We start from the raw sequence: 54,438 nt of genomic DNA, 5'->3' as shown, positions 1-54,438 counted from the left end.
GGCAAGAACACCGAGTCGCCTGGTGGTATGCAGCGACACGCCACATCGAGGGCGTTGCAGGCATAGCCGCCATCGAGCCCTCAACGCCGCGCCGCGCCCCTCACGCCTGCAGAGGCACCCGCCACGGCACCCCCACCCCCCTTCGCCGTATCCACAGTCACCCACCGTCACCCCCCGCACACCCCCATCACAACTCAGCCACAAACATCCCCACTTACCCCATCACCCGTTAACCGGAATGAAATGCTCAGGCCCCTCAGTCCGGATCCGTCAGCCTTGGGGGGCACATGACTCGGATACGTACGCAGGGGCGCATCGCCGTGGCCGCAGTTGGTGTCGTGATGGCGGTGGTGGGGGTCGCCGGGTGTGGGGGTGAGAGTGCTCAGGACGCCGAGCCCGCCGCCGAGCAGGTCGCGAGCGCGTCCGCGGCCGCCGAGCCTGCGCCCTCCGCCAAGGCTCTGCTCGAGCTCGTCGACGACCAGGAGAGCGCCGGCGATGAGGAGATCGTCGTCCAAGTGCTCCAGAACGACACCGTCACCCTCGGCAGCGGGACCAGCGGAAATGTGCAGATGGTCCTCGACGACGAGACCTTCGCCGTCACCGTGGACTCGCCTCCCGCCCATGGCACCGCCACCGTCGACGGCAACACCATCGTGTACAAGGCAGTTGCCGGGTACGACGGCGAGGACACCTTCACGTACAAGGTGGATGTGACCGGGAGCGAGGCCGTGTCCGGGACCGCCGTGGTGCGGATCACCGTGGACGCGCCCGCGCCGCCGGCGAAGCCCGCCGCGCCCAAGAAGCCCGCCGTGCCGGCGACGTTGTATGCCAACTGCGCCGCCGCCGAGGCCGCCGGTGCCGCGCCCGTCGAGGTCGGCGACCCGGGCTACGGACGCCATCTGGACCGGGACGGTGACGGCGTGGGGTGTGAGCCGTACTCCGGCGGGGGCGGTTCGTCCGGCGGGAGTTCCGGGGGCGGCTCCACGGGCGGTGGAGGCGGCAGTGTCTCGTACGCCAACTGCTCCGAGGTGCGGGCCGCGGGTGCCGCGCCCATCCGTACCGGTGACCCCGGCTACGGGCGCCACCTCGACCGGGACGGCGACGGCGTCGCCTGCGAGTGAGGACGATTGCCGCGCCGCATTCCCGGTGGCCGTCAGCGGCGGGGGATGTCGGCCTCCGGCCACCGGGAATGGGCAGGGCTGCGGCGGCCGGGAGGGACGACCCGGCCGCCGCAGGTTCATGGGGTGGAACGAATTCCCAAAGCATTCCCCCGCATTCGGGAATTCATCAGGTCCGGATTCTGTAACGGAATGATGAGTTTCTCGTATCAGACCGCCTTCTTGACGAGCTTTCCGTCCGCCGCGACCACGAACCACTCGCCGTCCAGGCCCTGCCCGTTGACGTCTCCGGCGGTCGCGTCGCCGACGTAGTAGTACAACGGCCAGTCCCCGTACACCGCCTGCTCGGCCCCCTCGCCGAGCTTCGCCTCCTTGAGGAGGTCCGGCTGCACGCCGGTGCCCGGGGTGACGTCCTTGGCGGAGGTGAGGGCCGGCCAGACCGCGATGCAGTCGGCGTCGCACCCGCTGCTTCCGGGCTTGTCCTTGGTGAATCCATACAGCGTACGGCCCGATTCGTCGACGAGGATCTTGCCGACCGGCGAGTCCGCGATCTTGATGACGGCGCCCGCCGCGGGCTTCGCGGCGCCCCCGGCCGCCGCGCCCGGCTCCGGATCCGACGCCCCGTCCGAACCGCCGCACGCGCTGAGCGTGAGCAGCGCGAGCGCGGCAGCGGAGACGGCGGCGGGCATGGTGAAGCGGTTCCTGCTCATGGTTGTTCCCCCGGTTGTTGGGTGTGCCGTGGTCTGCCCGGTTGTACGGCGGCAACTGATCGGTGGTTCAACTGAATTGCAGAAATTTCGCGTTGAACAACCCGCGCCGGAGACGCGTACCTCCATGCGACCGACCCGACCAGTCGGCCTCAACGGGAGGAACAAGAACAATGAACAAGCGATTCATTTCTGTGGCGGCAAGTGCAATGGTGCTCGGTGTTGCGGGTGTTACTCCCGCAATCGCTCACGGGGGCGGCCACGGCAACGGACACGGCACGCAGCAGGGCGGAAGCAGCAGCGCGGCGAGCACGTTCACCAAGCCGTCCACGGGACGCGCCCTCACCTTCGCCGTCGAGCTGTCGGGCGCCGACGAGGTGCCCGTCGCGGGCGGGCCCGCGGTCAACGACCCGGACGGCAAGGCCGTCGCGCTGGTGAAGGTGAAGGGCGACCGGGTCACCTTCGCCCTCCGGTGGAAGGGCTTCGTGCCGAGCCTCGGGCACATCCACCAGGGTGCGGCCGGGAAGAACGGCGAGGTCAAGGTGCCGCTGTTCGGTACGGCGATGCCCGACTCCGTACACTCCGCGGCCGGGCAGGTGGCCCTGACGGACGCCAAGTTGGCGCGCGACATCCGTAACCACCCCGCGGGCTTCTACGTGAACCTGCACAGCGCCGAGTTCCCGGGCGGTGCCGTACGGGGGCAGCTCAAGCCGCTGCACAAGAACATCAACCCGCTCGACATCATCAAGGGCGGCAAGCTGCGGGCGCTGTCCAACGGGGCCCAGGAAGTGCCGAAGAACGACGCCTCCAAGGTCGGCGACCCGGACGGGCACGCGGTGACGTTCATCCACCCCAAGGGCACGGACGTCGACTACTCGCTGGCCTGGATCAACCTCAAGAGCCCGACCAAGGGGCACATCCACAAGGGCGCGTTCGGCAAGAACGGCGACGTCGTCTTCGACTTCTTCAACCGGCCCGTGCCGGACGGGATCTTCGCCGTCTCCGGCAGGATCACGGGCCAGAACCCGGACGTCGTCCAGCGCGTCCGCGCCAACCCGCGCAACTACTACTCCAACATCCACACCGCCGAGTTCGCCGACGGCGCGGTCCGCGGGCAGCTCTTCCACTGACAGGGAGCCAGTGCGAAAACCGGGGCGCGACGGCCCGGTGAGGGAGGCGCGGTGGGCGTACGGCGGTCCGGTCGCGGAGCCGTCCGGCGGGCGTTGAACACATCCGCCCCGCCGTCCGTACTCCCTCACACCTCCCCTGAGTGTCTGGGCGGGTGACGGGTCAGGAAGGGGCCCGTCACCCGCCCAGCGCGTGTGCCACGGTGTAGATCAGCAGCCCGGCGAGCGCACCGACGACCGTGCCGTTGATCCGGATGAACTGAAGGTCCCTTCCGATGTGCGCCTCGATCTTGCGCGAGGTGTGCTCGGCGTCCCAGCTCGCGACGGTGTCCGAGATCAGTGAGGTGATCTCGGCGCGGTACGTCGTCACCACGTACACCGCCGCGTCCTCGATCCACCCCTCCAGCTTCGACTGGAGCCGGCCGTCGGAGGCGAGGCGCGCCCCCAGGGACAGCAGCGAGGAGCGGGCCCGCAGCCGCAGCTCGCTGCGGTCGTCCTCGGCCGCCGACATGATCATGGCGCGTACGGAGGACCACGCCGACGCGATCACGTCCTGGACCTCGGAGCGGGCCAGCAGGTCCGACTTCATCCGCTCCACGCGGGCGCGGGTGTCCGTGTCCGACTGGAGGTCCGCGGCGAAGTCCGTCAGGAAGCGGTCGATCGCGCCGCGGGCCGGGTGGCCGGGCATGTCCCGCATCTCGGTCACGAACCGCAGCAGCTCCCGGTACACCCGCTCGCCGACCTTCCGGTCCACGAACCGCGGGGTCCAGCCGGGGGCGCCGCCCTCGACGGCGTCCATCACGGAGTCCGAGTGCAGGACCAGCCAGTCGTGCGCACGGGCGCAGACGAGGTCGACGGCGCGGTGGTGGGCGCCGTCCGCCACCACCTTCTGGAGGGTCTTGCCGACGCCGGGCGCGATCTCGGCGTTGTCCGCGCGCCGGGTGATCGCCTCGCCGACGACGGCCTGGACGTCGGAGTCCCGCAGGACGGTGAGCGCGCCGCGCAGCGCGGTGGAGAGCTCGGCGGTGACGCGGTCGGCGTGGGCGGGCTCGGCGAGCCAGGAGCCGAGGCGGCCACCGATACCGAGGGCGCGCAGACGGGCACGTACGACGTCCCCGGAGAGGAAGTTCTCGCCGACGAAGGAGCCGAGCGAGGCGCCGAGCTGGTCCTTCTTGTTGGGGATGATCGCGGTGTGCGGGATGGGGATGCCGAGCGGGTGGCGGAACAGGGCGGTGACGGCGAACCAGTCGGCGAGGGCACCGACCATGCCGGCCTCCGCCGCGGCGGCGACATAGCCGGTCCAGGGGCCGGCGCCGGCCTTGCCCGCCCAGGTGGCGAGAGCGAAGACGATCGCGACGAAGACCAGCAGCCCGAGCGCGGTGAGCTTCATGCGCCGTACGCCGCGCTGCTTCTCCTCGTCGGCCTCGGTGTACGCGAATCCGGGGAGCGTGGTCCGGGTACGGGCGCCCCGGGCGCCGCGGCCCGGCGCAGCCCCCGCCCCGGAGGTCGCTCGGGAGGCCCGCCCGGAGGTCGTCGCGTCGTCGCTCGAAGAACCCACCACGGAGCCGTCCGAGCCCGGAGCGGCGCGCGAAGAGCCCGACGCCGAGCCCGCGGAGGCCGCCGCACCGTCCGAACCCGCCGGCCCGTCCGCCGAGCCCGCCGCTCCTTCCGCCTGATCCGCGGAGCGCGGGGCCCTCTCCGCCGAGCCCCCCGAACTCGTCGCGGCGCCCGGGGAAGCCTTTGCGCCCCCGATCGCGCCGCCCGCACCAGCCGTACGCTCCTTTTGCCCCGCGCCGCCCCCATCCCCCGGCCCGGCGGCCCGCCCAGGCCGCCGCGCGCGGGCGTCCTCGCCGCCCGCAGCCGCAGTGGCCTGCGTCTTCTCCGGATCGTCCGGTCCATCTCGCTCTGTGTGGTTCATCCGCTCCACCCGTCCGCGCGCACCCCGTACGCATAGTCCCTACCCCAGGTACTCCTGGGGCGCATCACGAGTTCCCACGCCATATCGGATGATGTGTTCATGAACATGCGTCGCGGATACGCGACTCTCGCCGGCGTCACCGCCGTCATCGTCCTCATCTGCAGCGCGATATACCTCGGAGTCGAGGCAGCCCAGGGCCGCACGGCCGTCCGGACGGCCGTGGGCTCACCCGCCGTCTGGGTCGGGACCTGGGCCGCCGCGCCCGTGCAGGCCGACCTCCAGGACACCGCCCGCGGCGACCGGTCCGTACGCAACGTCGTCCACACCAGTATCGGCGGATCCGCCGCCCGGCTCACGCTCTCCAACCTCGCCGGACGCGAGCCGCTGCACATCGCCCGGGTCTCCCTCGCGCTGCGCGCGGGCACGACCGCCGCGGCCGTCCCCGGCACCCTGCGGCGGGTGACGTTCCGCAAGGCGGAGGCCGTCACGATCGCCCCGGGCGGGCAGTTCGTCAGCGACCCGGTCACGCTGGGAATCCCGTACGACGGCGATCTGCTGGTCAGCATCCACACACCGGCCGACGGGCCGGTCACCCTCCACCCGCGGGCACGGCAGACCTCGTACCTCGCCGACGGCGACCGTACGGACGACGTCTCCGGCGACACCTACACCGAGCAGACCTTCGCCTGGCGGCATCTGACCGCCGTCGACGTGCTGACGCAGGACGTCCGGGGCGCCGTGGTCACCATCGGGGACTCGATCACCGACGGGGTGACCTCCACCATCGACACCAACCGCCGCTGGCCCGACCGGCTCTTCGAGCGGCTGAACGCCCACGGCACCGAGCAGTTCGCCGTGATCAACCAGGGCATCAGCGGCAACCGGCTCCTGCTCGAAGGGCGCGGCCCCAGCGCACTCGCCCGCTTCGACCGCGATGTGCTCGCGCGCCCCGGCGTCCGGACCGTGATCGTCGCGATCGGCATCAACGACCTGCTGCGGGCCTCCTACGAGCCGGACGCGGCCTCGGTCACGGCAGGACTCACCCAGCTGGCCCGCCGGGCACAGGCGCGCGATCTGCGGGTCCTGGGGGCGACCCTGCTGCCCTGCGCGGGACACGACCGCTGCACCCGCGCCGTGCAGGAGGCACGGCAGGACATCAACGCCGCCGTCCGCGGCGGGCGGATCTTCGACGGGGTGGTGGACTTCGACCGGGCGCTGCGGGATCCGTACGCACCGGGACGGCTGCTGCCGCGGTACGACTCGGGGGACCATCTGCACCCGAGCGACGCGGGCTTCGCACGCATGGCGACGGCGGTGGACCCGGCGCGGCTGTGAGACGCCGGGCCGCACGGGCTGATCCGCGCAGCATCGGTCGGGGGCCGCTCGACGGGTACATGTCCCGTCGAGGGGGCGCGTCACGACCGTGGACGCGCCCGGCTCCCGGCCCGGAGACCCGCCGGCACCGTCAGGACGTCAGCCGCGACTCAGCTCCACCGGACGACGGGGCTCGGCGGCGACTCAGCGCGCCGGACCCGGCCCCCGATCGAACCCAACTCCCGGAGGAATCAGCCCAGTTCCTTGCGGCCGCCCCCGTCGCCCTTCTTCAGCCGGCCGCTCTCGCCGCCCTGCTCCAGGCGCTCCCGCTCCGCCGCGCGTTCCGCCTTGAGGCGCTGCTTCTCGGCCTTGCGGAGCTTGCGCTCGACGCCCACCCCGCCCATCAGCGCGAAGCCGGTGATCCGTACGCGCGGTGCCGTCGGGTCCGGCTCCGACTCGCCGTCGCCCTCCTCGCCGAAACCGCCCATGAAGCCGATGCCGTTGACCTCGACGTTCAGGTCGGGCGGTACGACGATGTGGACCCCGCCCATGATGGCGAAGCAGCGGATCACGGTCTCCCGGTCCTCGAACCGCGCCTCACGCAGGTCGAGTTCGCCGCCACCCATCATCGTGAAGCTGGTGAACAGCCGCGGGACCGTCCAGGTGCCCTTGCGGCTGAAGCCGCCCCAGAACGCGAACGCTCCCTTGGAGGTCGCGGGCCCACCGATGCGGTCGGCCCACCGTCCGGAGCCCGCCGCCACCGGAGCCACGGTGGGGGCGCCCGTCAGCGGGAGGTCGCTGACCAGGGGCACCAGCTCACCGTGCGTACGGGCCTTGTAGGTGGCGTCGAGGCGTTCCTCGAACTCCTCCATGTCCAGCCGCCCCTCCGCCACCGCGTCTCGGAGCCGTTCGGCAATCCGTTCGCGCTCGGCGTCGGAGGCGCGCATCTCAGGGAGTTCGCTCATGCGGGCAGAATATCCAGCGCGGCGCCCGGCTCCCAGCGCTGGGGCTACAAGCCCGGGCGCTCGGCATACATTTTGGCGATCACGGCCTCGATGTCCGGCTCGCGGACCGACAGATCGACCACGGGGTACTTGTCGGCGAGCGCGGCCACCAGCGGCGCGGCCGACTGGGACGCGGGGAACGCCAGCCACTGGCGGGGTCCCTCGACCTTGACGGTACGAGCCGATTCCAGCTCCACCGGCGGCAGTTCGCGCTCCAGGTCGACCACCAGCGTCCGCTCGCTCTCGCCGATCTCGTGCAGCCCGGCGAGCGCTCCGTCGTACATCAGCCGGCCGTGGTCGATGACCATCACGCGCTTGCACAGCTGCTCGATGTCCGTCAGATCGTGGGTGGTCAGCAGGACGGTGGTGCCGCGCTCGGCGTTCAGGTCGAGCAGGAACTCACGGACCTTCGCCTTGGAGATCACGTCGAGCCCGATGGTCGGCTCGTCGAGGTAGAGCACCTCGGGATCGTGCAGCAGAGCGGCGGCGATGTCGCCGCGCATGCGCTGGCCGAGGGAGAGCTGGCGTACGGGGACGTCCAGGAGGTCGGCCAGGTCCAGGAGTTCGACGCAGCGGTCGAGATTGTCGCGAAAGCGCCGGTCGGGTACGCGGTACATCCGGTGCACGAGCCGGTACGAGTCCTTCAGCGGGAGGTCCCACCACAGGGTGGTGCGCTGGCCGAAGACGACGCCGATCCGCTGGGCGAGCCGGGTGCGCTCGCGGGAGGGGTCGATGCCGGCGACCCGCAGCCGTCCGGCGCTGGGGGTGAGGATGCCGGTGAGCATCTTGATGGTGGTGGACTTGCCGGCGCCGTTCGGCCCGATGTAGCCGACCATCTCGCCGCGCGGCACCCGGAAGCTGATCCCGTCGACGGCCCGCACCTGGTGCTTCACCCGGCGCAGCCGGCCTGCCTTGCGGCGGACGTCGAAGACCTTCTCGATGCCGTCGAGTTCGATGAAGGCGGCGGTCTCGGCGATCGCCGTGGTCCCGGCAGTCGCCGAGGTCGCCGTGGTCTCCGCCGTGTTCGTGCTCTCCGCGGTCTCTGCGTGCTCCACAGTTCAGCTCCCTGTGCTCCGGTACGAACGGAGCCCGACCCGCCACGCGAACCCCGCCAGCCGGCAGCACACGGCGGCGACCACCGGTGGCAGGAAGGCGAGCCAGTGGGGCAGGTCGAGCGGATAGGGCCGCCCCAGCACATACAGCGCGGGCAGCCAGTTGACGAAGGCGAGGGGCACCACGAAGGTCACCCCGCGCACCAGGTCCTTGGCGAAGAGCGTCGGCGGATACTGCAGCAGGGTGTTGCCGCCGTACGTGAACGAGTTCTGCACCTCGGACGCGTCCTGCGCCCAGAACTGGAAGGCGCCTCCCGCCACGAAGACCGAGGAGAAGATGGCCGCGCCGCTGAGCAGCATCATCGGCACCATCAGGATCCGCAGAGGCGTCCAGTCGACATCCACGGTCAGCAGTCCGTAGCCGAGGACCAGCAGGCCCTGGGTGATCCGGCCGAGGCGGCGCAGTGCGAACCGGTCGGCCGCGACCTGGGCGAGCACCGGCGCGGGGCGTACCAGGAGGACATCGAGCGTGCCGTCGCGCACCCGGCGGCCGAGGCGGTCCATGGAGCCCATCACGAGGTCGGCGATTCCGAAGGCGGTGCCGGTCGCCCCGTACAGGAGGGCGATCTCGCCCAGGGAGTAGCCGCCCAGCGCGTCGACGTGCGAGAACATCAGCAGGATCGTGACGAAGTCGAAGGCGGTGGCCGCGAGGTTCCCGAAGGCGGTCAGCAGGAAGGACGTGCGGTAGGTCATCGTGGAGCGGATCCACATCGCGGCGATCATGCGGTAGGTCCGCAGTCCGGCGGTGAGCGTCTCAACCACCCTGGACCACCACCCTGCGGGTCGCGACGGACTGGAGGACGCGCCCGGCACCGAGCAGCGCCACGGCCCAGCCGCACTGGAAGGCGTAGGCGCCCAGCAGTCCCCAGCCGGTGTGCTTGCCGAGGAAGACATCGGCGGGAACCTGGAGGAGCGAGGACCAGGGCAGGGCCCGGGCGATGTCGCCGAGCGTGCCGGGGAAGAGGTTGAGCGGCAGCAGCATCCCGGAGAAGAACAGGCCCGCGAGCCAGCAGATCTGGATGACGCCGGCGCCGTCCATCAGCCAGAACGCGGAGAGGGCGACCAGGAAGCGCAGGGCGAAGCTCACGACCACGCCGAGCGTCACCGAGACGAGGAAGGCGATCCAGGTCAGCGGGGAGACCGGCAGCGCCAGGTCGAAGGCGAGCGCGCCGAGGATCATGGGGACGATGCCGCGGCCCATCAGATGGAAGGCGGCCCGGCCCAGGTCGCCCGCGAGCCACCACAGTTGGAGGTCGGCGGGCCGGTAGAGGTCGATCGCGATGTCGCCGGTGCGGATGCGTTCGATCATCTCGTCCTCGAAGCCGCCGCCCATCATGGCGCAGGTCATCAGCAGCGCCTGGCCGAGCCACACGAAGGTCAGGGCCTGGGAGACGTCGTATCCGCCGAGGTGGGGGCGCTGGTCCCAGAGGGCGATATAGGTGTACGCCATGATGAAGCCGAAGACGGTGTTGGTGAACACTCCTGCCACCGTCGCCACCCGGTACGTCGCATAGCGCCGGAACCCACCGACGGCAACGACCGCATACAGCCGCACGTCTCCCCCTTCGCCCGGTGACGCCGGACGGGAGCGGCGACACCAAAGCGCCCGACCCTAGCGGTGTCGCGAGACCCGCCGCGAGCCCTTTTCCGGCGGGAGGTCCGAAAGCTGCCCCCCGGACCGCGAGCCCTTTTCGGGCGCGGGGTCCGAAAGCTGTCCCCCGGAGAGATGCCGCGTTCCGTCGGATCCGAGGGATATGCGCGTGAAAAGGGCAGTATGGCCGTATGAGTGTGGAGCCGCAGCACGGCTGGAACCCCAGGGACGCGACCGCGGTCGGACCGGCGCCCCTCCCGGAGAAGAGGAACCGCAGGCGTACGGGCTTCCGCCGGCTCCTCCCCACCTGGCGGATGCTGCTCGGCGGAATCCTCCTCGTCGCCCTGCTGCTGATCGGCGGCTTCATCGCCGGCTACCTGCTCGTCGACATCCCGCCCGCCAACGCCGCGGCCACCTCCCAGTCCAATGTCTACCTCTACGAGGACGGCAGCCAGATCGCCCGCGACGGCGAGGTCAACCGCGAGAACGTGAAACTCTCGCAGGTCCCGCTGACGGTCCAGCGGGCCGTACTGGCCGCCGAGGACCGGGACTTCTACTCCGAGCGCGCCGTCGACCCGAAGGCCATGGTCCGCGCCGCCTGGAACACCGTCACCGGCAAGGGCCGGCAGTCCGGCTCCACGATCACCCAGCAGTACGTCAAGAACTACTACCTGGGCCAGGAGCAGACGGTCTCGCGGAAGTGGAAGGAGTTCTTCATCGCGATCAAGCTCGGCCGCGAGCAGAGCAAGAGCGAGATCCTCGAGGGCTACCTCAACACCAGCTACTTCGGGCGCAACGCGTACGGCATCCAGGCCGCCGCCCAGGCCTACTACGGCACGGACATCGAGGAGATCGACACCGCCCGCGGCGCGTACCTCGCCTCGCTGCTCAACGCCCCGAGCGCCTACGACATCGCCACCCACCCCGAGAACCGGGCCGCCGCGCTCGGCCGCTGGAACTACACGCTGGGCGGCATGGTCAAGAAGAGGTGGCTGAGCCCGGCCGACCGCGCCGCGCTCACCTTCCCCCTCCCCGAGCGGGCCAAGCCCGCGACCGGCCTGTCCGGGCAGCGCGGCTACATCGTCCAGGCCGTCGAGGACTACCTCACCGGCAACGACATCATCGACGAGAAGACGCTCGCCCTCGGCGGCTACCGGATCACCACCACCCTGGAGCGCGCCAAACAGACCGCCCTCACCGAGGCGGTCGACGACCAGGTGACGTCCAAGCTGAGCGACACCCGCAAGGCCGACCGCAACGTCCGCGTCGGCGGCGCCTCGATCGACCCCGCCTCCGGCAAGGTCGTCGCCCTGTACGGCGGAGTCGACTACACCCGCCAGTACGTCAACAACGCGACCCGCCGCGACTACCAAGTCGGCTCCACCTTCAAGCCGTTCGTCTTCACCTCCGCCGTCGAGAACGGCTCGGTCACCCAGGACGACCGCCCCATCACGCCCAACACCGTCTACGACGGCACCGACCGGCGGACGGTCGAGGGCTGGAGCGGCAGGCCGTACGCCCCCGAGAACGAGGACGGCCACTCCTACGGCCCCATCACCGTCCGCACCGCCACCGACAAGTCGGTCAACGCGGTCTACGCGCAGATGGCCATGGACGTCGGCCCGGCCAGGGTCAAGCAGACCGCGATCGACCTCGGCATCCCGGCGAGCACCCCGGACCTCACCGCATCGCCGTCCATCGCCCTCGGCCCCGCGACGGCCAGCGTGCTCGACATGACGAGGGCGTACGCCACGCTCGCCAACCACGGCCGGCACGGCGCCTACACCCTGGTCCAGCGGGTCAGCAAGGACGGCCAGGAGGTGCGGATGCCGAAGAAGAGCGCCGGACAGGTCGTCAGCCGGGAGGCCGCCGACACGACCACCTCGATCCTGCAGAGCGTGGTCGAAGGCGGCACCGGGACGGCGGCCCAGTCCGCCGGGCGCCCGGCGGCGGGCAAGACCGGGACCGCCGAGGAGGACAAGGCCGCCTGGTTCGCGGGCTACACCCCGCAACTGGCGACCGTGGTCGCGGTGATGGGCCAGGATCCCGTGACCGGAGCGCAGAAACCGCTGTACGGGGCGCTGGGGCTGCCGCGGATCAACGGCGGCGGGGCGCCGGCGAAGATCTGGGGCCAGTACACCGGCACCGCCCTGGAGGGCTCCGAGATCGTGGAGTTCGACCTGGAGCTGGAGGAGGGCGCGCAGGAGGAGCTGCCGCCGTCCGATGCGGAGTCCCCCACCGAGTCGTCACCGGCGTCGCAGTCCCCCGGGCAGACACCGTCGCCCGGCGGAAGCCCGAGCACGACGCCGGGACCGGGGATCGGCGAACCGACGGGCGCTGGTCAGACCGCGGGTGAGACAGGGGGGCAGACCGCGGGGCCGCCCACCGGGGGCGACACCCGCGGCGGCACCGGCGGCGACGAAGGCACCGCGGGACGGCCCGGCGGACAGACGAGCGGGGGCGGGACCGGCGGCGGCACCGAAGGAGCGACGACCGGAGGAGCCGGAGACAGCCGGCCCACCGGCGCCGGCGGCGACCCGGGCGGCGCCGGCGGAGGCGCGGGCAGCACCCCCAGCCGACCCGTACGGCCGCAGTGACCCGATGTCGTCTTCGGTCCGCTCCGGTCCACCTCGGTGGGTCGCGACCGCTTGGTCTCAGTGACCCGAGGTCGCCTTCAGTCCGACCACCGCGACCAGCAGCAGACAGACGAAGAAGATCCGCGCGGCGGTCACCGGTTCATGGAGCACGATCATGCCGACCACGGCGGCACCCGCCGCACCGATGCCGACCCACACCCCGTACGCCGTGCCGATGGGCAGCGTCCGGGCGGCGTGCGAGAGCAGCAGCATGCTGGCGACGATCCCGAGACCGGTGAACACGCTCGGCCACAGCCGGGTGAACCCGTCGGTGAACTTCATCCCGATCGACCAGCCGACTTCGAGCAGACCGGCGACAACCAGCAGAACCCAGGCCATGACGGCACCTCCGAGACGCGGAACTTCAACGGGGTGCGTCGTCTTTGCCAGCCCGGTACGGCGCGTCTCGTCGGGGTGTCTCCACGGTAGCAAAGGGCAGACAGAAGGGCCGGTGACCTCGGTCACCGGCCCTCTCGTCACTACAGGCCCACGCGGCTCGGCAGAGCTACAGGTAGAGCCCGGTGGAGTCCTCGGAACCCTGGAAGCGGTCGGCCGCCACCGCGTGCAGATCCCGCTCACGCATCAGCACGTACGCCACACCCCGTACCTCGACCTCGGCACGGTCCTCGGGGTCGTACAGCACCCGGTCGCCCGGTTCCACGGTCCGTACGTTCTGCCCGACCGTCACCACCTCGGCCCACGCGAGGCGCCGGCCGACCGCCGCGGTCGCCGGGATGACGATGCCACCGCTGGAACGCCGCTCGCCCTCCGGGATGTCGGTCCGCACCAGTACGCGGTCGTGCAGCATCCGGATGGGCAGCTTGTCGTGCTGCTGGCTGGGCTCATGGCTGTTGGCGCTCACACCTCGAACCTACCTGTCCGGGGCCGATCCGTACGCCCGAGGGTCACCCGCGGCGCCTGCGCGCGGACAGGGTGAGGAGTCCCACCAGGCCCACGACCACCACGGCCACCGGAACGAGCCGCTCCAGGCGGGGTGCGCCGTCCTCGCGGACGAACTGCGCCCGCACATCGAACACCGTACGGTTAACCGCCACGAAGGCGCGTCCCGCAGTCCGGTCCACCGTGGAGGCAACCTTCGCCTTCGCGTCGCCGATGACCGTCTTCGGGTGCACTCGCACACCGATCTCGTCCAGCGTCTCGGCAAGCTGGTCGCGCCGGCGGACGATGTCCGCCTCGATCTGCGCAGGGGTCCTCGCGTCCGACACCGCGCTGCCTCCGTCGTCGTGTCCGGTAGTCCTTCCTCGACAGTCTGTCAGCTCGGCGGCCCCCGCACCCCACGGCACCCCCATTACGCTCGACGGCGTACATCCGCACGCCTTCCGAGGAGAACCATGAGCGAGCGACTCCAGCCCGGCGACCCCGCACCCGACTTCACCCTGCCCGACGCCGACGGCAACGAGGTCTCGCTGGCGGCGCACAAGGGCCGGAAAGTGATCGTCTACTTCTACCCGGCGGCGCTCACCCCCGGCTGCACCAAGCAGGCCTGCGACTTCACCGACAACCTGGAGCTGCTGACGGGCGCGGGATACGACGTCATCGGCGTGTCGCCGGACAAGCCGGAGAAGCTCGCCAAGTTCCGCGACAAGGAGAGCCTGAAGGTCACGCTGGTGGGCGATCCGTCGAAGGAGACCCTGGAGGCCTACGGCGCCTTCGGCGAGAAGAAGCTGTACGGCAAGACCGTCACCGGGGTCATCCGCTCGACGATCGTCGTCGACGAGGAGGGCAAGGTCGAGCGGGCGCTGTACAACGTCAAGGCCACCGGCCATGTCGCAAAGATCATCAAGGATCTCGGCATCTGAGCCACCCGCTCCCGTCGGCGGCTGTGTGACCGAGGTCCCCGTCACAGGGGACCTCGGTTTCGCAGGGCCCCGGTTTGCAGGCGCCACGATCGAGAAGGTGTTCTTCTGGATTTCAGCACCCAGGAGAGGAACCCGTTCATGGCGGCCACCGGCCCGGAGACACCGGTCGATCCCCAGGCGGTCAGACGCCACCGGATACTTTTCCGCACCATCGCCAAGCGGAAGAACCCCAAGCTCAGGCGTACGGACATCACCGTCACCGACGAGGCGGCGGTCAAGCGGGCCACGAAGGCGGCGTCGCTCGGTAACGCCATGGAGTGGTTCGACTTCGGGATCTACAGCTATCTGGCAGTGACCCTGGGGCATGTCTTCTTCCCCTCCGAGAACGACACCGCGCAGCTGCTGTCCTCCTTCGCGACCTTCGCCGTCGCCTTCCTCGTCAGGCCTCTGGGCGGCATGTTCTTCGGCCCCATGGGCGACCGGATCGGGCGCAAGAAGGTCCTCGCACTGACGATGATCCTCATGGCGATCGGCACGCTCGCGATCGGCCTGATCCCCTCGTACGCCTCGATCGGCTTCTGGGCCCCGGTCCTGCTGATCTTCTTCCGGCTGGTGCAGGGCTTCTCCACCGGCGGTGAGTACGGCGGAGCGTCCACGTTCATCGCGGAGTACGCGCCCGACAAGCGCCGGGGGTACTTCGGCAGCTTCCTGGAGTTCGGCACGCTCGCGGGCTACGTGGGCGCGGCCGGCCTGGTGACCCTGCTGACGGCCTGGCTCGGCTCGGACACCATGGAGGCCTGGGGCTGGCGCCTGCCGTTCCTGGTGGCGGGCCCGCTCGGCCTGGTCGGTCTGTATCTGCGGCTGAGGCTGGACGAGACACCGGCGTTCAAGAAGCTGGAGGACGAGAGCGCGCACGCGTCGGAGGCCGCCGACACGATCGAGACCTCGACGAAGGGCGACCTCGCCAAGATCTTCAGGGACTACTGGCCGACGCTGATCCTGTGCATCGCCCTGGTCGGCGCGTACAACGTCACGGACTACATGCTGCTGTCGTACATGCCGACCTATCTGTCGGACGAACTCGGCTACAGCGAGACGCACGGGCTGCTGATCCTGCTGGGCGTCATGGTCCTGCTGATGCTGATGATCAACATGGTGGGCAAGCTGAGCGACCGCTTCGGCCGGAAGCCGCTGCTGATGGCGGGCATGCTCGGCTTCCTGATCCTCTCGCTCCCCGCGTTCCTGCTGATCGGCCAGGGCAGCATCCCGGCGATCGTCGCGGGCATGCTGATGCTGGGCCTGTCGCTGCTCTGCCTGCTCGGCACGATGTCGGCGGCGCTCCCCGCGCTGTTCCCCACACCGGTCCGCTACGGCTCCCTGTCGGTCGGCTACAACCTGTCGGCGTCCCTCTTCGGCGGGACGACCCCGCTGGTGATCACGGCACTGATCAGCGTCACGGGCAGCAATCTGATGCCGGCGTACTACTCGATGGCGGCGGCGCTGGTGGGGGTGATCGCGGTGGCGTGCATGAAGGAGACGGCTCAGAAGCCCCTGGACGGCTCGCCTCCGGCGGTGGGCACGAAGGAGGAGGCGGCGGAACTGGTCCACGCGCAGGCGGCGGAGCCGAAGTTCTGACCTGCTGACGGGGACGACGTGGCTGGGGAAGGGCCCGCACCGGGACGACGGGGTGCGGGCCCTTCTGGCTGCGCGTCTCGCTTCCGCGATCGGGTGTGACTCTCCGACGGACGGTTCGTTGGTCAGTGCGAGGGACGAACGGACAGCCGGATCGGGGAGGGGCGATGGCAGTGAGGTACACACGGGAACGACTCGCGGAGGCGGTCGCCGCGACACACGGTTGGGCATCTCTGATCCGGTACCTGGGGCTCAAGGAAAGCGGCGGTCAGCGGCGGGTCCTTCAGGAGAAGGTCGCGGAACTGGGCCTGGACACCAGCCACTTCGGCCGGCGCAGCGTCTGGCGTAAGTACCCGGACGAAGCCATAGCCGCGGCAGTGGCATCGTCGGGCACACTGCGTGAAGTGGTGTGCAAGCTCGGCATCACCCCCGCCCCCGGCGCGATGACGCACATCGGACGGCGCATCGAATCCGCCGGGATCGACATCCGCCACTTCAAGGGCGTGGGCCGCCGGCCGGTGGACCTGCCCTGCACGTTCGATGAACTGGCCGCCGCCGTCCGCAGCAGCGGGAGCATGCGCGACCTGGTCCAGGAACTCGGCGTACCGGACGACCGCCGGACCCGCGCGGCCCTGGGGCGCGTGCTCAAGGAACAGGGCATCGACACCGGTCACTTCCGCCATGCGCGCATCGCCGTCCCGGACGAGGCGCTGCGGGCGGCTGTGCCGAAGGCGACCGGCTACGCCGAGGTGATGCGCCTTCTGGGCCTGACCGTGAACGCCACGAACCACCGGCGGCTACGGCGTACGGTCGCCCGGCTCGGGCTCGACACGTCCCACTTCGCACGGCGCCCTTGGGCCTCGGCGCGTCCGGCGGCGCCTCGCCGTGTCGCACCGGACGTGCTGCGCGTCGCTGCGGCCGGTTCCGCGCGGGTGACCAGGGACCGGCTGCACCGGGCGCTTCAGGAGATCGGCGTCCCCTACCGGTGTGTGTCGTGCGGCAACCGGGGCGAGTGGCTCGGGCGGCCGGTCACCCTGCAGATCGATCACATCAGCGGGGACTGGCTCGACAACCGCGCCGCAAATCTCCGCTACCTCTGCCCGAACTGCCACGCCCTGACCGACACATGGTGCCGCGGCCGCGGGAGGAATCGCCGATCTCCTGAAGCACCCGGTCCGCGCCTGAATCTCGGTGTCCTGTGAACCACGGGCCGGTTACCATGGCAGGCGGCTCGCGGCGGTGGCGCAGGTGGTTGACGCAGCAGACTTAGGATCTGTGGCCCGTGAAACGGCTTGAGGGTTCGAATCCCTTCCGCCGCACCCTGAACGGCCTGTGAATCGCGCTGATTCACAGGCCGTTTCTGTGTCCGACCTGTCCGGTCCGTCCGGTGGCCGGGCGGTCAGCCCAGCAGCTCCCGCACCACCGGCACCAGTGCCCTGAACGCCTTGCCCCGGTGGCTGATCGCGTTCTTCTCGGCCGGGGTCAGTTCCGCGCACGTACGCGTCTCGCCCTCCGGCTGGAGGATCGGGTCGTAACCGAAGCCGCCCGTGCCCTGCGGGGTGTCACGCAGCGTGCCGCGCAGTTGGCCCTCGACCACCCGTTCCGTGCCGTCGGGCAGCGCGAGCGCGGCCGCGCAGGCGAAGTGGGCGCCCCGGTGCGCGGGCGCGATGTCGGAGAGCTGGGCCAGCAGCAGGCGGAGGTTGGCGGCGTCGTCGCCGTGGGTGCCCGCCCAGCGGGCGGAGAAGATGCCGGGGGCGCCGCCGAGGACGTCGACGCAGAGTCCCGAGTCGTCGGCGACGGCCGGCAGGCCGGTGGCCCGCGCCAGCGCGTGGGCCTTGAGCAGGGCGTTCTCGGCGAAGGTGACGCCGGTTTCCCTGACGTCCGGGATGTCGGGGTACGCATCCGCGCCGACGAGGTCGTGTGGCAGACCCGCGTCGGCGAGGATGGCCCTGAGTTCGGTGATCTTCCCGGCGTTGCGGGTGGCGAGGATGAGACGGGTCATGCCCCCGATTATCCGGGCGTGCAGACCTTGCCGATCTCGGCGGCCGCGTTCGTGACCGGCGTGATGTCCGGAGTGGCGTCGCCGCCCTCGATCGCCTTGCGGACGTTGCCGACCCCGGTGCCGAGGTCGTCGACGGCCTTGCTCAGGTCGGCGTTGTCCGTCTTGTCGCCGAGGCTGTCGAGTTCCCTGTCGATGTCGTCGAGTGCCTCACGCGCCTGCGTGGGGTCGTCGGCGGCGGTGGAGACGGCCTTCTGGAGCTTGTCCACGCTGGTGGCGATGGCGTCGGCCGTCTCGACGCAGTCGAGAGCCTTGTCGAGTGCGCTGCAGCCGACGGTGATCGGTATGACCAGTGCGGCGGTGGCGAGTGTGAGTGCGATGCGGCGGCGCGCAAGCATGGAACGGTCCCTCCCCGGATACGGCCGGGCGCACGGTTCGGCCCGTGCGCCCGTGACTTCAACGACGCCTACAAGGGCGTTCTTGGTTGCTTCTTTACTCTGCTTTACCCAGCAGTCCGATCGAGCGCCGTGCGCTGGAGCGCGGCGAGGTCGGCGCAGCCGCCGGTGGCGAGGTCGAGCAGGGCGTTGAGCTCCTTGCGGTCGAACGGCTCGGCCTCGGCGGTGCCCTGCACCTCGACGAAGCGGCCGTCGCCGGTGCAGACGACGTTCATGTCGGTCTCGGCGCGCACGTCTTCCTCGTAGCAGAGGTCGAGGAGCGGGGTGCCGTCCACGATGCCGACGCTGACGGCGGCGACGGTGCCGGTGAGCGGCTGTCGGCCGGCCTTCACCAGCTTCTTGCCCTGGGCCCAGGTGACGGCGTCGGCGAGAGCGACGTATGCCCCGGTGATCGCCGCGGTGCGGGTGCCGCCGTCGGCCTGCAGGACGTCGCAGTCGAGGACGATGGTGTTCTCGCCGAGGGCCTTGTAGTCGATGACGGCGCGCAGCGAGCGGCCGATGAGCCGGCTGATCTCGTGGGTGCGGCCGCCGATCTTGCCGCGTACGGATTCGCGGTCGCCGCGGGTGTTGGTGGAGCGCGGGAGCATCGAGTACTCGGCGGTGACCCAGCCTTCGCCGCTGCCCTTGCGCCAGCGGGGCACGCCTTCGGTGACCGAGGCGGTGCAGAAGACCTTGGTGTCGCCGAAGGAGACGAGGACGGAGCCCTCAGCGTGCTTGCTCCATCCGCGCTCGATGGTGACCGGGCGGAGCTGTTCGGGGGTGCGGCCGTCGATTCGAGACATGCCGCTGAGCCTATCGGTCGCGCGGGAGGGCCCCGTTCCGGGCGGAACGGGGCCCTCTGCGTGCGGTGCCGACCGGGGTCAGCGGGTCACATCATGTCTTCGATGTCGGCGGCGATGGGGTCGGCGTCGGTGCCGATGACGACCTGGATCGCGGTGCCCATCTTGACGACGCCGTGTGCGCCGGCGGCCTTGAGCGCGACCTCGTCGACCTTGGCCGGGTCGATGACCTCGGTGCGGAGACGGGTGATGCAGCCCTCGATCTCCTCGATGTTCTCGATCCCGCCGAGCCCGGCGACGATCTTCTCAGCCTTGCTGGCCATGTCTTCTCCCTGCGTTCGAAGAGCGCCCGCACAGGCGCTCAGCGCTGCCCCGGCCGCCATGGGTCCGTTTTGTCACGGTAACGCACGGTTGGCCCATCTTCACGGGCGGGTAACCGGGACGTACCGAAAGATGACGATCACCGGCGCCCTGTCCCGAGACCGGGCGCCGGGGTCGTACGCAACTGGTCTACACCAGTCTGCAACACCTGCCAAATACAGCATGTTCCAGGAGGACGCCGATGAGCACCGGGAGTGCGGCAGCACCTCAGCGCAACTGGTGGAACGGACTGTTCCAGGGCCTCCAGAAGGTCGGCCGGAGCCTTCAGCTCCCGGTGGCCGTCCTGCCCGCTGCCGGTCTGCTCGTCAGCCTCGGCAATCTCTTCGGCGCTTATCTGCACGGCGACTTCTGGGTGAAGACGGCCAAGGTCCTCACCCTCGGCGGCACCGCCATCCTGGACGGCGCCTTCGGTCTGCCGCTGCTGTTCTGCATCGGTGTGGCCATCGGTTTCGCGAAGAAGGCCGACGGCTCGACGGCGCTGGCCGCGGTCGCCGGGTTCCTCGTCTACTTCGGCGTCCTGAAGGCGTTCCCGGTCGACGGCTCGATCACCGAACTGCTCCCGGACGGCAAGCCGCAGAACCCCGGCGTCCTCGGCGGCATCCTGATCGGCCTGCTGACCGCGGTCGTCTGGCAGCGCTACCACCGCAAGAAGCTCGTCGACTGGCTCGGCTTCTTCAACGGCCGCCGGCTCGTGCCGATCATCATGGCCTTCATCTGCTGCATCCTCGGCGTACTGTTCGGCCTGCTGTGGGAGCCCGTCGGTGACGCGCTGACCGTGTTCGCGAAACAGCTGATCGACCTCGGCGCCTGGGGCGCCGGCATCTTCGGTGTCGCCAACCGGCTGCTGATCCCGATCGGCATGCACCAGTTCCTGAACACGTTCTTCTGGTTCCAGGCCGGTGAGTTCACCAAGCCGGACGGCACGGTGGTGCAGGGCGACCTGACGCGGTTCTTCGCCGAGGACCCGTCGGCGGGGCAGTTCATGTCGGGCTTCTTCCCGATCATGATGTTCGGCCTGCCGGCCGCGGCGCTCGCGATGACCCACTGCGCCAAGCCGGAGCACCGCAAGCGGGTGGCGGGCCTGATGTTCTCGGTCGGTCTCACCTCGTTCGTCACGGGTGTGACCGAGCCGATCGAGTTCTCCTTCATGTTCGCGGCACCGCTGCTCTACGGCCTGCACGCGCTGCTGACCGGTGCGTCCATGGCGATCACCTGGGCGCTCGGGGTGCATGCGGGCTTCAGCTTCTCGGCGGGTCTGATCGACTACATCGTCAACTGGCATCTGGATACGAAGCCCTGGCTCATCCTGCCGATCGGCGCGTGCTTCGCGGTGGTCTACTACGTCGTCTTCCGGGTGGTGATCACGGTCTTCAACATCCCCACTCCGGGACGCGAGCCGGAGGAGCTCCAGGAGGAGATGGAGCAGGAGACCACCAAGTAGCCGCGCCGGGCGGGCTCGGCACCACTCCGCCGGGCGACTCGCCTCCTGGAAGGAATTGACACAGAAGGCCCCTGGACCACCCGGTCCGGGGGTCTTTGTCATGACTTCTCACGGTATGAACCTGGCCACAGAATTCGCAGGTTCCTTATCTATCCTTCACGTGCTACAACAGGTCTACACCACTCAGTGGTGTAGACCACGCGGCGGTCGCCGCGTTCCCCTCGAGACGCCGTCCACCCCCGTTTTTCCCTGCCCGGCGGCGCCTTGCTCTCCTGGAGGAAGTTGATGTCCACGGCTAGCGCCGCCCCCGAGGCGGACAAGAAGAAGATGGGCGCCGGCGCGATGGCTGTCATGCAGCGTATCGGCCGCAGCCTGATGCTGCCGGTCGCGGTGCTGCCCGCAGCGGCGCTCCTGGTCCGGTTCGGGCAGCCCGACATGCTGGGCAAGGAGTCCTTCCCGACCTTCATCACCAAGATCGCCGGCTATATGTCGGCCGGTGGTGGCGCCCTGCTCGACAACATGCCGCTGCTCTTCGCCGTCGGCATCGCGATCGGGTTCGCCAAGAAGTCGGACGGCTCCACGGCCCTCGCCGCCGTCGCCGGTTACCTCGTCTTCAAGAACGTGCTGGCCACGTTCACCGACCCGAACCTCGACAAGGTCGCCAAGGTCGTCGACGGCAAGATAGTCATGACCGAGGCCCCGGTGGACGCCAAGGTTCTCGGCGGCGTGGTCATGGGCATCGTTGTCGCACTGCTCTACCAGCGCTTCTACCGCACCAAGCTGCCCGACTGGGCGGGCTTCTTCGGCGGCCGCCGCCTCGTACCGATCCTGTCCGCCTTCGCGGGTCTCGTCGTCGGCATCCTCTTCGGTCTCATCTGGCCGGTCCTCGGCACCGGACTGCACAACTTCGGTGAGTGGCTGGTCGGTTCGGGCGCGGTCGGCGCGGGCATCTTCGGTGTCGCCAACCGTGCGCTGATCCCGATCGGCATGCACCACCTGCTCAACTCCTTCCCGTGGTTCCAGGCCGGTACGTACGAGGGCAAGAGCGGCGACATCGCGCGCTTCCTCGCCGGCGACCCGAGCGCCGGACAGTTCATGACCGGCTTCTTCCCGATCATGATGTTCGCCCTCCCGGCGGCCTGCCTCGCGATCGTGCACTGTGCCCGCCCGGAGCGGCGCAAGGTCGTCGGCGGCATGATGTTCTCGCTCGCGCTCACCTCGTTCGTCACCGGTGTCACCGAGCCGATCGAGTTCACCTTCATGTTCATCGCCCCGGTGCTGTACGCCCTGCACGCGGTGCTCACCGGTGTCTCCATGGCGCTGACCTGGGCGCTCGGTATGAAGGACGGCTTCGGCTTCTCGGCCGGCGCGGTCGACTTCTTCCTCAACCTCGGCATCGCGTCCAACCCGTGGGGTCTGGCCCTGGTGGGTCTCGCCTTCGCGGCGGTCTACTACGTGGTCTTCCGCTTCGCGATCACCAAGTTCAACCTGCCGACGCCGGGCCGTGAGTCCGACGAAGAGCTGGCGGAACTCCAGAAGGCCGAGGCGAAGTAGCCCTCACGCGCTCGCACCTCACGCGCAGACGCTCAGGTCTGAAGCGGCGGAGCCCGTGCCCTCCAGGAGGGGGCACGGGCTCCGCCGTGTTCGCCTCAGCCCGTCACCGGCGCCGGTACGCACAGCACCGGGATCGACGACAGGTGCAGCAGCTTGTGCGGCGTCGAGCCGAGCAGCGCTCCGCGCATGGGGCTCTCGGCATAAGTGCCGACCACGATCACCCGTGCCTCGTGCTTCGCCGCCGCCTCCAGCAGGGCCTCGGAGGGTTTGGCGTCGATGATCTCGACGGTGGTGGGCACACCGGCCTCGTCCGCCGCCTCCACCGCGTGCTCGAGCGCCGTGCGGCCCAGTTCCCGCAGCGCGTCCCGATGGGCCCGGTACTCGTCCCCCATGTGACCCGGCACCGCGGCGCCGTAGACCAGGACGAGGGATTCGCCGAACGCCGCCGACACCTCGATCGCCACGTTCAGCGCGCGGACCGCGCCCGGTGACTCGTCGTATCCCAGGACGACAGACATGTCACGACTCCTTCTTGCCTGCGCGGACCATGGCCGGGTCGCACACACCGGCCCGCTCGCGCCAGAACTCGGCGGACGTCAGGCGGCGCGCGACCATGATGATCAGGCCGACGAGCACGATGCCGATGCCGATGACGAGCGGCGGTCCGAGCCCGAACCAGGAGACTCCGCTGTAGGAGTTCGCCGGGTCGGACATGTCGCCGATCGACTCCACGAGCAGCCAGGCCAGCAGGGCGGCACCGACGAGCGGGCCCACGCCGATGAGGAAGAAGTTGCGGACGCTCTCGGTGAGGTGGCGGCGGTAGTAGACGGCGCAGGCGAGTCCGGTCAGCGCGTAGTAGAACGCGATGAGCAGCGACAGCGCGGTGAGCGAGTCGAAGAGTGCGTTCTCGCTGATCAGATTGACGACGACGTACCAGAGGATGGCCACGAAGGCGACGGCCCAGGTGGCCACGTGCGGGGTGTGGAAGCGCGGGTGGATGCGGGCGAACACGGACGGCAGCGCGTGCCTGCGGGCCATCGACAGGGCCGTGCGCGACGAGGGGATGATCGTCGTCTGCGTGGAGGCGAGGGCGGAGGTGGCGACCGCCAGGAGCACGATCCAGTCCCAGCCGCCCATGACCTCGCCGGCGAGCAGACCGAAGATGAACTCCTCCTCTCCGGCGTTCTCGGCGAGGAAGGCCGGGCCCGCGTAGGCCACGACCGCGATGCCGACGGACAGGTACGACACCAGCAGCACGATCGTCGACCAGATGCCCGCCCGGCCCGGGGCGCTGGCGGAGTCCTCGACCTCTTCGGTGAGGTTGACCGCCGACTCCCAGCCCCAGTACATGAAGACGCCCAGCAGCAGACCGCCGGTCAGCGCGGCGCCGCCCGCGCCGAAGGGGTCGAGCCAGGAGAATTTCGGCTCGATGGAGGGCAGGGAGGCGGTGCCGGCGTAGACGCGGTAGATCGCGACGACGGCGAAGGCGAGCAGACAGGCGATCTGGGCGAGGATCAGCACGTTCTGCACGCGCGCCGACGCCTCGGTGCCGATGACGCACACGGCCGTCATCACGAGGATCAGCAGCACGGTGAGCGTTTGGCGTACGACGGCGTTGTCCGCCCAGCTGTCGAGTCCGACGGCGAGCAGTCCGAAGCCGATGGCGACGTCGGCGAGCGAGCCGACGACCAGCACGCCGGTCATCATGATCGCCCAGCCGCCGATCCAGCCGGCCCACGGGCCCATGGCGCGGGTGACCCAGGAGAACGTGGTGCCGCAGTCCTGGTCGACCTTGTTGAGATAGAAGAAAGCCGATGCGATCAGCAGCATCGGCACGAAGGACGCGAGGATCACGCCTGGGGCGTAGATGCCCACGAGGGCCACGACGGGGCCGATGACGGCCGCGAGCGAGTAGGCCGGGGAGGTGGAGTTGATTCCGATGACGAGCGCGTCGACGAAGCCGATCGCGTTGTGCTTCAGGTCAGCTTCCGGGCTGGGCTGCGGGCGTCTGTCCGCGACGTCATCGGCCATGTTTCCTCACAGATCAGGCGATGTGTCCGGTCATATGTGATTTTAGAGCGTAGGCCCGGGATCGACCTGTCGGCCAGATGTCGTGCACGCCGGAACGTCCACGACACTGCCTCCCGCCGGCTCCTACAGGTGGTAGACGGCCCCCGGCACCGCGATCTCGCTCGGGCCGCTGAAGACCGCGCGGGCGTCGGCCAGATTCCGCTCGCCGTCCGTCCACGGGGGAATGTGCGTGAGGACCAGCCGGCCCGCGTTCGCCCGCTGCGCGTGCGCGCCCGCCTCACGGCCGTTGAGGTGGAGGTCGGGGACGTCCTCCTTGCCGTGGGTGAAGGAGGCCTCGCACAGGAACAGGTCGGCGCCGTCGGCGAGTTGGTGGAGCGGCTCACAGACGCCGGTGTCGCCGGAGTACGTCAGCGTCTTGCCCTCGTGCTCCAGCCGGATGCCGTACGCCTCGACCGGGTGGGCCACGCGTTCGGTACGGACCAAGAACGGTCCCAGCTCGAAGGTGCCCGCCTTGAGCGTGTGGAAGTCGAAGACCTCGCTCATGGAGGACTTCGACGGGGTGTCGGCGTAGGCGGTGGTCAGGCGCTGCTCGGTGCCTTCGGGTCCGTAGACGGGGATGGCCTCGCAGCGGCCGCCTTCGTGACGGTAGTACCGGGCCACGAAGTATCCGCACATGTCGATGCAGTGATCGGCGTGGAGATGGCTGAGGAAGATGGCATCGAGGTCGTAGAGACCGATGTGGCGCTGCAGCTCGCCGAGGGCGCCGTTGCCCATGTCGAGGAGCAGCCGGAAGCCGTCGGCCTCTACGAGGTAGCTCGAGCAGGCCGATTCCGCGGACGGGAACGACCCCGAGCAGCCGACGACGGTGAGCTTCATGGAGCTTGAACCTCCGTTGACGAGGAGGGCTGGGGGCGGGTCGTGCGGTCTGTCGAGCGTAAGGCGCGAAAGGGCGGGTCGCTCCTCCAGAGAGGGGGGTTGTGGGGGAACTCACCTGCGCTGTCACCGGTTCGGGGGTGCGATGCCCTGTGGCCGGGTGGGCAGGTGGGTGGTAGTGGTACACGCCGGTGGTCGCGGAACCCGGGCCGAAGACGGGTGCGGGCGGCTGTGGCTGGGTGGTAGTAGTACCGGCCTGGCGTCGCAGAGCCTGCGCTCGAAGCAGGGTGCGGGCGGCACTGGCGGGGTGGGGCGCCTGGGCCGAAGGCGGGTGCGGGGGCAGTCAGTGCCGCCGGGTGCGCGACCTCGGGGCAGGGGGCCGGTAGCCTTCCGGGGCATGGATACGTCTTGGTGGCTCGCAGTCGCCGCCGTCGTCGTGATCGCGCTGGTCGCCGCGGTGGCCGACGGGTACGGGCGCGGCCCGCGGCGGCCCGCCGGGCGCACCCGGCCTCCCGGGCGGCCCACCGGCCCCCGGCGCGGGACGAAGCACAAGCCGCAGCCCGGTGAGATCTGGTGGGCGGACGTTCCCTACGAGGACGGGCCCGGCTCGAAGGACCGGCCCTGTCTGGTGCTGTCGGTGCGCGGCGGCACCGCCCAGGTCGCGAAGATCACCAGCAAGTACCACGACGAGCGCCCGGGCGTGATCTCCCTGCCGCCCGGCACGGTGGGTGACGCGCAGGGCCGCCCGAGCTTCCTGGAGACCGACGAGCTGCGGGCGGTCGAGGTGTGGGAGTTCCGCCGGAGGGTCGGGATCGTGGACCCGACCGTGTGGGACCAGGTCCGTCACCTGTCGGCATGACCCGCGGGCCCGCGGGTCCGTACCGGCGTCAGGCCCAGAGCTGGCCCTGGAGCGTCTCGATCGCTTCCTCCGTCGTGGCCGCCGTGTAGACACCCGTCGACAGATACTTCCAGCCGCCGTCCGCGACGACGAAGACGATGTCCGCCTGCTCCCCCGCCTTCACCGCCTTCTTGCCGACGCCGATCGCCGCGTGCAGTGCCGCGCCGGTGGAGACGCCCGCGAAAATGCCTTCCTGCTGCAGGAGTTCACGGGTGCGGGTAACCGCGTCCGCCGAGCCGACCGAGAAACGGGTCGTCAGGACGGACGCGTCGTAGAGCTCGGGGACGAAGCCCTCGTCGAGGTTCCGCAGGCCGTAGACCAGGTCGTCGTAGCGCGGCTCCGCGGCGACGATGCGGATGCCCGGCACCTGCTCGCGCAGATAGCGGCCGACGCCCATCAGCGTGCCGGTCGTGCCGAGGCCGGCGACGAAGTGGGTGATGGACGGCAGGTCCGCGAGGATCTCGGGACCGGTCGTCGCGTAGTGGGCGCCGGCGTTGTCGGGGTTGCCGTACTGGTAGAGCATCACCCAGGTCGGGTTCTCCTCGGCGATCCCCTTGGCCACGCGGACCGCCGTGTTGGAGCCGCCCGCCGCGGGGGACGAGATGATCTCCGCGCCCCACATGGCGAGCAGCTGCCGCCGCTCCTCGCTCGTGTTCTCGGGCATCACGCAGACGATGCGGTAGCCCTTGAGCCGCGCCGCCATCGCCAGGGAGATGCCCGTGTTGCCGGACGTCGGCTCCAGGATCGTGCATCCCGGGGTGAGCCGGCCGTCCTTCTCCGCCTGCTCGATCATGTGGAGCGCGGGGCGGTCCTTGATCGAGCCGGTCGGGTTGCGGTCCTCCAGCTTGGCCCAGATCCGCACGTCGTCCGAGGGCGACAGTCGCGGGAGGCGGACCAGCGGGGTGTTGCCGACCGCGGCGAGCGGGGAGTCGTAACGCATCAGCGCATGCCCGCCTGGCGCGCGGCCATCACCTCGGCGGGACGCTGCTGCGCGGCGGCGGAGCCTCCTGCCACGGCGGGCAGGATCGTGACGCTGTCGCCGTCCGCGAGCTTGGTGGAGATGCCGTCGAGGAAGCGCACGTCCTCGTCGTTCAGGTACACGTTCACGAAGCGGCGGAGCTGGTCGCCGTCGACGATGCGCTCCCTGATGCCGTTGTGCCGGGACTCGAGGTCGGCGAAGAGATCGGCGAGGGTGTCCCCGCTGCCCTCGACGGCCTTGGCGCCGTCGGTGTAGGTGCGGAGGATGGTCGGGATGCGGACCTCGATGGCCATGGCGTGGGCTCCTGTCGGGAGTGAGGCTTGGGGGCGCGCGGCTCTGCCCCCGCGCGAGGGGTTCGGTGCTGGGTGCGCTCGGGCCGTGGGGCCGGTGGGCCGTCGGTCAGGACGCGGCGCGGGGCCTACACATCGCGCTGGCGAGGCGGCACAGGTCGACGTGCAGCCGCGCCACGAGCAGCAGGGTGCTCGGCGTCTTGTCGCTCACGTCAGAAGGAACCATGCGGTCATCGTATCGATTCCCCCTCCGTGTCCCGGAGGGGGTTCTCGCATCCTGGACGCATCCGGCTCACGATGTGGTCAGGCGGAGGAACCGGTGGCCGCTGCCGTGCCGGTCGCGGGCTCAGTAGGCCTCGACGACCTTGACGTCTTCCTCGGTCACTTCGCCGTCCACGATGCGGAACGAGCGGAACTGGAAGGGGCCCGCGGCCTCCGCGTCGGCGGTGGAGACCAGGACATAGTGGGCGCCGGGCTCGTTCGCGTAGCTGATGTCCGTACGCGACGGGTAGGCCTCGGTCGCGGTGTGCGAGTGGTAGATGATCACCGGCTCTTCGTCCCGGTCGTCCAGGTCGCGGTAGAGCTTCAGCAGGTCCGTGGAGTCGAACTCGTAGAAGGTGGGCGAGCGGGCCGCGTTCAGCATGGGGATGAAGCGCTCGGGACGGCCGCTGCCCTCGGGGCCGGCGACGACCCCGCACGCCTCGTCGGGGTGGTCGGCGCGTGCGTGCTCGACGATCCGGTCGAACAGAGCCTGGGTGATGGTCAGCATGAGCGACAGGATAAGCAGACGGGCCGGCCGTACCGAGGAGTGGTACGAGCCGGCCCGGATGCTGGACCTTCGAGGGGCGGCGCCGGCAGGAGGACCTGGCGCCGTTCCCTGCGGAGCCTCTAGCGCTCCACGTCCTTCTTCGTCGCGTCACGCTTCACGAACGCCGCCCCCTCGGGGTTGCGCCCCTTCAGCACCAGGTAGGAGACGCCCAGGATCAGCGCCCACAGCGGCGCGCAGTACAGCGAGATCCGCGCGTCCTTGTCGACACCCATCATCACGATGACCATGCCGATGAAGGCGAGGGCGAACCAGCTGGTCCAGGGGGCGCCGGGCGCCTTGAAGGTGGACTGCGGCAGTTCGCCGCGGTCGGCCTTGGCGCGGTAGCGGATCTGGCTGACCAGGATCATGATCCAGGCCCACATGCCGGAGATGGTGGCGAAGGAGACGACGTAGTTGAAGGCGTCGCCGGGCCACTGGTAGTTGATCCAGACGCCGACCAGCATCAGCGCGGCGGAGAAGGTGGTTCCCGCCAGCGGGATGCCGCTCTTGGTCAGCCGTGTGAAGAACGCCGGGCCCTGGCCGTTGAGCGCGAGGTCGCGCAGCATCCGGCCGGTGGAGTACATGCCCGAGTTGCAGGAGGACAGGGCCGCGGTCAGGACCACGAAGTTGACGATCGCGGCGCCGACGCCGAGGCCCATCCGCTCGAACGCGGCGACGAAGGGCGAGACGCCCGGCTCGAACGCGGTCCACGGCACGACCGAGAGGATCATGATCAGCGCGCCGACGTAGAAGACGCCGATACGCCACGGGACGGTGTTGATCGCCTTGGGGAGGGTCTTCTCCGGGTCCTTGGACTCGCCGGCGGTGACGCCGACCAGTTCGACCGCGAGGAAGGCGAACATCACGATCTGCAGCGTCATCAGCGTGCCGCCGATGCCCTTGGGGAAGAACCCGCCCTCGGACCACAGGTGCGTCATGGAGGCCGTGTCGCCGGCGTCGGAGAAGCCGATCGTCAGCACACCGGCGCAGATGAGGATCATGCCGATGATGGCGGTCACCTTGACCATGGAGAACCAGAACTCCAGCTCACCGAAGAGCTTCACGGAGATCAGGTTCGCGCCGTACAGGATGATCGTGAAGACCAGTGCGGAGAGCCATTGCGGGATGTCCCACCAGTACGTCATGTACGTGGCTGCCGCGGTGACTTCCGTGATGCCGGTGACGACCCAGAAGAGCCAGTACGTCCAGCCGGTCACGAAGCCCGCGAAGGGGCCCACGAATTCGCGTGCGTACTCGGCGAACGAGCCCGAGACGGGGCGGTACATGAGCAGTTCGCCCAGCGCCCGCATGATGAAGAAGATGACCAGGCCGGCGATCGCGTAGGCCAGGATGAGGCTCGGTCCGGCCTTGGAAATGGCCTTGCCGGCGCCCAGGAAGAGGCCGGTGCCGATGGCTCCGCCGATCGCGATCATCTGGATCTGACGAGCACCCAGTCCTCGCTGGTAGCCCTGGTCGGCGGCATCGTCGCCGCCGTGCTTCTTGTCGACCTGCACCGAGGTCATGGTGATGCGCCCTTTCTCCATGCTGACCGCGCCCGCTGCGTCGCGCGGCTGCGGATCAGGTCCTGATCCCCCCGGATGTGGATGGAGTGCTACCGGCGATCTGCCGGCCCCAGCGCCCCCGGGAACATGGGTGGCGCCCCCGGCGGTCCGGAAGATTTATCACGACTGCAACGTTGATCGGTCGCAGCGAGTGTGGCGCACGGCACAGGAAGAAGGGGACAAAACTCCCCCGAAATCGCAAAGCACGAAGGCTTGGTGACACGATCGTTATCCGGATTTGAGTGTCCGTTGAGCGAATGGAATCCGGCGGGAGCATGACAGAAAGCGGGTCCTGGAAACGCGGGCCGGGACGCGCGCGGGCCGGGCGCCGAAGCCGTGGCTCCGGCGCGCCGACCTCAGTGCATCAGTGTCTCGACGAGCGTCTCCTGGAGCACCCCGAGCCAGAGGTACGCCATGACCATCGGCTTGCGCGGATCGTCGTCCGGCAGCCGGTAGAGCTCGTTGTTCTCGTCCTCGTCGCCGACCTCGAGACGGGTGCCGATGGTCAGGCGCAGATCATTGAGTGCCCCGAGCCAGCGCGCGCAGTCGTCCGGCCCGAGCTTCAGGACGGCTCCGCCTTCGCCGCCGGCGCTGAGCGCGTCGAGGCAGCGGACGACACAGAGTGCGTCGTCCCGTTTGCGGGAGCGCAGGTCGTTCTCGGTGAAGCGCCTGAACTCGGCGGAGGCGGCGCGCAGTTCCTCGTCCTGCTCGTCCGCGTCCGGTCCGGTGTAGCCGTCGGGGAACAGCCGGGCGAGCGCCGGGTCGGCGGGCGGTTCGCTCGGCCCTTCGGCGAACATCGCGGCGAGCGGGTCCTCGCCCTCGACCGGCTCGTCGCCGGGGCCGATCAGCTCCAGCATCTGGACGGCGAGGGAGCGCAGGATGGAGATCTCGACCTCGTCGAGCGGGACGGCCGCGCCGCCGCCGGGGATCGGCTCGAAGTGGCCCGCCATCAGTTGCGGTCCTGGGAGAGCGTCGCCCACAGCCCGTATCCGTGCATCGCCTGCACGTCGCGTTCCATCTCCTCGCGGCTGCCGCTGGAGACCACGGCCCGTCCCTTGTGGTGCACGTCGAGCATCAGCTTGTGCGCCTTGTCCTTGGAATAGCCGAAATAGGCCTGGAAGACATAGGTGACGTAGCTCATCAGATTGACCGGGTCGTTGTGGACCAGCGTCACCCAGGGCACATCCGGCTCGGGAACGGCGAAGGTCTCCTCCGCCGATTCGGGGCGTTCGATCTCTGTAGGAGCAACACTCACCCGGTCCATGCTGCCACCCGCAGGGGTCCATCGCACAAACGGGCCTCACATCTCGTCACTCTGACGAGATGTGCGCTACGCTCACGTCATGGCTGCGTCACCCGGGGGGCGACCCCCGGCACCCGGTCGGTCCGACCGGCAGCCCGGACAAGAAGTGTGAGGTTGACCGTCGTGAACCATGCGGACCTTGGCCTGCCGGTGGATGTGCCCTCGACAGCGCTCTTCACGGACCAGTACGAGCTCACGATGCTGCAGGCCGCGCTCCGGTCCGGTACGGCGGGGCGCCGCTCGGTCTTCGAGGCCTTCACCCGCAGACTGCCCGAGGGGCGGCGCTACGGCGTGGTCGCGGGCACCGGCCGGGTGCTCGACGCCGTGGAGAACTTCCGCTTCGACGCCGGGTTGCTCGGCTTTCTGCGCGAGCAGCGGATCGTCGACGAGCCGACGCTCGAATGGCTCGCCTCGTACCGCTTCACCGGCGACATCTGGGGCTACCCCGAGGGCGAGGTGTACTTCCCGGGTTCGCCGATCCTGCGGGTGGAGGGCTCCTTCGCCGAGTGCGTCGTGCTGGAGACCGTGATCCTCTCGATCCTCAACCACGACTCGGCGATCGCCGCGGCGGCCTCCCGGATGTCGTCGGCGGCGATCGGGCGGGGGCTCATCGAGATGGGCGCGCGGCGTACGCACGAGCTCGCCGCGGTGGCCTCGGCGCGCGCCGCGTACGTGGGCGGTTTCGACTCCACCTCCGACCTGGCCGCCGGCTTCCGCTACGCGATCCCGACGGTGGGCACCAGCGCGCACGCCTTCACCCTGCTCCACGACAGCGAGCGCGACGCCTTCCAGGCCCAGGTCGACTCACTCGGACGAGGGACGACGCTGCTCGTCGACACCTACGACGTGGCGGAGGCCGTGCGTACCGCCGTGGAGATCGCCGGGCCGGAACTGGGCGCCGTCCGTATCGACTCCGGCGACCTGCTGCTCGTCGCGCACCGGGTGCGCCAGCAGCTCGACGAGCTGGGCGCACGCGACACCAGGATCGTGGTCACCTCCGACCTCGACGAGTACGCGATCGCCTCGCTGGCCGCCGCGCCCGTGGACGCCTACGGCGTGGGCACGCAGCTGGTCACCGGCAGTGGGCACCCCACCTGCTCGATGGTCTACAAGATCGTCGCCCGTGCCCAGTCGGCCGACCCGCAGGCCCCGCTCCAGCCCGTGGCGAAGAAGTCGATGGGTGCGAAGTCCTCGCGGGGCGGGCGCAAGTGGGCCGCGCGCCGGCTGGACGCCGAGGGGGTGGCGGAGGCGGAGGTCATCGGAGTCGGTCCGGTGCCGGCCGAACTCGCCGACCACCAGCTCCAGGTGGAGCTGGTCAAGGGCGGCACCGTGGTGGGCCGCGAGCCGCTCGACACGGCACGGGACCGGCACCGGGCGGCGCGGTCCGGGCTGCCGATGTCGGCGATCCAGCTGTCCAAGGGAGAGCCTGTCCTGCCGACGGAGTACGTATGAACGCAGCGTGAAGCCCTCTCCCGCTGAGCCGCCCGAGTCTCTAGGCTCGATATCGCCGCTCGCATGCCCCCGCCGCCATTCCCCGGACCCCTAAGGACCCCCGCCATGCACCGCGCACTGATCGTCGTGGACGTCCAGAACGACTTCTGCGAAGGCGGCAGCCTCGCGGTGACGGGGGGCGCCGAGGTCGCCGCCGCCATCACAGACCTGATCGGCGAGGCCGCCGCCCCCGCCGGCTATCAGCACGTGGTCGCCACCCGCGACCACCACATCGAGCCCGGCGACCACTTCTCCGACCACCCCGACTTCTCCCACAGCTGGCCGCCCCACTGCGTGGCGGGCACGGAGGGCGTGGGCTTCCACCCGAACTTCGCTCCGGCGGTGGCGTCGGGCGCGGTCGACACCGTCTTCGACAAGGGCGCGTACGCGGCCGCGTACAGCGGCTTCGAGGGCACGGACGAGAACGGCACGACGCTGGCGCAGTGGCTGCGGGCGCGTGAGGTGACGGAGGTCGACGTCGTCGGCATCGCGACGGACCACTGCGTCCGGGCGACGGCGCTGGACGCGGCCCGTGAGGGCTTCACGACGCAGGTGCTGCTGGACCTGACGGCGGGAGTGGCGAAGGAGTCCACGGAGCGGGCGCTGGAGGAGCTGCGGGGCGCGGGCGTGGAGCTGTCCGGCAAGCCGGTCGTCTGACGCCCGGCCGGTCCCCCGGTGGTCCCGCCACTCGCCCCGTCGGCCCGGAGCCGCACACGGGCCCGGGGCGAGGCCGGGCGACCCGGTGGGGCGCCGCTCTAGCCCTCCCGCACTCGCGCGTCCTGGAGCAGCGCCCGTATCGGGTGCCAGAGCTCCTGGGTCGCCCCCGGCTGGCCGCGCCACAGCAGGCCGTCCGGATGGTGCAGTACGGCGGTGATCTCGTCCGGTGTCGGCGGCTCGACGTTGCCTCGCAGATAGACCGCCCGCAGCCCCAGGTTCCGCAGTCGCGTCAGCGCCCGCGCCCGGTTCCTCGCGAGGACCAGGAAGCGGGCCGTGCTCCCGTCGCCGAGCGGGCTCGGCAGGCTGAGCGCGACGACCACGCTGCCGTTGGGCAACTTGCTGAAACCTCCGCCAGGCATGCGGAACCACTCCCCCGTGAGATGGCGTGTCAATAAGGATCCGGTAGGACGCACCTAAACACGATCGGCCGCCGCCCGCTAGAGGGCGACGGCCGATCATGGTTTGACCTGCGGTTATACCTTTTACTTGGTCGACGGACCAACCTTCACGGTGATCGACTCACCGCTCTTGGGCTCACTCACGATGGAGATCTTGGTGTTGGTGTCAGTTACCTTGACGCCCGCCGTCGGGTTCTCGGCGTACCAGTAGACGCCCTTGCGGTCGTCGAACACCGAGGTGCCCTTCTGCGCCTTGATCCGCTGGGCGACGTCCGCGTTGTGCAGCGTGAACGCGTCGGTCGGACGCAGGCTGAACGTCGAGTCGAACGTCTGGATCTTGTTCCGCATCAGCGTGCCGTTGGCCCACTTCAGCGGCTTGGCGTGCGCGTCGATCGGCAGGACGAGACCCTGGCCCGGGTGGGCGCTGGTGTTGTTGTCCTTCTGGGAGGTGTCCCACAGCCAGATCAGCAGGCCGTTCTGGTACGGGTAGTGCTCGACCCACCCGTCCTTCGGAGCCTTGAAGCCGAAGTTGTACGGGCCGACCTTGAGGGTCTTGTCGTACGACACGTACTGGCGGTTCTCGGCCAGGTAGTACTGCTCGTACTGCTTGGTGAAGGACTCGGCGATGCGGGAGAAGCCCTTCGGGGTCCAGCCCGCGTCGTCACCCTCGGCGTTGTCCGTGAACAGCGCCGTGCCGTCCGCCGTGACCGTGATCGCGTCGGCCGCGAAGCCCTTGCCGCCCGCGCCGCCGTCCGTCTGGTAGCGGAAGCGGACGTCGATCTTCTTGCCGGCGTACGCGTCGAGCGGGTACACGAGCTTCTTGTACGCGCCGGAGGTGCCGGTCAGCGCCGGCTTGTCGCCCGCGTCGCGCGGAACGGCCTTGCCGTCGGCGGTACCGTCCACCGGCGTCCAGTTGGCGCCGCTGTCCGTCGACACCTCGGCGTAGAGGTAGTCGTAGCCGGTCTCGATGTCCCACCAGCCCGAAAGCTCCAGGGAAGCCTTGGACTTGCCGGTCAGGTCCACCGGGCGGGACAGGGTGTTCTTGAGGTCGTCACCCATGTCGCTCCACCACTGCTTGGAGCCCTCGGCGGGCTTCACGACGGTGGTGGTGACGGCCTTCTTCGGCAGCTCGACGACGAGCGCCTGCGGCCGCTTGGTGTTGTACTCCGAGACACCCAGCTTGTGGGTGGACGCCTTCGCGGCCTTGCCCTTGGTGTAGTTGAGCCAGCCCAGCTGGAGCTTGTCCCAGGCGGTCATGTCACCGGGCAGGTCGCCGATGGAGTCCTTGCCGGTGCCGAGCCAGGAGCCCGCCGACATCAGGGTCCAGTAGCCGGTCGAGTTCTCGCCCTTGCCCGAGGTGTCGTAGTGGTCGGGCAGACCGAGGTCGTGACCGTACTCGTGGGCGAAGACACCGAGGCCGCCGTTCTCGGGCTGCATGGTGTAGTCGCCGACCCAGATACCGGTGTTGCCCACCTGGGTGCCGCCGGACCGATTGTTCGCCGGGCCGGTCTTGCCGGCGTCGGTGCCGTACGCGTACCAGCGGTGCGCCCACAGGGCGTCGGGGCCCTGGGCGCCGCCGCCGGCGGACTCGTCCTCACCGGCGTGGACGATCTGGAAGTGGTCGATGTAGCCGTCGGCCTCGTTGAAGTTGCCGTCGTTGTCGAAGTCGTACCGGTCCCACTGGTCGTAGCCGGACAGGTCCGCCTTGATCTGCGCGTCGGTACGGCCCTTGGCCTTCTGGTCGGCGACCCAGGCGGTGACGCCGTCGCGGACCGTGTCCCAGACGTTGGCGCAGTTGGAGTCGCCGCAGTAGTTGGAACCGTAGCGGGCCTCGTTGTAGTCGACCTTGACCCAGTCGGAGACGCCGCCCTCGACCGAGTAACGGCCCGAGGAGGTCTTCTCGTAGTAGGTCTTCAGGGACTCCTTCTGCTGACCGGTCTTCTTGTCCTTGCCGGTGCCGAAGTAGAGGTCCTGGAAGTGCTTCTGGTTGTAGTCCGCCTGCCAGGCCGTGGAGTTGTCCAGCTTGGGGTCGGGCTTGGCTATCTTGTTGTGCAGGGGGCCGGGCGCTCCGCCGTACTTCTTCACCGGCGCCTCGGGTCCGTCCGGACCGTCGGGGTCGAACATCGTGGTGTCGTCGACCTTGTCGCCGAACTCCACCAGGATCGTGAAGATCTTGTCCGTCTTCTCCCGGCCGAGCTCGACGTACTTCTTGTCGCCGAGCTTGACGACCTGGGAGCCACCGCGCTTCTGCACGGTCGCGTCGCCGGATATGACCTGCTCCAGAGCGGCTTCGCGCTGCTGCTCCTGCTGCTTGCTGAAGGGTCCGTCGAGGTCGTGCTCGACGTGGTCCTTCTGCGGCGCCGGGTCACGGCGCTCGATGCTCGCGGGCGCCGTGGAGCCCTGGTCCTCGGCCTGTGCGCTGGTGAACGCCGAGGCCGAGGCGGCCGTGGCCGCCAGAGCCACGAGCACCGCGGACGTTCTGATCGTCCGTCGCTTGATGGTCACTTGAATTGGTCCTCCCCCGCGCTACCGTTCGCAGCCGGACTCATGTGGGGTCGTCCGGGCGCGGTACACGCGTCACAAGTGACGACATTCGACCGGAGTTGCCGGAGAAAAGACAGACCTTGACTTGAACAGGCCAACTGCACTATGCAGGAGCACAGTTCCGTTATCCGGACGAGCCGCAGACCGGCCAACGGGCGCACGTATCAGGCCACTTGATGCATCGAATGACTCCGTGCGCCCCCGATGCACCAGCACCGTGGGTTAGGTCACGCTTACCACCCGTTCCCGCCGGGCATCCATCGCCGTACAGTCCCTTGTCAGTGCGACCGCGTTGAGAGCCAGCCCCCGACGTCCCGAGGACGGATACCGTCATGCCGCGTCCGACTGCCGCACAGCTCGCCTACGGTTCGGCCACCGTCGTCTTCTCGACCCTCGCGCTGCTGTTGCTGACGCGTACCGCCCACCCCGTCGGCGTCGCCGCCATCGGCGTCGCGTCCATGGCGCTCGGACTGCTGGTCGCGGTGGCCCTGCCGATGGGCCGGGCCGCACAGGCGGCGAGGGCCGCTCAGGCCGCGCGCACCGCCCGCGTGAAACATGCCGCGGCTTCCGCCGACGGTCTCACCAACCGGGTGCCCGGGCCCCGCGCCCGCGTCGGCGCCGAGGCCAGGGTCGGCGAGCACTCGCTACGCCGCTGACACCACCACGGTCTTGCCGGCCTTGTCGTGCAGGCCCTGCTTGTAGGGCTTGTCGGTCAGGATCGTGATGATGATGACGAGCCACCAGATACAGAAGCAGCAGACGAGCGCCGGCACCCACAGCACCACGGCCCGCAGCAGCGAGGAGCCGGTGTCCGGCACGCTCCCGTCGTTGAGCATCGCGACCCGCAGCTTCATCAGCTTCTTGCCGACGGTCTGGCCGTTCCTCTTGACCATGAGGGTGTCGTAGCCGACGTAGGCGACCAGGGAGATCAGCGACCACAGCCACTGCCTGCCCGTGTTCAGGTCGCCCGCGATGTCGTCCCAGGTGTCGCCGTTCGCGTCGACGCCCCAGCCGCCGAAGATCAACGACAGCAGGAACAGCGGGATGAACACGATCAGCGCGTCGATGACCCGGGCGAGGAACCGCCGGCCGAACTCCGCGAGCGGCGGCATCCCGGCGAGGGGATCGACCCCGCCGTAGGGACCGCCCGGACCGCCGCCGTAGGGACCGCCGGGGCCGCCGCCGTACGGCCCGCCGGGCCCGCCGCCGCCGTAGGGATCGCCCGCGCCGGGGCGGCCGCTTCCGTACGGGTCACCACCCTGCCCGCCGTACGGCGAACCCGGCGGCGGCCCCTGTCCGGAACCGGGCGGCGGCCCCGGAGGAGGCTCCTGCGGACCGCCCGCCGACGGCGGCGTGGGGTCCTGCGGCTTCTTGAGGAAAGGGTCGTCCTCGGGCGGCTGGCCCGGCCTCGGCGCGTCGTTGCTCATGGGGGCAGTGCACCGCGCCGAGCGGGTACCCGCAACGGCTCGCGTGCCGTTCGGGGGACCCCCGCGCGCGCCGGTCCGGACGGGTCAGCCGGTGACGAAGGTGTGCGCCGCCTTGTCGTGCCAGCACTGCCGCCACGGCCGGTCGAACAGACACCACAAGACGTTGACGATGCCGACCGCGATGACGCCGAGCACGCCGTAGACGAGCCAGCGGCGCAGCGCGGCACCGAACGACGGAGGGTCGTGGGACTCGATGTCCATGACCGACAGACCGCAGACCTTCTTGCCCAGCGTGCGGCCCCACTTCGCCGTCGGCAACGCCTCGTACAGCACCCCGAACACCAGCAGGGCGCCCAGGATGATCGCGAGATGGACGGAGGTGGTGCCGTCGATCAGCCAGACGGTGACCGTCTCACCGGACTGCTTCGCCGCGTCGATCTTGTCGTTGATGTGCGCGAGCGCCTGCGAGCCGACCGGTACGGCCACGGCTCCGACGACCGCGCCGAGCAGCACGGTGTCGATCAGCCGGGCGGCGAACCGCTTGCCCAGCGAGGCCGGGCGGGCCGACGCCTGCGCCTGGGCGGCCGCGAGGAAGGGGTCGTTGACCGGCGGCTTCCAGGGGGTGACGGGCGGGTCGTTGTCGGTCTCACGGGCGAGTCGGTGGACCTGCTGCGCCCAGGAGGCCGAACCGCCGCCGGGGCCGTCGGTCATGGGAGCGTGGCCGGCCCGCTCGGGTGCCTGCTGCTGCGGCACGTCCGGCGTCTGCGGCGTCTGCGGCTGAGCGGGTGCGGACGCGCCGGGGGTCATGGACCGGACGCTGAGACCTTCGTCGGTCCGTCCCGCGGCCGCGGCGGCGGCCCGCAGGGCGCGGATCGTCACGGTGTGGTCGACCGGGGGCTGAGCCTGCGGGCCTTGCGGCGCCGAAGGGTCGGCGGTGCCGCCGTCGGCGGCGGCTCCCTGACGGGAGCGCATGGCGCGGATGGCGGCGGTGTTGTCCGTCCGGGACTCGCCGGCGTCGTCCCCGCCGAGGGAGCGCACGCCGGGCAGCGCGCCGCCGGTCGGGTCGCCGGCCTGGGACGGAAGCCGCGGGTCCGCGGGGGCGCCCGCCGCCGGTCCGCCGTGGGCGGCCGGGGTGCGCGGGTCCTGGGGACCGCCCCACGAGACCCGGTTGTCGCGGTCGCCGCCGAAGCCGGTCTGCCGGGAGGTGTCGGCGGCCCAGGCGGTCGCGGGTTCCGGACGGGAGGGCTGGTCGGACGGCTCCTCGTCGAAGAAGTGCGGTCCGGTCTCCTCGACCCGGGCTGCCGGGGTCTGTTCGGGGGCTGCCTGGCCGGGCCCCGGATCCATCGCCTCACCGGCGTTCGGAGCGGGCCGGCTCGTGCCGGGCACCCAGGCAGCGCCGTTCCAGTACCGGACGTATCCGGGGATGGACGGATCCGGGTAGTAGCCGGGCGTCGGACTTCCGTCGCCGGTGGCCGGGGTGGGGGCGCTCATCACCGTGGTCCCGTATCTCCTCGAGAGCCTCAATACAAGGCACCACATCTATCAGACCCTTGAGTGTCCCCGGGCCGGTCCCGGCGTAACGACCACTTTCCGGTCACCCTCCGATCACAGAAAGTTGTTCCCCGAACCCGCGTCATAGCCGGCGGGGACCGCGCTCTCTCCTTGCAGGGCCCGCCCACGGGCCTCGTACCCGAAGGGAAGAGCACTGTCATGCACTCAGTGGTGGAACGCGAACTGGAGCTGAAACTCGTACTGTCGCCCGAGCGGAGCGTCCCCGTTCCGGCCCGGCTGACCTATCGCACGGACGATCCGTACGCCGTGCACGTCACTTTCCACGTCGGCTCCGACAGTCCGGTCAAGTGGACCTTCGCACGGGAGCTGCTGGTGGAGGGGGTGTTCCGGCCGTGCGGCCACGGCGATGTCCGGGTCTGGCCGACCAAGGTCGACGGCAGAAACGTCGTCCTGATGGCGCTCAGCTCACCGGACGGCGACGCGCTGCTGGAGGCGGTGGCCACGGTGGTGTCGGCCTGGCTGGAGCGGACGCTGCGGGTGGTTCCCCCGGGCTCCGAGTCCGAGCGGCTGGGCATCGACGACGGTCTCGCCGAGCTGCTGGCGCCCACCCCGGCCGACGATCTGTGGCTGCGCAGCCCCTGGCCGTCGGACGAGTCGCAGGAGGGCGACACCCATGCGTGAGAGGGATCAGACGTAGGTATGCGTGATGAACTCGATGGAGTGGCCGTCGGGGTCGTCGATGTACACCCCGCGGCCACCGAACAGGTGGTTGATCCGCTGCGGCTCGGCGTGCGCCGGGTCGGCCCAGTACGGCAGTTCCCGCTCCGTGATCCGCGCGAAGATCGCGTCGAACTCCTCCTCGGAGACGAGGAACGCCAGATGCTGGGAGACGATCTCGGCGTCCCCGCTCCGGTCGTAGTAGTCGAGCGTGACCCCGCCGCTCAGGGCGACACTCGCGAAGGGGCCGAAGGCCTTCGGCTCGGGTTCGTCGATGAGTTCGGTGAGAAAGCGGGCGGCGGCGAAGCGGTCACGGGCATGGACGATGGTGTGGTCGAGGCGTGCGGGCACGGCTGCCTCCTCCTGGGCGCTTGCCCGGCGGCAGGACCGCCGGGCCGATGTCTCCACGCTAGGACCACGGGGACGGCCGGGCATCGGCCATCGGTCCGACGGCCCGGCAGACCTTGGACCGAGGACCCGGGGCTCAGAAGAGCTTGCCGGGGTTGAGGATGCCGAGCGGGTCGAAGGTGGCCTTGATGCCGCGCTGCAACTCCACTCCCACCGGCCCGAGTTCGCGCGCGAGCCACTCCTTCTTCAGAACGCCGACGCCGTGCTCGCCGGTGATCGTGCCGCCGAGTTCGAGGCCGAGCGCCATGATCTCGTCGAACGACTCGCGGGCCCTTCGGGACTCGTCGGCATCGGTGTGGTCGAAGCAGACGACGGGGTGGGTGTTGCCGTCTCCCGCGTGGGCGCAGACGCCGATGGTGAGGTCGTACTTCTCCGCGATGCCGGCCGTGCCCTCCAGCATCGCGCCGAGCTTCGAGCGCGGTACGCAGACGTCGTCGATCATCGTCGCCGTCTTCACGGTCTCCAGCGCGGTGAGCGACATCCTGCGCGCCTGGAGGAGCAGTTCCGACTCGGCGACCGTGTCGGCCGGGACGACCTCGGTGGCACCCGCGGCCTTGCACAGCACTCCGACGGCGGCGAGGTCGGCTGCCGGCTCCGGGGTGTCGAAGGCGGCCAGCAGCAGGGCCTCGGTCGTCTCGGGCAGCCCCATGTTCGCCATGGCGTTGACCGCCCGCAGCGTCGTGCGGTCCATGAGCTCCAGCAGCGACGGGGTGTGGCCGCGCTCCATGATCGCGCAGACCGCGTCGCAGGCGGCCGCCGCCGAGTCGAACTCCGCCGCCAGCACCAGCTGGGCGGGCGGCTGCGGCCTGAGGGCCAGCACCGCTTTGACAACGATGCCGAGGCTGCCCTCGGAGCCGACGAAGAGCCTGGTGAGGTCGTAGCCCGCGACGCCCTTGGCGGTGCGGCGGCCGGTGCTCAGCAGCCGGCCGTCGGCGAGGACGACGTCCAGGCCGAGCACGTACTCCGCGGTCACGCCGTACTTGACGCAGCACAGTCCGCCGGACGCGGTGCCGATGTTCCCCCCGATCGTGCACATCTCCCAGCTGGAGGGGTCCGGCGGGTAGTAGAGCCCGTGTTCGTTGACCCCGCGGGAGAGCACGGCGTTGACGACGCCGGGCTCCACGACGGCGATCCGGTCGACCGGACTGATCTCCAGGATCCGGTCCATTTTCGTGAGCGAGAGCACGATGCACCCGTCCGAGGCATTCGCGGCGCCGGACAGGCCGGTGCGGGCGCCCTGCGGGACGACCGGGACACGCAGTTCGGTCGCCGTGCGCATGACGTGCTGCACGTGTTCCACCGTGCGCGGGAGGACCACGACCGCGGGTGTGCCCGCCTCGCAGAAGCTCGCCATGTCGTGTCCGTACGACGCCGTCACATCCGGATCGGTAATGAGGGCATCGGCGGGCAGGCCGGAACGCAGCCGTTCGAGAAGATCGTCCATGGACCCAGCGTCGCACCAGGGGCCATCGGTGTGAACCCGTCTGCGTTCCGGTTCACAGGGCCGGGTGTGTTCTTCGTATTTACTGCTCGCTGACGCACAGTGAGCGCCATGAACAGCGAACATCTGAAGACCGCCGCGATCAGCACCCTGGTCGCCGCGACGCTGGTCACCGGAGTCGTCGTGCTGGTTCCCGCCCGCGACGAGCTGGGCCCCCGCCCGGCACCCGGCAGCCCCGGCGCCCGGGCGCTGGCCGCCACGGCGACGGGCATTCCGGCCGCCCTCGACGACCTGACCGCTCTGATCGCCGAGCGGGAGCGCTGGCTCCAGGCGCACCCCCGGGACGGGGACGCGTGGGCACTGCTCGGGTCCGCGTATGTGGAGCGGGGCATGCGGCTTGCCGACTGGACCGCGTTCCCGAAGGCCGAGAGCGCCCTGCACAGGTCGCTGGAGGCGCTGCCGGCGGAGGAGGGAAACACCGAGGCCCTCGTCGGCCTCGCCACTCTGGCCAACGCCCGGCAGGACTTCGTCACCGCCCGCGCCCTGGCCGAGCGCGCGGTCAAGCAGCGGCCGAAGCGGTGGACGGCGTACCCGGCACTGATCGAGGCCTGCAACGGCCTTGGCGACTACAAGGCCGTCATCAAGGCGATGGACACCCTGACGTCGCTGCACACGGGGTCGCAGGCGCTGGGGCTGGCCGCGCGGGTCTACCGCAACCGAGGCTGGCGCGAGGACGCGGCGGCCACCGCGTACGACGCCGTGGGCAGCGCCTCGAACCGCGCGGAGAAGGCGGTCGCCCTCCAGCAGCTGGGTGATCTGGCCTGGGAGCGCGGGGAGCCGGAGGAGGCCGTCGAGGCCTACGACCGTGCCCTGAAACTCGCGCCGGACCACCACCCGGCCCTGGCGTCGCGAGCCCGCGCGCTGGCGGCACTCGGCCGTACCGACGAGGCCTTCCGCGACTACCAGGCGGCTCTGGAGGAGCTTCCGCTGCCGCAGTACGCCCTGGAGGCGGGCGAGTTGTACGAGTCGCTCGGGCTGAACGGGGACGCCCAGTCGCAGTACGAGCTGATGCGCACCTCGGCCACGAAGGCCGGCGAGCACGGCGTGAACCAGGAACTGGTGCTCGCGCTGTACGAGGCGGACCACGGCGACCCCGAGGCCGCCGTGCGCCGGCTCGAGGGCGAGTGGAACCGCAAGCACCGCAGCATCCAGGTCGCGGACGCGCTGGGCTGGGCCCTGTTCAAGGCGGGTCGGGCGAAGGAGGCGCTGCCGTACGCGAAGAGGGCGACGGACGAGGGCCTGCGCAGCCCGCAGTTCTCCTACCACCGGGGGGAGATCGAGCGGGAGCTCGGTCTGTGGGGTCCGGCCCGCCGGCACCTCGCGGAGGCGCTGCGGATCAATCCGCACTTCTCGCCGCTGCTGGCTCCGCTGGCCACGGACGCCCTCGCCGCGCTCGGGGAACTGCCGGACGGCGGTCCCAAGAAGGTGACCGGGGAGGAGCGGGACGCGGAGCCCGTGCAGGGCGACGGGGTCACGGGCGGCCCGGTGAGGCCGAAGCAGGAACCCTCCGAGCGGGCCCGGTCGGGCAGCGCGACCCCGTCCGCCGACGGAGCGGGGACGGGGTACGGAGCAGGCGCGGGCACGGGCTCGTCCGGTACGGATGCCTCCGGTGCGGGATCGTCCGCGACCGGCTCCTCGGGCTCGCACTCCGGCGGTACGGGCCGGGGGACGAGCCAGGGCTCCGGTGCCGGGCAGCAGGCACCGCCGTCGCGGCAGTCCCCCGGGCAGTCCGCGGGCACCGCGCCGCGGCAGAACGCGAACGCCCAGCCGCCGGCGTCCGGCGGGCCCGGCAACGCGCGGCCGGGGGGCAACTGACCGTCGCGGGCGACCGGCCCCGGCGCAGAGCCGGGGTCAGCGGAGGGTGGCGTAGACGATGAGGTTGTCGACCGGGTGGCCCTGGGCGTCGAAGGCTCCGTCGCAGGTGATCAGCCGCAGCTCGCGGCCCGCCGTGCGGCCGTAGACCCGTTCGGTGGGAAAGGCCTGCTTGCTGACCGTCTCCGTGGCGGTGACGGTGAAGTGGGCGGTGGCTCCCGCGGCGTTGCGCACCGCTATGTCCGCGCCCCGGGCGATCTTCCGGAGGTCGTGGAAGACGGCGCGGCCGTGGCGGGTGTCGTTGTGACCGATGATCACGGCGGCCCCGCTGTCGCCCGGGACGGCCGCGCCGGTGTACCAGCCCGCGGTCATGCCCCGGTCCGCGGGCGGGACTTCGACGGTGCCGTTCCGGTTGAGGCCGAGTCGCATCAGCGGGCCGGTCACACCGATCGAGGGGATGCTCACCTCCACGGCGTCGGCTTTCCGCTTCGGGGCGGGGTCGGCCTTCTGCTGCCGGGCGGGATCGGAGGGCGCTGTGGCGGAGGCGCGCGGTGTGCCCGCGGCCGGGTCCTCGTCGGCCGCCGCGGAGCAGCCGGTGACGGCGGCGAGAAGGGCGAGGACGAGGGCGAGGGCGAGAGCGGTGGCACGAAGGGGACGGGCGGGCGCGCGGGACGCGCCGGTCCGCGCCTGCCCGAAGGCGGGCTGACCGGGACGGTGCAGACCGGGACGGTGCGGACCGGGACGGTGCAGACCGGGACGGTGCGGACCGGGACGGTGCGGCGGGGTCATCGGAACTCCTGAGGCGGCAGAGGTCCGCGGGGGCGGCGCCGTGAGCGGCGACCGCCCCCGCGGCGGGGTGGGTCAGCCGTTGCGGCGGCCCGCCGTACGACGGCGGATCACGACGGCACCGGCGCCCGCGAGCAGCGCGACTCCGGCTGCCGATCCGGCGAGAGCGGTGCTGTTGCCGCTCCCGGCGCCGGCGGGCTGCTCCCCCGCGTCGACACCACCGCGCGGCAGACGGCCGGACCGCTCCTGCGCCGGGGCGGGCTTGTCACCCGCGTCGACACCACCGCGCGGCAGACGGCCGGTTCCCTTCTGCGCGGGGGCGGGGGTGGGCGCCGCTTCCCGCACCGGCTGCGAGGGGCGGTCCGCGGTCGGCTTGGCGGGAGCCGGGGTCGAATCGGCGAAGGCGCCGCCGGCCGGGACGATCATTGCCGCGGTCGCGGCGGTGGCGACGGCGAGGACGCGCAGGGAGAGGCGGTGGGACATGAATGTGCTCCATTCCAGCTCGGACCAGGGATGCCGGGACGGCGTCGCAACGCGGCGTCCGGGCATGGGCGTCAGGCTGTCCTGAAGTTGTGAGGAAGCTGTCAGATCGCTGTGATGGGCGTATCAGGGTTGCCGGAGGCCTCCCGCCGGCCAGGGATGTGCGGGCTCACCGGGAGCCGGAGCGTGAACACCGACCCCTGCCCCTCGGTGCTGGCCGCCTCCGCCGAACCGCCGTGCCCTTCCGCCAGCTTGCGCACGATCGCCAGTCCGAGACCGCTGCCGCCGGTACGCCGGCTGCGCGACTTCTCCGCGCGCCAGAAGCGGTCGAAGACGTACGGCAGGTCGTCCGCCGGGATACCGCTGCCGGTGTCGGCGACCTCCACGGCCACCTCGTCCCCGCCGTCGGAGCCCCGGGCGCGCAGGGTGACGGTGCCGCCGGGCCCGGTGTGGCGCAGGGCGTTGGAGACGAGGTTGCCGACGGCCTGCCGCAGCCGCACGGGGTCCGCGGTCAGCGCCGGTGTGCCGCCGGGCACCGAGACCGCCAGCGTGACACCGGCCGTCTCCGCCCGTGCCTGGTGCGCGGCCGCGACCTGGCCGAGCAGCTCGTCGATCCGTACCGGCTCGGGGTGCAGGCGTAGCGCGCCCGCGTCGGCCTCGGCCAGGTCCTGGAGGTCGTCGATGATGTGCTGGAGCTGCACCGCCTCCTCCAGCAGCGAGGACACGAACGCCGGGTCGGGGTCGGCGAGTCCGTCCTCGGCCGCCTCCAGCCAACCGCGGATGTTGCTGAGCGGGGTGCGCAGTTCGTGCGCGACGTCGCTGACCATGGCCCGGCGCTGGGCCTCCAGCCGGGCGCGGTGGGCGGACATGTCGTTGAACGCCGCGGCCAGCCGCCCGATCTCGTTGTCCGCGGTGACCGCCACCGGCGCCGTCGTCTCGCCGTCCTTCATCCGCTGCGCCGCTCCGGTCAGCGCGCGCAGCGGCCGCACGAGGCGGGTGGCGGCGAGCAGGGAGGCGCCGACGGTGAGGGCGAGGACGAGGGCTGCGGCGCCCGCGATGCGTGCGGTGTTCGCCGGGGAGAGGTCGAAGCCGGGGACGGTGGTGCTGTCCGGGTCGCCGATGAACAGCAGCGCGGGCGAGGAGACGTAGGAGCTGAGCTGTTCGCGTCGGGCGGTGCCCACGCAGGAGGCGATGGCCCGGTCCTCCAGGCTGCCCGCCGGGCCGCGTACGACCGGCGCGGGCTCGGCCGGCGCGGGCTCGCCCGGGGTGGGCAGTACGCCGGATTCCGCGGACTGGCGCGGGACCGGGCGGGCCTCGGTGTCGCGCTTCCAGGACAGGTCCAGGCCGAGCCGGACGCCCGCGCGGCCCTGCCGGTCCAGGCAGGCGTCGGCCAGTTTGTTGAGGGTGGCGAGCGCGGCGCGTTCGCTGCGGGTGGGTTCGTCCAGGACGTCGAGCGGGCAGCGGGTGCCCTCGATCCGGTCGATGTCGTTGCCGACGACCTGGATACGGGGGCGGCCGCTGGGAGTTCGCAGGATGTCCGAGGCCAGTCCGTACTCGCGCAGACAGCTCACGACCCGGTCGGCGGTCTTCTGCAGTTGTGCCCCTTCGGCGGCGGGCAGCCGGAACGGTCCCACCGCACGCGGGTCGATACGGTCCGCCGGGCCGCCGCCGCTCTGCTCGGTCGCGGGGGTGAGCGCGCTGTCGGCGGAGAGCGGGTCGACGACTGCGGAGGGCTGGGGCGGCAGCGCGGGCGGTGTCTTCTCGGTCGCGGAGTCGGCGATGGGGGCACGGCTCTGCGTGGTCAGCGCGATGCGTCGGCCGTACTTCCGGGCCAGCGCCCGCACGGCCGGCTCGACACCGTCCCACTGCGGGTGCGTCGCCGCACGGCCGAGCAGCGCGTGGTAGATCCGGGCGTCGTCGGTGAGGTTCTGGCCCTGCTCCTGCCTGATGGCACCGGAGGTGGTCTGCACGGCCAGCCAGGCGGTCGCCGCCACCGAACAGGCGGCCACCAGCGCGGAGACGGCGAGCAGACGGCCCAGCAGACTCTTGCGCAGCGGCAGCCGCCGCTCGCCGCGGCCGGGCTGCCGCTCACGGCTACGGAACCGCACGGCCGGCGCCCTTCGCCGGGTCCGCGAGCTTGTAGCCGACGCCGAAGACGGTCAGGAGGCGGGCGGGCCGCCGCGGGGCGGGCTCGATCTTCTTGCGCAGATTCATGATGTGCACGTCGACGGTCCGGTCGCCGATGTAGCGGGCGTAGCCGTGCAGTTCCTCCAGGAGCCGCTGCCGGGTGAAGACGCGTCCCGGCTCGGCGGCCATCGCGGCGAGGATGCGGAACTCACCGGGCGTGCACTCGACGCGTGCGCCGTCGACGCTCACCTCGTGGCGGTGCGGGTCGACGACGAGGGTGCCCACCGCGAGGACGGGCTCGGCCGCCGGCCGCGCGGCGGGCGGACGGGTCCGGCGCAGCAGCGTACGGACCCGCGCCATCAGTTCGCGCGGGCTGTAGGGCTTGGTCATGTAGTCGTCGGCCCCGAGGTCGAGGCCGAGCAGCAGATCGTCCTCGGTGGAGCGGGCGGTGAGCATCAGCACGGGCAGGTCGTACGTCTCCGCCCGCAGGATGCGCAGGACGTCCAGGCCGTCGGTCTTCGGCATCATCACGTCGAGGACGAGCAGGTCGGGCGCTCTGTGGCGGATCTCCTCGACGGCGGCGCGGCCGTCGCGTACGAGCGTGACCGTGTGGCCCTCGCGTTCCAGATAGCGGCGGACCAGTTCGGCCTGCTTCTCGTCGTCCTCGGCGACCATGACATGTGCGCTCACGCCGCGATCGTAAGCAGTCGGAAGCGGTCGGCAGGCACGAAGTGCCGGACAGGCCTGCTGTGCAGGCCCGTCCGGCACCGGGATCGTGGTCCGGTATTCCCTACCGGACTCGACGGCTCAGAGGTTGCCGCGCTTCTCCTGCTCGCGCTCGATCGCCTCGAAGAGCGCCTTGAAGTTGCCCTTGCCGAAGCCCATCGAGCCGTGCCGCTCGATCATTTCGAAGAAGACGGTCGGCCGGTCCTGGACCGGCTTGGTGAAGATCTGCAGCAGGTAGCCGTCCTCGTCACGGTCGACGAGGATCTTCAGCTCGCGCAGGGTCTCGACCGGCACCCGGGTCTCGCCGGCCCACTCGCCGAGGGTGTCGTAGTACGAGTCGGGGGTGTCGAGGAACTGAACTCCGGCCGCCCGCATGGCCCGTACCGAGGAGACGATGTCGTTCGTGGCGAGCGCGATGTGCTGGACGCCGGCTCCGCCGTAGAACTCGAGGTACTCGTCGATCTGCGACTTCTTCTTCGCGATCGCCGGCTCGTTGATCGGGAACTTCACCTTCAGGGTGCCGTCGGCGACGACCTTCGACATGAGCGCGGAGTACTCGGTGGCGATGTCGTCGCCCACGAACTCCTTCATGTTGGTGAAGCCCATGACCTTGTTGTAGAAGGCCACCCACTCGTTCATCCTGCCGAGTTCGACGTTGCCGACGCAGTGGTCGATCGCCTGGAAGGTGCGCTTGGCGGGCGGCTCGACCATGGGGGCGGTGGCCACGTAGCCCGGCAGGTAGGGGCCGTCGTAGCCGGAGCGGTCGACCAGGGTGTGCCGGGTCTTGCCGTACGTCGCGATCGCGGCGAGGACGACCGTGCCGTGCTCGTCCTTGAGCTCGTAGGGCTCGGTGATGCCGCGGGCACCGTGCTCGGTGGCGTACGCGTACGCGGCCCGGGCGTCCGGCACCTCGATGGCCAGGTCGATGACGCCGTCGCCGTGCTCGGCGACATGACCGGCCAGGAACGCACCCCACTCGGTGGAGGCCTTGATGACGGAGGTGAGGACGAAGCGCGCCCCGCCGTTCTCCAGCACATAGCTCGCCGTCTCGCGGTTGCCGTTCTCCGGCCCGGAGTAGGCGACGACCTTCATGCCGAAGGCGGTCGAGTAGTAGTGGGCGGCCTGCTTGGCGTTGCCGACGGCGAAGACGACCGCGTCCATTCCCTTGACCGGGAAGGGGTCGGCCTCGCGCGCGGTGGTCGGGTGCTTGATGGTCTCAGTCATGAGCGCAGGCTCTCTCCGTTCCACAAGGTGCGCAATAGTTCGTGATTCCCCTGGTCAATCTGTACAGCCTGAGAGCAGTATGGAGGGGCTTTCTGTACAGGATGCCCATCCCGGGGGTGCGCCATGGCGATCGATCATCTGGACGGCCGGCTCATCGTGCTGCTGGCTCGTGAGCCGCGCATCGGCGTGCTGGAGGCGTCCCGCCGGCTGGGGGTCGCCCGCGGCACCGTGCAGGCCCGGCTGGACCGGCTTCAGTCGAATGGAGTCATCCGCGGACTGGGACCCGACGTCGACCCCGCGGCCCTCGGCTATCCCGTCACCGCCTTCGCGACCCTGGAGATCAAGCAGGGCCAAGGCGCCGATGTCAGGGCCCATTTGGCGGGTGTGCCCGAGGTGCTGGAGCTGCACACGACCACCGGGCACGGCGACATGCTCTGCCGTCTGGTGGCGCGGTCCAACGCCGATCTTCAGCGGGTGATCGACCGGGTTGTCGGTTTTGATGGCATCGTGCGGGCCTCCACGGCGATCGTCATGGAGAACCCTGTGCCCCTGCGGATCATCCCGCTGGTGGAGCAGGCCGCGGAGGACGAACCAGCCTGAGTGGAGCGCGCGTGAGCTTCTGGGAGTATGTGGCCACCCGGCACCAGCAGCTGCTCACGGACGCCTTTCAGCAGGCCAGCCTGGTCTTCCAGTGCATGGTCATCGCCACTCTGCTCGGCATCCTCATCGGCGCGATCACCTATCGCAGCACCTGGGCGGGAAATCTGGCGATCCTGTCCACGGCCACCGTCCTCACCGTCCCCTCACTGGCCCTGATCGGTCTGCTGATCCCGGTGGTGGGTCTCGGGGTGGCGCCCGCGGTGATCTCCCTGACCCTGTACGGGCTGCTGCCGATCGTGCGCAACTCCGTCGTGGGGCTGCGCGGCGTGGATCCGTCGCTGGTGGACGCCGCAAAGGGCATCGGGATGTCCCGGGCCGCGCGCATGTTCCGGGTCGAGCTGCCTCTCGCCTGGCCCCCGATCCTCACCGGCATCCGTGTCTCCACACAGATGCTGATGGGGATCGCCGCGGTCGCCGCGTACGCCTCCGGGCCCGGCCTCGGCAACGAGATCTTCCGCGGCATCGCCTCGCTGGGCAGCGCCAACGCCATCAACCAGGTCCTCGCGGGCACCATCGGCATCGTCATCCTCGCGCTGCTCTTCGACGCGGCGTACGTCCTGATCGGGCGCCTGACCATCTCCAGGGGGATCCGTGACTGAGACATCCGGCGCGGGCATCCAGCTGGAGAACCTGAGCAAGCGCTACCCCGGCAATCCGAACCCGGCCGTCGACAACGTCTCGATGGAGATCAAGCCGGGCGAGACGGTGATCCTGGTGGGGCCCTCCGGCTGCGGGAAGTCGACCACGCTGAAGATGATCAACCGGCTGATCGAGCCGTCGTCGGGCCGCATCAGGATCGGCGACGAGGACGTCACCGACATGGATCCGGTGAAGCTGCGGCGCAAGGTCGGCTACGCGATCCAGTCCTCCGGCCTCTTCCCGCACATGACCGTCGCGGAGAACATCGCGCTCGTACCGAAGATGCTCGGCTGGGCGAAGCCGAAGGTCAGAGCCCGGGTCGAGGAGATGCTCGACCTGGTCGGACTCGATCCGCGTGAGTTCCACGGCCGGTATCCGCGCCAGCTGTCCGGCGGTCAGCAGCAGCGGGTGGGCGTCGCGCGGGCGCTCGCCGCCGACCCCCCGGTACTGCTGATGGACGAGCCGTTCGGAGCGGTCGACCCGATCACCCGCGACCATCTCCAGGACGAACTGATCCGGCTCCAGCACGAGTTGCACAAGACGATCGTGTTCGTCACCCACGACTTCGACGAGGCGATCAAGCTCGGCGACCGCATCGCCGTGCTGCGGGAACAGTCGCACATCGCCCAGTTCGACACCCCCGAGGCGATCCTCACCAACCCGGCCGACGACTTCGTCTCCGGATTCGTGGGCGCCGGCGCGGCGCTCAAGAGGCTCAATCTGACCCGCGTGCGGGATGTCGAGATCGCGGACTTCCCGACCGTGACCGTGGACGACCCCCTCCAGTCCATCTTCAACAGGCTCCGCACCGAACTGCACAACGAGCTGCTGATGCTGGACCGGCGGGGGCGTCCCTACAAGTGGCTGAGGCGCGGCGACCTGATGCGTGCCAAGGGCTCGCTGGCCCGTGCGGGGCAGTTGGTGCACGACACGGTGACCCGGGACGCGACCCTGCACGACGCGCTGGAGGCCGTGCTGACCGACTCCGGCGGGCGGGTGGCGGTGACCGGACGGCGCGGCGAGTTCATCGGTGTGGTCGACATGGAGACCCTGATGAACTCCGTGCAGGAGCTGCTGGAGGCCGACCGGCTGGCGGCCATCGAGCACCAGCACAATCTGGAGGAACTGCGCCACCACCGCACGGAACAGGAGCTGGAGGGAGGCGCATGAGTACCGCTCCCGAACGCCCGCCGGGCGAACACGACGTCAGGGGCCACGCCTTCCGTGACGAGGAGGAGGAGCCCACTCCCCCGCCGGCTCCGCCCTCCCGGCGTATCACCTGGCAGAAGCTGGTGTTCCTGCCGTCCGTCGTCGCCCTCGTCCTGCTGGCCACCTGGCTGTGGTACTCCAACATCCAGCTCGACGCGATCGCCGAGAACTCGCTGTCCGGCGGCAACGTCCAGCTGCGGCTGTGGCAGCACATCCAGCTGACCGCGATCTCCACCTTCTGGGTGCTCATCATCGCCATCCCGCTGGGCATCGCACTGACCCGGCGGGGCCTGACCAGGGCTGCGCCGCCCTTCGTCGTGTTCGCCAACATCGGCCAGGCGACCCCGGCGATCGGCCTGCTGGCGCTGCTGGTGATCTGGCTGGGCATCGGCGCGTCGACCGCGATCGTCGGCATGGTGATCTACGCCATCCTTCCGGTGCTCTCCAACACGGTCGCGGGCCTGCGGGCGATCGACCCCCAGCTGGTGGAGGCGTCCCGCGGTATCGGCATGTCGGGGACCGGGACCCTGCGCAAGGTCGAACTGCCGCTGGCCGTGCCGCTGATCCTGGCCGGGGTGCGCACCGCGCTCGTCCTCAACGTCGGCACGGCGACGCTGGCCACCTTCGTCGGCGGCGGCGGCCTCGGCGACCTGATCACCTCCGGCATCCAGACGCAGCGGATGCCGGTCCTCATCATCGGTTCGGTGCTCACGGTGGCGCTCGCCCTCATGGTGGACTGGCTGGCCTCGCTGGTCGAGCTGACGCTGACGCCGCGCGGACTGGAGAGCTGATGCGGTATCCGCGGAGGTCTCCGAAGACGCGGGCGTCCGTGAGGACACGACCGTCCGTGCGGACGTCGCTGACCGGCGCCGTCGCCCTCGCTCTGGTACTGGCCGGCTGCGGCCTCAAGAGCGGCTCCCCGCTGGTCGACGACGTGGTGCCGGGCTCGGTCGGCCGGGGTGAACCGCTCAAGGGCGCGTCCCTGACGGTCACGTCGAAGAACTTCAGCGAGAACATCGTCCTGGGCCAGATGATCGGCCTGATCTTCAAGGCGGCCGGCGCCGAAGTGCTGGACCGCACCAATCTGCCCGGCTCCATCAGCGCCCGCGAAGCGATCATCAACGGCGACGCGGACGCGATGTACGAGTACACGGGCACGGCCTGGATCACCTACCTCGGCAACGAGAAGCCCATCGTGGATCCGCAGCAGCAGTGGCAGGCGGTGCGCGACGCCGACCGGCGCAACGGTGTCACCTGGCTTCCGCAGTCCCGGCTCAACAACACGTACACGCTGGCGATCAGCAAGAAGAACAACGCCAAGTACCGGCTCAGGACGCTGTCGGACGTCGCCGCGCTGTCGCAGAAGGACCCGTCGGCGGTGACGGTCTGCGTGGAGAACGAGTTCGCTGCCCGCGAGGACGGGCTGCTGGGCATGGAGAAGGCGTACGGGATGAAGATCCCGGCGGGGAACATCCAGAAGATGGACGCCGGAATCATCTACACCCAGGTCTCCAAGTCCGACTCGTGTCTGCTGGGCGAGGCGTTCACGACCGACGGCCGGATCACGTCGCTGAACCTCGACACGCTCCAGGACAACAAGCACTTCTTCCCCAACTACAACGCCGCCCCCGTGATCCACACCGCCACGATCGAGGCGTGGCCGGCGATCGCCGGCCTGCTGAACCCCCTGAGCGCGCGGCTGACGACGGCGATCGCCCAGGAGCTGAACGCCAAGGTCGACGTGGAGGGCGAGGACCCGCACGAGGTGGCGAAGGACTGGCTGATCGAGGAGGGGTTCATCAAGGAGGGGTAGGGCCTGTTGCTCGGGCGGGGCCGTGGGCGGCCGCCGCGGCCGCCGAAACTTACCAAGCACTCTTTGCAAAGAAGTGCTTGCAAGCATCTTGTTGCAAAGCTACCTTTGCAACATGACCGAGCCCGATCCCCGCCCGATCCGCCATCTCGATCCGCGATCCCTGCGCGGTCTCGCCCACCCCTTGCGGATGCGCCTGCTCAAGACACTGCGCCACGACGGCCCCGCCACCGCCTCCCAACTGGCGGAGCGGCTGGGCGAGTCGAGCGGTGCGACCAGCTACCACCTGCGTCAGCTCGCCGCCCACGGCTTCGTCGAGGACGACCCCGAACGCGGCAAGGGCCGCGAGCGATGGTGGCGGGCGGTGGTCGAGGGCACGATGTTCGACGAGTCCCTCTACAGCGACCCCGATCCCGCGGTGCGCGGGGCGGCCGACCTCTTCATGCACGAGGTCGCCACCCACCACACCGAGGAGGTCGGCACCTGGCTCGGCACGTCGCGGGAATGGCCGGAGGACTGGCGCCGCAGCTCCGACCTCAGCGACTTCACCCTCCGTCTCACGCCCGCGCAGGCGAGAGAGCTCAACGACAAGCTGCACGCGGTCATCGAGAGCTACCGCGATCTGGCGCCCGGCCCGGAGGCCGAGGACGCCGCTCAGGTCCGTATGCACCTGCACTCCTTCCCGCGCACCACCGCCTGAAAAGGACATCCGGCATGCATCCCGACATACATCGGCTCCTGCACGAGGACCGGGCACGCCAACTGCGCGCCGAGGCCGTGTCGTTCGCGCTCCGTCCGGCGCCGGCAGCCCTGCGCAGCCGGCTGGGCTGGACGCTGGTCGCCTGGGGCCTGCGGCTCGTGCAGGGGGCTCCGCAACGATCCCCGCGCATCGCGTGACCGGGCGGGGGGACACCCGGG

The 54,438-nt window shown here is 70.3% G+C and carries 56 protein-coding genes, 1 tRNA gene and 1 riboswitch; of the genes, 23 read left to right on the top strand and 34 right to left on the bottom strand.

All coding sequences use genetic code 11. The features are described 5' to 3' along the window. Window positions 1-287: 287 nt before the first annotated feature. Window positions 288-1,121 carry an excalibur calcium-binding domain-containing protein gene (locus tag RPQ07_RS23380; RefSeq protein ID WP_313946134.1) on the top strand — a complete coding sequence of 278 codons (834 nt, stop codon included), beginning with the start codon at window positions 288-290 and terminating at the stop codon, window positions 1,119-1,121. A gap of 206 nt (window positions 1,122-1,327) precedes the next feature. Here the strand turns inward: RPQ07_RS23380 and RPQ07_RS23375 are convergent, their stop codons facing one another. After that, a complete protein-coding gene (locus tag RPQ07_RS23375) occupies window positions 1,328-1,828 on the bottom strand; it encodes a hypothetical protein (RefSeq protein WP_313946133.1) in 501 nt (166 codons plus the stop codon). Between the two features lie 170 nt (window positions 1,829-1,998). On the opposite strand from RPQ07_RS23375, the gene RPQ07_RS23370 reads away from it, so the two are divergent. Then, window positions 1,999-2,955, top strand: coding sequence for a CHRD domain-containing protein (locus tag RPQ07_RS23370; RefSeq protein ID WP_313946132.1), 957 nt, complete (start codon window positions 1,999-2,001; stop codon window positions 2,953-2,955). A gap of 175 nt (window positions 2,956-3,130) precedes the next feature. Here RPQ07_RS23370 and RPQ07_RS23365 read toward each other — a convergent pair whose 3' ends face one another. Beyond that, window positions 3,131-4,510 carry a DUF445 domain-containing protein gene (locus RPQ07_RS23365; protein ID WP_413777848.1) on the bottom strand — a complete coding sequence of 460 codons (1,380 nt, stop codon included), beginning with the start codon at window positions 4,508-4,510 and terminating at the stop codon, window positions 3,131-3,133. Between the two features lie 459 nt (window positions 4,511-4,969). Here RPQ07_RS23365 and RPQ07_RS23360 point away from each other — a divergent pair, with 459 nt between their 5' ends. After that, window positions 4,970-6,205 (top strand): GDSL-type esterase/lipase family protein, encoded by a 1,236-nt coding sequence (locus RPQ07_RS23360; RefSeq protein WP_313946130.1) that lies wholly within the window; start codon window positions 4,970-4,972, stop codon window positions 6,203-6,205. A 230-nt stretch (window positions 6,206-6,435) separates the two neighbouring features. Here the strand turns inward: RPQ07_RS23360 and RPQ07_RS23355 are convergent, their stop codons facing one another. The 4 genes from RPQ07_RS23355 to RPQ07_RS23340 form a co-directional block, all read right to left on the bottom strand. Next, the gene (locus RPQ07_RS23355) at window positions 6,436-7,131 is read right to left on the bottom strand and encodes a DUF1707 SHOCT-like domain-containing protein (RefSeq protein ID WP_413777847.1); all 696 of its coding nucleotides are present in this window, start codon (window positions 7,129-7,131) and stop codon (window positions 6,436-6,438) included. Between the two features lie 62 nt (window positions 7,132-7,193). Further along, window positions 7,194-8,165, bottom strand: a complete 972-nt coding sequence (locus tag RPQ07_RS23350) for an ATP-binding cassette domain-containing protein (RefSeq protein WP_313948993.1) — start codon at window positions 8,163-8,165, stop codon at window positions 7,194-7,196. A gap of 81 nt (window positions 8,166-8,246) precedes the next feature. Then, a complete protein-coding gene (locus RPQ07_RS23345) occupies window positions 8,247-9,023 on the bottom strand; it encodes an ABC transporter permease (protein ID WP_391847026.1) in 777 nt (258 codons plus the stop codon). A 31-nt stretch (window positions 9,024-9,054) separates the two neighbouring features. Further along, window positions 9,055-9,855, bottom strand: a complete 801-nt coding sequence (locus RPQ07_RS23340) for an ABC transporter permease (RefSeq protein WP_313946127.1) — start codon at window positions 9,853-9,855, stop codon at window positions 9,055-9,057. A 227-nt stretch (window positions 9,856-10,082) separates the two neighbouring features. On the opposite strand from RPQ07_RS23340, the gene RPQ07_RS23335 reads away from it, so the two are divergent. Next, window positions 10,083-12,488, top strand: a complete 2,406-nt coding sequence (locus RPQ07_RS23335; protein WP_313946126.1) for a transglycosylase domain-containing protein — start codon at window positions 10,083-10,085, stop codon at window positions 12,486-12,488. Window positions 12,489-12,545: 57 nt separating this feature from the next. Here RPQ07_RS23335 and RPQ07_RS23330 read toward each other — a convergent pair whose 3' ends face one another. The 3 genes from RPQ07_RS23330 to RPQ07_RS23320 all read right to left on the bottom strand — a co-directional run bounded on the left by RPQ07_RS23330 (window position 12,546) and on the right by RPQ07_RS23320 (window position 13,753). Next, complete coding sequence (locus RPQ07_RS23330; protein WP_313946125.1) at window positions 12,546-12,866, bottom strand: multidrug efflux SMR transporter; 321 nt, start codon at window positions 12,864-12,866, stop codon at window positions 12,546-12,548. 32 nt (window positions 12,867-12,898) lie between these two features. Next, window positions 12,899-12,962, bottom strand: a riboswitch (guanidine-III (ykkC-III) riboswitch). Between the two features lie 70 nt (window positions 12,963-13,032). After that, a complete protein-coding gene (locus RPQ07_RS23325) occupies window positions 13,033-13,389 on the bottom strand; it encodes a co-chaperone GroES (protein WP_313946124.1) in 357 nt (118 codons plus the stop codon). 43 nt (window positions 13,390-13,432) lie between these two features. After that, the gene (locus RPQ07_RS23320) at window positions 13,433-13,753 is read right to left on the bottom strand and encodes a DUF3618 domain-containing protein (RefSeq protein WP_313946123.1); all 321 of its coding nucleotides are present in this window, start codon (window positions 13,751-13,753) and stop codon (window positions 13,433-13,435) included. A 126-nt stretch (window positions 13,754-13,879) separates the two neighbouring features. On the opposite strand from RPQ07_RS23320, the gene bcp reads away from it, so the two are divergent. The 4 genes from bcp to RPQ07_RS23300 all read left to right on the top strand — a co-directional run bounded on the left by bcp (window position 13,880) and on the right by RPQ07_RS23300 (window position 17,298). After that, complete coding sequence (gene bcp / locus RPQ07_RS23315) at window positions 13,880-14,347, top strand: thioredoxin-dependent thiol peroxidase (RefSeq protein WP_313946122.1); 468 nt, start codon at window positions 13,880-13,882, stop codon at window positions 14,345-14,347. Window positions 14,348-14,485: 138 nt separating this feature from the next. Further along, window positions 14,486-15,982: a glycine betaine/L-proline transporter ProP gene (proP, locus tag RPQ07_RS23310; protein ID WP_313946121.1), complete on the top strand. Its 1,497-nt coding sequence runs from the start codon at window positions 14,486-14,488 to the stop codon at window positions 15,980-15,982. Window positions 15,983-16,146: 164 nt separating this feature from the next. Beyond that, window positions 16,147-17,181, top strand: coding sequence for an HNH endonuclease signature motif containing protein (locus tag RPQ07_RS23305; protein ID WP_313946120.1), 1,035 nt, complete (start codon window positions 16,147-16,149; stop codon window positions 17,179-17,181). Window positions 17,182-17,212: 31 nt separating this feature from the next. Continuing rightward, window positions 17,213-17,298, top strand: a tRNA-Leu gene (locus RPQ07_RS23300). An 80-nt stretch (window positions 17,299-17,378) separates the two neighbouring features. Here the strand turns inward: RPQ07_RS23300 and rdgB are convergent. The 4 genes from rdgB to RPQ07_RS23280 all read right to left on the bottom strand — a co-directional run bounded on the left by rdgB (window position 17,379) and on the right by RPQ07_RS23280 (window position 19,535). Beyond that, on the bottom strand, window positions 17,379-17,981 hold the full coding sequence (rdgB, locus tag RPQ07_RS23295; protein ID WP_313946119.1) for an RdgB/HAM1 family non-canonical purine NTP pyrophosphatase: 603 nt from the start codon (window positions 17,979-17,981) through the stop codon (window positions 17,379-17,381). Between the two features lie 8 nt (window positions 17,982-17,989). Continuing rightward, window positions 17,990-18,376 (bottom strand): hypothetical protein, encoded by a 387-nt coding sequence (locus RPQ07_RS23290; protein ID WP_313946118.1) that lies wholly within the window; start codon window positions 18,374-18,376, stop codon window positions 17,990-17,992. 104 nt (window positions 18,377-18,480) lie between these two features. After that, window positions 18,481-19,215: a ribonuclease PH gene (gene rph, locus RPQ07_RS23285; RefSeq protein WP_313946117.1), complete on the bottom strand. Its 735-nt coding sequence runs from the start codon at window positions 19,213-19,215 to the stop codon at window positions 18,481-18,483. Between the two features lie 86 nt (window positions 19,216-19,301). Then, window positions 19,302-19,535: a PTS glucose/sucrose transporter subunit IIB gene (locus RPQ07_RS23280; protein WP_313946116.1), complete on the bottom strand. Its 234-nt coding sequence runs from the start codon at window positions 19,533-19,535 to the stop codon at window positions 19,302-19,304. 239 nt (window positions 19,536-19,774) lie between these two features. On the opposite strand from RPQ07_RS23280, the gene RPQ07_RS23275 reads away from it, so the two are divergent. Both RPQ07_RS23275 and RPQ07_RS23270 read left to right on the top strand, forming a co-directional pair. Then, window positions 19,775-21,034 carry a PTS transporter subunit EIIC gene (locus RPQ07_RS23275; RefSeq protein ID WP_313946115.1) on the top strand — a complete coding sequence of 420 codons (1,260 nt, stop codon included), beginning with the start codon at window positions 19,775-19,777 and terminating at the stop codon, window positions 21,032-21,034. Between the two features lie 285 nt (window positions 21,035-21,319). Beyond that, window positions 21,320-22,588 carry a PTS transporter subunit EIIC gene (locus tag RPQ07_RS23270; protein ID WP_313946114.1) on the top strand — a complete coding sequence of 423 codons (1,269 nt, stop codon included), beginning with the start codon at window positions 21,320-21,322 and terminating at the stop codon, window positions 22,586-22,588. A gap of 95 nt (window positions 22,589-22,683) precedes the next feature. Here the strand turns inward: RPQ07_RS23270 and RPQ07_RS23265 are convergent, their stop codons facing one another. The 3 genes from RPQ07_RS23265 to RPQ07_RS23255 form a co-directional block, all read right to left on the bottom strand. Next, on the bottom strand, window positions 22,684-23,106 hold the full coding sequence (locus RPQ07_RS23265) for a universal stress protein (RefSeq protein ID WP_313946113.1): 423 nt from the start codon (window positions 23,104-23,106) through the stop codon (window positions 22,684-22,686). Window position 23,107: 1 nt separating this feature from the next. Next, on the bottom strand, window positions 23,108-24,619 hold the full coding sequence (locus RPQ07_RS23260; RefSeq protein ID WP_313946112.1) for an APC family permease: 1,512 nt from the start codon (window positions 24,617-24,619) through the stop codon (window positions 23,108-23,110). 123 nt (window positions 24,620-24,742) lie between these two features. Then, window positions 24,743-25,495, bottom strand: coding sequence for an MBL fold metallo-hydrolase (locus tag RPQ07_RS23255; RefSeq protein WP_313946111.1), 753 nt, complete (start codon window positions 25,493-25,495; stop codon window positions 24,743-24,745). A gap of 394 nt (window positions 25,496-25,889) precedes the next feature. Between RPQ07_RS23255 and RPQ07_RS23250 the strand changes: the two genes are divergently transcribed. Next, entirely contained in the window at window positions 25,890-26,351 is a 462-nt protein-coding gene (locus RPQ07_RS23250) for a type II toxin-antitoxin system PemK/MazF family toxin (RefSeq protein ID WP_313946110.1), read from the top strand. A 28-nt stretch (window positions 26,352-26,379) separates the two neighbouring features. Here the strand turns inward: RPQ07_RS23250 and RPQ07_RS23245 are convergent, their stop codons facing one another. The 7 genes from RPQ07_RS23245 to clpS form a co-directional block, all read right to left on the bottom strand. After that, window positions 26,380-27,330 carry a cysteine synthase gene (locus RPQ07_RS23245; protein WP_313946109.1) on the bottom strand — a complete coding sequence of 317 codons (951 nt, stop codon included), beginning with the start codon at window positions 27,328-27,330 and terminating at the stop codon, window positions 26,380-26,382. Next, the gene (locus RPQ07_RS23240; protein WP_313946108.1) at window positions 27,330-27,662 is read right to left on the bottom strand and encodes a MoaD/ThiS family protein; all 333 of its coding nucleotides are present in this window, start codon (window positions 27,660-27,662) and stop codon (window positions 27,330-27,332) included. Before RPQ07_RS23240 ends, RPQ07_RS23245 begins: the two co-directional genes overlap by 1 nt. A gap of 106 nt (window positions 27,663-27,768) precedes the next feature. Then, complete coding sequence (locus RPQ07_RS23235; protein WP_313946107.1) at window positions 27,769-27,885, bottom strand: putative leader peptide; 117 nt, start codon at window positions 27,883-27,885, stop codon at window positions 27,769-27,771. Window positions 27,886-28,005: 120 nt separating this feature from the next. After that, the gene (locus tag RPQ07_RS23230) at window positions 28,006-28,428 is read right to left on the bottom strand and encodes a M67 family metallopeptidase (protein WP_313946106.1); all 423 of its coding nucleotides are present in this window, start codon (window positions 28,426-28,428) and stop codon (window positions 28,006-28,008) included. A 119-nt stretch (window positions 28,429-28,547) separates the two neighbouring features. Continuing rightward, a complete protein-coding gene (locus RPQ07_RS23225) occupies window positions 28,548-29,990 on the bottom strand; it encodes an amino acid permease (protein WP_313946105.1) in 1,443 nt (480 codons plus the stop codon). Between the two features lie 395 nt (window positions 29,991-30,385). Beyond that, window positions 30,386-30,979, bottom strand: a complete 594-nt coding sequence (locus RPQ07_RS23220) for a DUF2017 domain-containing protein (RefSeq protein ID WP_313946104.1) — start codon at window positions 30,977-30,979, stop codon at window positions 30,386-30,388. After that, a complete protein-coding gene (gene clpS / locus RPQ07_RS23215; protein ID WP_313946103.1) occupies window positions 30,979-31,293 on the bottom strand; it encodes an ATP-dependent Clp protease adapter ClpS in 315 nt (104 codons plus the stop codon). The genes RPQ07_RS23220 and clpS overlap by 1 nt, the downstream gene beginning before the upstream one ends. Window positions 31,294-31,455: 162 nt before the next feature. Between clpS and RPQ07_RS23210 the strand changes: the two genes are divergently transcribed. After that, entirely contained in the window at window positions 31,456-32,784 is a 1,329-nt protein-coding gene (locus tag RPQ07_RS23210; RefSeq protein WP_313946102.1) for a nicotinate phosphoribosyltransferase, read from the top strand. A gap of 105 nt (window positions 32,785-32,889) precedes the next feature. After that, the gene (locus RPQ07_RS23205; protein ID WP_313946101.1) at window positions 32,890-33,480 is read left to right on the top strand and encodes a nicotinamidase; all 591 of its coding nucleotides are present in this window, start codon (window positions 32,890-32,892) and stop codon (window positions 33,478-33,480) included. Between the two features lie 98 nt (window positions 33,481-33,578). Here RPQ07_RS23205 and RPQ07_RS23200 read toward each other — a convergent pair whose 3' ends face one another. After that, a complete protein-coding gene (locus RPQ07_RS23200; RefSeq protein ID WP_313946100.1) occupies window positions 33,579-33,899 on the bottom strand; it encodes a hypothetical protein in 321 nt (106 codons plus the stop codon). A gap of 123 nt (window positions 33,900-34,022) precedes the next feature. Further along, window positions 34,023-36,443, bottom strand: coding sequence for an immune inhibitor A domain-containing protein (locus RPQ07_RS23195; RefSeq protein WP_313946099.1), 2,421 nt, complete (start codon window positions 36,441-36,443; stop codon window positions 34,023-34,025). A 371-nt stretch (window positions 36,444-36,814) separates the two neighbouring features. Between RPQ07_RS23195 and RPQ07_RS23190 the strand changes: the two genes are divergently transcribed. Further along, window positions 36,815-37,138, top strand: coding sequence for a hypothetical protein (locus RPQ07_RS23190; RefSeq protein ID WP_313946098.1), 324 nt, complete (start codon window positions 36,815-36,817; stop codon window positions 37,136-37,138). Here RPQ07_RS23190 and RPQ07_RS23185 read toward each other — a convergent pair. After that, window positions 37,127-37,909: an RDD family protein gene (locus RPQ07_RS23185; RefSeq protein ID WP_313946097.1), complete on the bottom strand. Its 783-nt coding sequence runs from the start codon at window positions 37,907-37,909 to the stop codon at window positions 37,127-37,129. The genes RPQ07_RS23190 and RPQ07_RS23185 overlap by 12 nt on opposite strands. 84 nt (window positions 37,910-37,993) lie before the next feature. Further along, window positions 37,994-39,400 (bottom strand): RDD family protein, encoded by a 1,407-nt coding sequence (locus tag RPQ07_RS23180; RefSeq protein WP_313946096.1) that lies wholly within the window; start codon window positions 39,398-39,400, stop codon window positions 37,994-37,996. A gap of 219 nt (window positions 39,401-39,619) precedes the next feature. Here RPQ07_RS23180 and RPQ07_RS23175 point away from each other — a divergent pair, with 219 nt between their 5' ends. Next, complete coding sequence (locus tag RPQ07_RS23175; protein WP_313946095.1) at window positions 39,620-40,102, top strand: SsgA family sporulation/cell division regulator; 483 nt, start codon at window positions 39,620-39,622, stop codon at window positions 40,100-40,102. Window positions 40,103-40,108: 6 nt separating this feature from the next. Here RPQ07_RS23175 and RPQ07_RS23170 read toward each other — a convergent pair whose 3' ends face one another. Together RPQ07_RS23170 and RPQ07_RS23165 are read right to left on the bottom strand one after the other, a co-directional pair. Then, window positions 40,109-40,489 (bottom strand): VOC family protein, encoded by a 381-nt coding sequence (locus RPQ07_RS23170; protein WP_313946094.1) that lies wholly within the window; start codon window positions 40,487-40,489, stop codon window positions 40,109-40,111. Between the two features lie 133 nt (window positions 40,490-40,622). Beyond that, window positions 40,623-41,990, bottom strand: a complete 1,368-nt coding sequence (locus RPQ07_RS23165; protein ID WP_313946093.1) for an FAD-binding oxidoreductase — start codon at window positions 41,988-41,990, stop codon at window positions 40,623-40,625. A 108-nt stretch (window positions 41,991-42,098) separates the two neighbouring features. Here RPQ07_RS23165 and RPQ07_RS23160 point away from each other — a divergent pair, with 108 nt between their 5' ends. Then, a complete protein-coding gene (locus RPQ07_RS23160; protein WP_313946092.1) occupies window positions 42,099-43,862 on the top strand; it encodes a tetratricopeptide repeat protein in 1,764 nt (587 codons plus the stop codon). 36 nt (window positions 43,863-43,898) lie between these two features. Here the strand turns inward: RPQ07_RS23160 and RPQ07_RS23155 are convergent, their stop codons facing one another. From RPQ07_RS23155 to hppD, 5 genes are all read right to left on the bottom strand, one after another. Then, window positions 43,899-44,648 (bottom strand): class F sortase, encoded by a 750-nt coding sequence (locus RPQ07_RS23155; protein WP_313946091.1) that lies wholly within the window; start codon window positions 44,646-44,648, stop codon window positions 43,899-43,901. A gap of 72 nt (window positions 44,649-44,720) precedes the next feature. Further along, complete coding sequence (locus RPQ07_RS23150) at window positions 44,721-45,128, bottom strand: hypothetical protein (RefSeq protein ID WP_313946090.1); 408 nt, start codon at window positions 45,126-45,128, stop codon at window positions 44,721-44,723. 101 nt (window positions 45,129-45,229) lie between these two features. Then, window positions 45,230-47,233 (bottom strand): ATP-binding protein, encoded by a 2,004-nt coding sequence (locus tag RPQ07_RS23145; RefSeq protein WP_313946089.1) that lies wholly within the window; start codon window positions 47,231-47,233, stop codon window positions 45,230-45,232. Then, on the bottom strand, window positions 47,220-47,927 hold the full coding sequence (locus RPQ07_RS23140) for a response regulator transcription factor (protein WP_313948992.1): 708 nt from the start codon (window positions 47,925-47,927) through the stop codon (window positions 47,220-47,222). The genes RPQ07_RS23145 and RPQ07_RS23140 overlap by 14 nt, the downstream gene beginning before the upstream one ends. A gap of 132 nt (window positions 47,928-48,059) precedes the next feature. After that, window positions 48,060-49,202, bottom strand: a complete 1,143-nt coding sequence (gene hppD, locus RPQ07_RS23135) for a 4-hydroxyphenylpyruvate dioxygenase (protein ID WP_313946088.1) — start codon at window positions 49,200-49,202, stop codon at window positions 48,060-48,062. A gap of 123 nt (window positions 49,203-49,325) precedes the next feature. On the opposite strand from hppD, the gene RPQ07_RS23130 reads away from it, so the two are divergent. From RPQ07_RS23130 to RPQ07_RS23100, 7 genes are all read left to right on the top strand, one after another. Next, a complete protein-coding gene (locus RPQ07_RS23130) occupies window positions 49,326-49,802 on the top strand; it encodes an Lrp/AsnC family transcriptional regulator (protein WP_313946087.1) in 477 nt (158 codons plus the stop codon). A gap of 11 nt (window positions 49,803-49,813) precedes the next feature. After that, window positions 49,814-50,461, top strand: a complete 648-nt coding sequence (locus tag RPQ07_RS23125; protein ID WP_313946086.1) for an ABC transporter permease — start codon at window positions 49,814-49,816, stop codon at window positions 50,459-50,461. Then, window positions 50,454-51,671 carry a betaine/proline/choline family ABC transporter ATP-binding protein gene (locus RPQ07_RS23120; protein WP_313946085.1) on the top strand — a complete coding sequence of 406 codons (1,218 nt, stop codon included), beginning with the start codon at window positions 50,454-50,456 and terminating at the stop codon, window positions 51,669-51,671. The genes RPQ07_RS23125 and RPQ07_RS23120 overlap by 8 nt, the downstream gene beginning before the upstream one ends. Beyond that, entirely contained in the window at window positions 51,668-52,501 is an 834-nt protein-coding gene (locus RPQ07_RS23115; RefSeq protein WP_313946084.1) for an ABC transporter permease, read from the top strand. Before RPQ07_RS23120 ends, RPQ07_RS23115 begins: the two co-directional genes overlap by 4 nt. Before the next feature lie 56 nt (window positions 52,502-52,557). Beyond that, window positions 52,558-53,523, top strand: a complete 966-nt coding sequence (locus tag RPQ07_RS23110; RefSeq protein WP_313946083.1) for a glycine betaine ABC transporter substrate-binding protein — start codon at window positions 52,558-52,560, stop codon at window positions 53,521-53,523. Between the two features lie 112 nt (window positions 53,524-53,635). Further along, window positions 53,636-54,220 carry a helix-turn-helix domain-containing protein gene (locus RPQ07_RS23105; protein WP_313946082.1) on the top strand — a complete coding sequence of 195 codons (585 nt, stop codon included), beginning with the start codon at window positions 53,636-53,638 and terminating at the stop codon, window positions 54,218-54,220. A 14-nt stretch (window positions 54,221-54,234) separates the two neighbouring features. Next, on the top strand, window positions 54,235-54,417 hold the full coding sequence (locus RPQ07_RS23100; RefSeq protein WP_313946081.1) for a hypothetical protein: 183 nt from the start codon (window positions 54,235-54,237) through the stop codon (window positions 54,415-54,417). The last annotated feature ends 21 nt before the right edge of the window (window positions 54,418-54,438 follow it).

It is taken from the genome of Streptomyces sp. AM8-1-1 (assembly GCF_032229325.1).
GTDB classification, from domain to species: Bacteria; Actinomycetota; Actinomycetes; order Streptomycetales; family Streptomycetaceae; genus Streptomyces; species Streptomyces achmelvichensis.
The sequence above is the reverse complement of the archived record's forward strand: the minus strand, read 5'-3'. Positions and strand labels throughout refer to the sequence as shown.

Excerpts from the sequence above, each read along its gene's own strand:
- RPQ07_RS23355 (WP_413777847.1), bottom strand. The coding sequence starts at position 7,131 with ATGCGCGCCTCCGACGCCGAGCGCGAACGGATTGCCGAACGGCTCCGA.
- RPQ07_RS23220 (WP_313946104.1), bottom strand. The coding sequence starts at position 30,979 with ATGGCGGGCCACTTCGAGCCGATCCCCGGCGGCGGCGCGGCCGTCCCG.
- RPQ07_RS23225 (WP_313946105.1), bottom strand. The coding sequence starts at position 29,990 with ATGACCTCGGTGCAGGTCGACAAGAAGCACGGCGGCGACGATGCCGCC.
- RPQ07_RS23235 (WP_313946107.1), bottom strand. The coding sequence starts at position 27,885 with ATGGTTCCTTCTGACGTGAGCGACAAGACGCCGAGCACCCTGCTGCTC.
- rdgB (WP_313946119.1), bottom strand. The coding sequence starts at position 17,981 with ATGACCCGTCTCATCCTCGCCACCCGCAACGCCGGGAAGATCACCGAA.
- RPQ07_RS23265 (WP_313946113.1), bottom strand. The coding sequence starts at position 23,106 with ATGTCTGTCGTCCTGGGATACGACGAGTCACCGGGCGCGGTCCGCGCG.
- rph (WP_313946117.1), bottom strand. The coding sequence starts at position 19,215 with ATGTCTCGAATCGACGGCCGCACCCCCGAACAGCTCCGCCCGGTCACC.
- RPQ07_RS23230 (WP_313946106.1), bottom strand. The coding sequence starts at position 28,428 with ATGCTGACCATCACCCAGGCTCTGTTCGACCGGATCGTCGAGCACGCA.
- RPQ07_RS23335 (WP_313946126.1), top strand. The coding sequence starts at position 10,083 with ATGAGTGTGGAGCCGCAGCACGGCTGGAACCCCAGGGACGCGACCGCG.
- RPQ07_RS23175 (WP_313946095.1), top strand. The coding sequence starts at position 39,620 with ATGCACTCAGTGGTGGAACGCGAACTGGAGCTGAAACTCGTACTGTCG.
- clpS (WP_313946103.1), bottom strand. The coding sequence starts at position 31,293 with ATGGACCGGGTGAGTGTTGCTCCTACAGAGATCGAACGCCCCGAATCG.
- RPQ07_RS23100 (WP_313946081.1), top strand. The coding sequence starts at position 54,235 with ATGCATCCCGACATACATCGGCTCCTGCACGAGGACCGGGCACGCCAA.
- RPQ07_RS23280 (WP_313946116.1), bottom strand. The coding sequence starts at position 19,535 with ATGGCCAGCAAGGCTGAGAAGATCGTCGCCGGGCTCGGCGGGATCGAG.
- RPQ07_RS23380 (WP_313946134.1), top strand. The coding sequence starts at position 288 with ATGACTCGGATACGTACGCAGGGGCGCATCGCCGTGGCCGCAGTTGGT.
- RPQ07_RS23250 (WP_313946110.1), top strand. The coding sequence starts at position 25,890 with ATGGATACGTCTTGGTGGCTCGCAGTCGCCGCCGTCGTCGTGATCGCG.
- RPQ07_RS23165 (WP_313946093.1), bottom strand. The coding sequence starts at position 41,990 with ATGGACGATCTTCTCGAACGGCTGCGTTCCGGCCTGCCCGCCGATGCC.
- RPQ07_RS23330 (WP_313946125.1), bottom strand. The coding sequence starts at position 12,866 with ATGGCCTGGGTTCTGCTGGTTGTCGCCGGTCTGCTCGAAGTCGGCTGG.
- RPQ07_RS23345 (WP_391847026.1), bottom strand. The coding sequence starts at position 9,023 with ATGATCGCCGCGATGTGGATCCGCTCCACGATGACCTACCGCACGTCC.
- bcp (WP_313946122.1), top strand. The coding sequence starts at position 13,880 with ATGAGCGAGCGACTCCAGCCCGGCGACCCCGCACCCGACTTCACCCTG.
- RPQ07_RS23255 (WP_313946111.1), bottom strand. The coding sequence starts at position 25,495 with ATGAAGCTCACCGTCGTCGGCTGCTCGGGGTCGTTCCCGTCCGCGGAA.
- RPQ07_RS23290 (WP_313946118.1), bottom strand. The coding sequence starts at position 18,376 with ATGCTTGCGCGCCGCCGCATCGCACTCACACTCGCCACCGCCGCACTG.
- RPQ07_RS23205 (WP_313946101.1), top strand. The coding sequence starts at position 32,890 with ATGCACCGCGCACTGATCGTCGTGGACGTCCAGAACGACTTCTGCGAA.
- RPQ07_RS23190 (WP_313946098.1), top strand. The coding sequence starts at position 36,815 with ATGCCGCGTCCGACTGCCGCACAGCTCGCCTACGGTTCGGCCACCGTC.
- RPQ07_RS23185 (WP_313946097.1), bottom strand. The coding sequence starts at position 37,909 with ATGAGCAACGACGCGCCGAGGCCGGGCCAGCCGCCCGAGGACGACCCT.
- RPQ07_RS23115 (WP_313946084.1), top strand. The coding sequence starts at position 51,668 with ATGAGTACCGCTCCCGAACGCCCGCCGGGCGAACACGACGTCAGGGGC.
- RPQ07_RS23270 (WP_313946114.1), top strand. The coding sequence starts at position 21,320 with ATGTCCACGGCTAGCGCCGCCCCCGAGGCGGACAAGAAGAAGATGGGC.
- proP (WP_313946121.1), top strand. The coding sequence starts at position 14,486 with ATGGCGGCCACCGGCCCGGAGACACCGGTCGATCCCCAGGCGGTCAGA.
- RPQ07_RS23200 (WP_313946100.1), bottom strand. The coding sequence starts at position 33,899 with ATGCCTGGCGGAGGTTTCAGCAAGTTGCCCAACGGCAGCGTGGTCGTC.
- RPQ07_RS23375 (WP_313946133.1), bottom strand. The coding sequence starts at position 1,828 with ATGAGCAGGAACCGCTTCACCATGCCCGCCGCCGTCTCCGCTGCCGCG.
- RPQ07_RS23275 (WP_313946115.1), top strand. The coding sequence starts at position 19,775 with ATGAGCACCGGGAGTGCGGCAGCACCTCAGCGCAACTGGTGGAACGGA.
- RPQ07_RS23150 (WP_313946090.1), bottom strand. The coding sequence starts at position 45,128 with ATGTCCCACCGCCTCTCCCTGCGCGTCCTCGCCGTCGCCACCGCCGCG.
- RPQ07_RS23180 (WP_313946096.1), bottom strand. The coding sequence starts at position 39,400 with ATGAGCGCCCCCACCCCGGCCACCGGCGACGGAAGTCCGACGCCCGGC.
- RPQ07_RS23260 (WP_313946112.1), bottom strand. The coding sequence starts at position 24,619 with ATGGCCGATGACGTCGCGGACAGACGCCCGCAGCCCAGCCCGGAAGCT.
- RPQ07_RS23370 (WP_313946132.1), top strand. The coding sequence starts at position 1,999 with ATGAACAAGCGATTCATTTCTGTGGCGGCAAGTGCAATGGTGCTCGGT.
- RPQ07_RS23140 (WP_313948992.1), bottom strand. The coding sequence starts at position 47,927 with ATGGTCGCCGAGGACGACGAGAAGCAGGCCGAACTGGTCCGCCGCTAT.
- RPQ07_RS23360 (WP_313946130.1), top strand. The coding sequence starts at position 4,970 with ATGAACATGCGTCGCGGATACGCGACTCTCGCCGGCGTCACCGCCGTC.
- RPQ07_RS23240 (WP_313946108.1), bottom strand. The coding sequence starts at position 27,662 with ATGGCCATCGAGGTCCGCATCCCGACCATCCTCCGCACCTACACCGAC.
- RPQ07_RS23130 (WP_313946087.1), top strand. The coding sequence starts at position 49,326 with ATGGCGATCGATCATCTGGACGGCCGGCTCATCGTGCTGCTGGCTCGT.
- RPQ07_RS23105 (WP_313946082.1), top strand. The coding sequence starts at position 53,636 with ATGACCGAGCCCGATCCCCGCCCGATCCGCCATCTCGATCCGCGATCC.
- RPQ07_RS23245 (WP_313946109.1), bottom strand. The coding sequence starts at position 27,330 with ATGCGTTACGACTCCCCGCTCGCCGCGGTCGGCAACACCCCGCTGGTC.
- RPQ07_RS23305 (WP_313946120.1), top strand. The coding sequence starts at position 16,147 with ATGGCAGTGAGGTACACACGGGAACGACTCGCGGAGGCGGTCGCCGCG.
- hppD (WP_313946088.1), bottom strand. The coding sequence starts at position 49,202 with ATGACTGAGACCATCAAGCACCCGACCACCGCGCGCGAGGCCGACCCC.
- RPQ07_RS23160 (WP_313946092.1), top strand. The coding sequence starts at position 42,099 with ATGAACAGCGAACATCTGAAGACCGCCGCGATCAGCACCCTGGTCGCC.
- RPQ07_RS23155 (WP_313946091.1), bottom strand. The coding sequence starts at position 44,648 with ATGACCCCGCCGCACCGTCCCGGTCCGCACCGTCCCGGTCTGCACCGT.